The following is a 54,114-nucleotide window of genomic DNA, read 5'->3' on the forward strand; positions in this document are numbered from 1 at the left end:
GGAAGCCGAAGAAGCCCTGGCCGCCGTTTCCTGATGAGCAAGGTGTCCTGATGACCAAACCGATCCAGTTCACCAAAGACGAGCGCATCGCCATCGGCGGCCGCATCCGCGACTTCTTCGCCAAGGAGCTGGATCAGGACATCAGCCAGCTTCAGGCCGAGATGGTGCTGGAGTTCTTTGGCGGCCAGATCGGCGGCTGGTTCTACAATCGCGGTCTGGCCGACGCTCAGGCCGTGGTCACGGCCAAGGCCGAGGACATCGCCGACGCCATCTACGCCCTGGAACGCGAAAGCGGGACGGGTCGCTAAACCCGCCCCGCTCCGGCGTCATCCAGATGTGACCTTTGATCAGCCGCAGCTGACGCGCGTCACGAGGTCGGTCTTGTCATCGTAGGTGAAGGTCACGCGGTTATCGCGATAGTCCATCGTCGCGGCGCAGCTGCTGCACAGGACGCGGAAGATGCGGCCCGCCGGGGCCGCCGGAATGGTCGAGCGATTGCGACCGACATATTCCTGATAGTCGCCGGCCTTGCAGGTCACAGGCGTCGGCTCGATGCTCGGCGTCGAGGGCGTGGGCTGGCTGGGGGCACAGGCCGAGAGCGCCACAGCGCCCGCGAAAGCCGCCAGCATCACAATCGTCTTCATCGCGTCGTTCTCCGTTTCGGCCTAGCCGCAGCTCACGCGCTCGACGATGCCGGTTTGCTGATTGTAGAATATATTCAAGCGGTACGGCGAATAGTCTTCAGTAACGGGACAGGTGGTGCAAACCACCCGACGGTTCACCACATCTACCGGAACGGGTATCTCGCTGCGCGGTTTCCCAACCAGCCATTGCAGTTCGCCAGCCTTGCACATGTCAGCGTCGCCTTGCGGCATGCGCGTGCCGATCGGCTGGCTCTGCCGGGCCTGTTCGACGATGGCCGGCGCAGAAGGCCGCGCGGGCGGTGAGGAGGAGCAGCCGGCGACCGCCAGCAGACCCAATGCGATCAAGCCGCCCTTTCCCAGCGCCCTTCGTCCGTTTGTTTCCAATAGGCCAGGTTGGCGTTGGCCGCCTTCAGCGTGCGCCAGCGCTCGCGCGCGTGCTGCAGCGCCTGTTCGTTCCGACCGTCGAAAATGATGAAGCACCGCTCGTACCCTTCCGTGGTCCCCAGCTCTGACTCATCCACGATGAACAGCGCCTGAGCAGCATTCAGGTTCTCACCCGATTCGGACAGAAGGATCGGTTGTCGAGCCGCGTGCGCCTCCGACGCCAGGCCGTGCGGCAGGAAGCTGTCGGGGCGATAGGTCCACAGGTGCTCGTCGATATCGTCGAGGCGATGCGACACCGTCCCGCGCACCAGGGCGCGCCAGCCCCGCTGGAGGGTCTTCTCCAGCAGGCCCGGCAGCACCTGATCCAGAGTCGAGCGCTCCAGATGGTAGAACCAGATTTCCGGCTTTGCGTCAGACACCCGGCCCTACCCTCTGAATGCGTCGGATCAGGCTTCGTATTTGTCGGCGACCATGCGGTCCAGCAGACGCACGCCATAGCCCACGGCGCCGTCCGGCACGGTCGGGTTACGGCTGTCCTTGACCCAGGCGGTCGAGGCGATGTCGATGTGGGCCCACGGCACGCCGTTGGTGAAGCGCTGCAGGAACAGGGCGGCCGTGATCGAGCCGCCGGCGCGGCCGTTGCCGGTGTTCTTCACATCGGCGATCGGGCTGTCGATGTGACGCTCATAGGCGGCGGGGATCGGCAAGCGCCAGACGTTCTCGCCCACCTTGGGACCGGCGGCCAGGATGCCGTTGGCCAGGTCATCATCGTTCGAGAAGACGCCGGCGTATTCCAGGCCCAGAGAGATGATGATGGCGCCCGTCAGGGTGGCCAGGTCGATCATGAATTTCGGCTTGAAGCGCTCCTGCGTGTACCAGAGGGCGTCGGCCAGAACGAGGCGGCCCTCGGCGTCGGTGTTCAGGACTTCGACCGTCTGGCCCGACATTGAGGTGACTACGTCGCCCGGGCGTTGGGCCTTGCCGTCAGGCATGTTCTCGACCAGGCCGAGGACGCCGACCACGTTGACCTTGGCCTTACGGCCCGCCAGGGCGTGCATCAGACCAGCCACAGCGGCGGCGCCGCCCATGTCCCACTTCATTTCTTCCATGCCGTCGGCCGGCTTCAGCGAAATGCCGCCGGTGTCGAAGCAAACGCCCTTGCCGACGAAGGCGATGGGGGCCTCGCCTTCCTTGCCGCCGTTCCACTGGATGACGGCCAGCTGGCTTTCACGCTCCGAACCCAGGCCGACGCCCAGCAGGGTGTGCATGCCCAGCTTTTCCATCTCGGCTTCGCCCAGGATCTCGACCTTAGCGCCCAGTGCTTCCAGTTCCTTCACACGGCGCGCGAACTCGGCCGGGTAGAGGACGTTGGCCGGTTCCGACACCAGGTCGCGCGAGAACAGGACGGCGTCGGCGACAGCCGACAGCGGACCGAAGGCGGCCTCGGCGGCCGCTGCGTCCGAGGTGACGACGCGAATCGCGGTGACCGAGGGAATCTTGTCGGCCTTCTGCTTGGTCAGATATTTGGCGAAGCGATAGGCGGCCAGACGCACGGCGAAAGCGACGCGGGCGGCCTGTTCCGCCGACAGGTGGGCAGCGTCGATGGTCAGGACTTCAGCACCCGACAGCTTGGCGGCGTGATAGGCGGCGGCGGCGGCGGTTTCGACCGCCAGATCGTCGAACTTGTCAGCCGCGCCCGCGCCGACCAGCAGCACCGAGTTGGCGTCGACGCCCGCCGGGGCCGCAACCGTCAGATTGCTGTTGGCGGCGCCAGTGAAGCGGCTGTTCGTCATCGCCTTGGTGAGAGCGCCCGACGCGGCGGCGTCCAGGGCCGAGCCCGTACCGGCCAGCGCGCGACCTTCGTGGACCAGAACGGCAAGGATTTGAGCGGCGCTGGGGGAAGCGACGAACTCGATTTTCATGAAACCTACTCCAGGCCGAGGTTCTGTGCCCCGGTCGTGCTTGAATCGGACATAACGCAGCGGCTGTTTCACCGTCGCGCTGGGATGTGTATTACATGGCCCGCATCGCTCCCGGCTGCAACTCGCTCGCCCCCAAAACCCTTTCTTTCCAGACCATGACGCTGATTCAGGGCTATCTCTTCCGCCAGATCGGCCTGCCCGTCGTGGCAGCGTGCGTGGCGCTGGCCGGAATCGGCCTTCTTAGCCAAAGCCTGGATCAGCTCGAAGTCATCGTCGAGCGTGGCCAGAGCGTATGGGTCATGGCCAAGCTGACCCTGCTGGCCCTGCCCCAGTTGATTGCCGTCATCCTGCCCATCGGCCTTTTCGTCGGCGCGCTGATCGCCCTGACGCGGCTGCAGCGCGAACAGGAACTCACCGCCGCCTACGCTGCCGGCGTCAGCCGCTGGTCGCTGATCCGGCCGGCGATCCAGATCGCCGTCATCGTCGCCGTCATCGCCCTTATCACCAATGTCTTCGTCCAACCGTGGGCCCAGCGTGAAGGCCGCCGTCAGGCCTTCGCCATCCGCACCGACCTGGCCGCCCTGCTGGTCGAAGAGGGCCGCTTCGTCCAGGGCCCTGGCGGCCTGACGGTCTATGTGCAGCAGATCGAGCAGAACGGTCTGCTGAAAAACCTGTTCGTCTACCTGGACAACGGCAAGACGGTGACGACCTGGGACGCCGAGACCGCCCGCTTCGGCCGCATCGACGGCGTGCCGATCCTGACCATGCAAAACGGCTCGATGCAGCGCTACTCGTCGCGCGATGTGCTGAACCAGCTGTCGTTTGACCAGCAGGTCTTCGACCTGTCGCCCTATACCAAGACAACCGAACGCATCCGTTTCAAACCGTCCGATATGTGGCTGACGGAACTGTTCAATCCCACGCCTGCCCAATTGGAAAGCGCGGGGACGCGCGGAGAATTGCTGGCGGAGGCCCACTCCCGATTGGCCTCGCCGCTCTACGCCCTGGCGGCGATGGCGCTGGCGCTGACGGCCATCCTTGGCGGATCCTTCAGCCGCACCGGTTACAGTGGCCGCATCGCCAAGGCGGCGGGCGTGTTCCTGGTCGTCCGCGTCGTCGGCTACGGCCTGGTCGCGGCCAGCGCCTGGAATGGTGCGCTGAACCTGCTGCAGTATCTGCTGCCGCTGGCCACCTGCTTCGTTGCGCTGCGCCTGCTGTTCCGCGCCCTCAAACCGCATCGTCGGCGCGTCTGGGCGCCCTATGAGCGTTTCAAGGCGAGGTTCGCATGAGGCTCCGTTTAGGCCGCATCGAGCGCTACGTCCTGGTCCAGCAGTTGCGGGCTCTGGCCGTGGCCCTGGCCGTCATCTCGGCCCTGGTGATGCTCATCGACTTCGTCGAGGTGTCGCGTGGACTGAACTCGTCCGGCGAACTATCCAGCGCCCGCATCTTCGGCCTGGTGCTGCTGAAATCGCCCAGCGTCATCATCCAACTGCTGCCCTTCGTCTTTCTGTTCGGCACACTGGCGGCCTTTGTCGGGCTGAACCGACGCAGCGAACTGATCGCCATGCGGGCGGCTGGCGTCTCGGCCTGGCGTTTCGTCCTTCCGGCTGCGGCTTGCGCCCTGGTGCTCGGCGTTCTCACCGTCACCGTGTTTGGCCCCATGGCTGCGGCGGGCGACGGCCTGTGGCAACGCGAACGCGGACGAATTTCCGGATCGACCCCCGGAGCCGATGCGCAACAGGCCGTCTGGCTACGTGAGGGCGACGCCTCGCGGCAGATGATCATTCGCGGCGCACAGCAGGACCCGGCCAGCGGTCGCCTGCTGGACGCCAGCTTCTTCATCTACACCACCACGCCGGAGGGCCACCGCACCTTCACCGAGCGGATCGACGCCGCCACGGCCTCTCTGACCGCCGGCCGCTGGCGCCTGACAGACGCCACGGGCGCCCAGACCGGCCAGCGCGCTGTTCGCTACGCTACGCTGGATCTCCCCTCCAATCTGGCCGACGAAGAAGCCTTCCAGCGCTTCGCCCGGCCGCAGTCCACACCCTTCTGGTCGCTGCCGAACCAGATCCAGAGAATCGAGGACGCGGGCTTCGCCTCGACGGCCTATCGGTTGCGCCTGCAACAGCTTCTGGCGACGCCGCTGATGTTCGCCGCCATGTCGATTCTGGCCGCCGCTTTCTCTTTGCGTCTGATGCGCCTGGGCGATCTGGCGCGGATGGCCGTCGCCGCTGTCGTGCTGGGTTTCGCCTTCTTCTTCGTGAACCAGTTCTCATCAGCCATGGGCTCGGCCGAGGTCGTGCCGCCTTTCCTGGCGGCGTGGTTGCCGCCTGTGCTAACGGCGCTCGCCGCCTTTACCTTGCTGTTCTATACCGAAGACGGCTAATCGGACGGTTTCCGGTCGCCCGGCAAAGAGTGGATTCCGCATGAGTGATCGCCGCACATCCCGAGAGGGAGCCCTGCGCGCCCGGCTCCTGGCCGGTGCGGCCCTGATCGCCTGTATGCCCGCGCTACCGGCGCTGGCCCAGAACGCCGGCGCCCCAACGCAAGCGCAAGCTGCATCGACGACGCAGACGACGGACCAGCCTGCTTCGGACGGCCTGTCGCCAGGCGGCCTCTATGTGAACGCCGATTCGGCGGCCCGTGAAGGCGACGTCGTCACCGCCAGCGGCACGCCGGATGATCGTGTCTTTGCCCGCACCCGCGACCACAGCATCCGCGCTGAGCAGGTCACCTACGACCTCAAGAGCGGCGTCGCGACCGCCGCCGGTCACGCCGAGGTGGTGGCCCCTGACGGCTCAGTTCTCCACGCCAGCCGCGTCGAACTGGATGCGGACTTCAAGGCCGGAGTCGCCACCGATCTGGCCCTGCGCCTGGCCAACGGCGCCAGCCTGATGGCCGCGACCGCTGTGCGCCGCTCGGAAAACGTCAGCGAGTTGAACCGGGTCATCTTCACCCCCTGCCCGATCTGCGACGTCGACGGCCCCAAACAGCCGACCATTTCGATCCAGGCTGACAAGGCCGTGCAGGACGAAAACCTTCGCGCCATCCTGTACCGCAACGCAGTCTTCCGTGTCGGCGGCGTGCCCGTCTTCTACCTGCCGGCCTTCGCCCACCCCGACCCCAGCGTTGATCGCGCCTCCGGCTTCCTGATCCCTCGCGTGGACTGGGACGAGGGCCGAGGCGGCTCGGTCGAAATTCCGTACCTGCTCGTAGTCTCGCCGTCCGAAGACTGGCTCTTCAGCCCGCAGATCAACACCAAGGTCGCGCCCTTGATGAACCTGCAATGGCGGCGGCGCTTCGAGAATGGGACCATCGTCGCGCGCGGCGGCTACACCTACGGCCGCAACTTCGGCGACTTCGACCTGGACGGCGACGGCGACACCGAAAGCAATGTCCGGTTCGGCGACCGCACCAGCCGCAGCTATCTGCTGGCGCACGGCAAGTTCGATCCCGAGGGACCATGGCGCTATGGCTTCACCGCCGAGCGGGTTTCAGACAAGACCCTGTTCGACCGCTATGACGTCAGCTCGACCTATCAGGACAACGGCCTCTACTATGGCGACCGTCGTCGCCTGATCAGCCAGGTCTACGCCGAGCGTCAGACCCAGAGATCCTATCTCTCGGTGGCCGCCTTCTCGATCCAGAGCCTGCGGCTGGACCCGCGCTTTTCCGCGACGGACTTCCGCGACCCGAACGGCTTCAAGATCTTCGAGCGCGAGAACACCTTGCCTCTGGTCGCGCCCATCGTGGACGCGCGCTGGGAACCCGAAGGTCCGGTGTTCGGCGGACGTCTGCGTTTGCGCGGTTCGGCCGTGGCCTTGACGCGCGACGCCTATGTCGGCTTCCCGACCCTGCGCCCCGAATTGATCCCGCCCGGTCTGACCGATGATCTGCCTGGGGTCGACAGCCGCCGCGTCACGGGCCAGGTCGACTGGCGGCGGACGATCATCACGCCGACAGGTCTGCGCTGGGAGCCGTTCGTCGATGGTCGACTGGACGTCTATTCCGTGGATGATCTGCCGCCAATGCTCGGCAAAACCTCCGACGTTCTGTCGCGCGGACGCGCCAGCGCGGGCGTGGATGTCAGCTATCCGCTGTATCGCCGCCTTAGCGCCTCATCGGATCTGGTGCTGGAACCCATGGCCCAGTTGTCGGCTTCGACCGACGCTGACCTGGACCCGCGCATCCCCAACGAAGACAGCCAAACGCTAGAATTGGACGAGACGTCCCTGTTCAGCATGGATCGTTTTCCTGGCTACGACCTGATGGAAGGAAGGCTGCGCTTCACGGCCGGCGCTCGCGCCACTCTGCGCTGGGACGACAAGCGATCCGCCAGCCTGTTCATCGGGCGCTCCATTCGGGCCGACGAACAGCGTGAATTCCTCACCCCGATTCCCGACGATCCGTCGAGGCTCTATGATCCGTCGGGCATTGCTTCTCGTACGACCGATTGGGTAGTTCAGGCGACCTTCTCGCCCTCCGAGCGTATGCGTGGATGGTTCCACGCCACTGTCGATGGAAACGGCGAAGTGCGACGCGCGGAAACAACCGTCGACGGACGATGGGGGCGCCGCAACGCCGCGAGCATGAGCTACATCATAGACCGTTCCAACCCGGTCAGCGGCCCCCTCAACCGCAACTACGAATTCGTCCAGCTTTCCGGCCAGCAATTCATCCATGGCAACTGGGGCGTCGCGGTGAACGGCATCGCCGACCTGGAACGCAATATCATCACCCGGTCAGAGGTCGGCCTGCTGTTCGACGACGATTGCTTCCGCTTCGAACTGGGCTGGCGGCGCGACAATACTCGGGTACGCCCGACGGGTCCCTCCGAGGGCGTCTATGTTCGACTTAACCTCGCCACTTTCGGAGGTTCAGGTTATGATCGAAGAGATATGCGGTAAGCATGGCGTGCAGGGGCGTACGCCCTACGTGGCCCGGAATGCTTGATGGCGCTGCTGGGACCGGGTCGAGACCGCTTTAGGGAATCAGGACTGACGATGCGTTTAATGCGTTACACGACGGGCGTGGCCATGGCCGCCCTTATGGCCGTTACGGCTGTCGGACCGTCGCTGGCCCAGACGGCGCCGGCGCAGCCAGCGCCCGCTGCGGGCACTCTAAACCCCGCGGCGGAAGAAGCCCCGCAGCGCGCAGCGACCGCAGCGCCTCAGTTCCGCATGGCTGACGGCATCATCGCCACCGTCAATGACCGGATCATCACAGGCTTCGACCTGCGTCAGCGGATGCTGGTGCTCATGGCCATGACCCAGGTCCAGCCGACCGAAGAAAACATCGGCGCCATCCAGCAGCAGGCCCTGAACGACCTGATTGAACAGCACCTGCAGGCCGCTGAAATCGCCAAGTTCGAGCAGTTGAAGATTTCCGACGCCGAAGTGGATCAAGAGATCGCCGGCATGGCCCGTGAGGCCGGCACGACACCGCAGGGCTACATGGCCTTCCTCGAACAGGGCGGCATCCGTCCCCAGCCCTTCCGCGAGCAACTGCGTATTGAGATCGCCTGGCGGGATCTGGTCGGGGGTCGCTTCAGAGACCGCGCCAAGGTCACCCGCACCCAGGTCGAACAGGCAATGCGCCAACTGACCGAGTCGGCGACCAAGCCCCAGTATCTGGTAGGGGAAATCTACATCGAAGCCAGCCGCGTCGGCGGCATGCAGGAAGCGATGAACGGCGCCAGCCAGCTGGTGCAGCAAATGGTCCAGGGGGCCCCCTTCATGGCCGTCGCCCGTCAGTTTTCGGCCGCCCCGTCAGCCGCCCGCGGCGGTGACGCCGGCTGGGTGGTGCAAGGCACGGTCCAGCCCGCTCTGGAGCAGGCGATGGCAGCGCTCGACGTCGGCCAACTGTCCAATCCGATCCCGGTCGATGGCGGCGTCTACATCCTCTATATGCGCGACAAGCGTTCTGGCGCGGCCACCAGCCTGGTGCAGATGAAGCAGGTCATGATCGAGCTGCCGGAAACCGCCAGTGAAGCCGACGTCGCCGCCGCCACCCAACGCCTTGAGTCGTTCCGCAGCGGAACCACTTGCGACAACATCCTGCAGCGTGCTCGCGCCGAGCAGGGCATGCAGGGCGCTGATCTGGGCGAAAGCGACGTGGCCAACCTGCTGCCGCAGTTCCAGCAGGTCGCACGTTCGGCCGACGTCGGGTCCATCAGCAGCGTCGTGCGCAGCCCCTTGGGCGTCCACGTCCTGGCCGTCTGCGGCCGCCGTCTCGGCGGCCCCGAAGCGCCTTCGGCGCAGCAGGTCGAAGCGCGCCTGCAAAACCAGAACTACGCCATGCTGGGCCGCCGCTATCTGCGCGATCTGCGAGCCGACGCCCTGATCGAAGTCAAGCAGTGATGTTCGGGCGGCCGCTCATCGTCACGATGGGCGACCCCGCCGGCGTGGGGCCGGAGATCATCGCCAAGGCGTGGCCGGTTCTGGCCACGCCGCCCGGCCCCCTGGCTCCCGTCACGCCCTTCGCCGTCATAGGCGACGCCGACGTCCTGGCGGCCCAGGGCGTGAAGGTCGAGCAAATCTTCAGTCCGACGGACGCTCGCAGCGTCTTCGGCCGCGCCATTCCCGTCCTGCACCATCCGGCCCCCGCGCCGGTCACGCCGGGCGTACCCGATCCCCGCAACGCCCCCGCCGTGGCCGACTGGATCGAGCGCGCGGTCGATCTGGTCATCTCGGGCGAAGGCGGCGGCGTGGTCACGGCCCCCATCGCCAAGGCGCCGATGTACGCCTCGGGCTTCCGCTTCCCCGGGCACACCGAGTTCATCGCCGAGCTGACGGCCGACATGCCGTTCAGCGGCACGCGGGGCCCGGTCATGATGCTGACGGCCAAGGATTTGCGCGCCTGTCTGGTGACCATCCATGTCCCGATCGACCAGCTGCCGGAACTGGTGACAGCAGACCGCATCATGCGCGTCGCCCGCGTCGTCCACGAATCGATGAAGCGCGACTTCGGCATCCATGCCCCGCGCCTGGCCATGGCCGCCCTGAACCCCCACGCGGGCGAAGGCGGCTCGATCGGGCTGCAAGAGGTCGAGGTCCTGCGCCCCGCCGCCGCCGCCCTGCGCGCCGAAGGGCTGAACATCACCGACCCCCTGCCCGCCGACACCCTGTTCCACGACGAGGCGCGCGCCCGCTACGACGCGACGGTCTGCCTCTATCACGATCAGGCCCTGATCCCGGTCAAGACCCTGGACTTCTGGGGCGGGGTGAACGCCACGCTCGGCCTGCCCATTGTCCGCACCTCGCCCGACCACGGCACCGGTTTCGACATCGCCGGCAAGGGGATCGCCCGCGCCGACAGCTTCATCGCTGCCGTGCGACTGGCTTCAGAGATGGCGGCGGCGCGCGCCACGCGCTAAGGCGTCCCGTATGACGGACCTTCCCTCCCTTCGCGAGACGCTCGACGCCCACGGCCTGCTGGCCAAGAAGAGCTTCGGCCAGCACTTCCTGCTGGACCTGAACGTAACGCGAAAGATCGTCCGCTACGCAGGTCCGTTCGACGGCCGCGCCGTAATCGAGGTCGGCCCCGGCCCCGGCGGTCTGACCCGCGCCATTCTGGAAAGCGACGCCGGCAAGGTGGTGCTGGTCGAGAAGGACCCGCGCTTCATCCCCCTGCTCAGCGAACTGGACGACGGCTCGGGCCGCCTGACCATCGTCGAGGGCGATGCCCTGAACGTGCGCGAGAACCAGCTCGTCGAGGGTCCGGCCCATCTGGTGTCGAACCTGCCCTACAACGTCGGCACGCCGTTGCTGATCAAATGGCTGACGGGACCGTGGACGCCCTGCGCCCTGACCCTGATGTTCCAGAAGGAGGTGGCCGAGCGCATCGTGGCCGCTCCCGGCGACGACGCCTATGGCCGCCTGGCCGTCATCACCCAGGCCGTGGCCGAGGCCCGCATCGTCATGCACCTGCCCGCCGCCGCCTTCACGCCGCCGCCCAAGGTGGCCTCGGCGGTCGTGCATGTGGTCCCGCGCGCCGAGCGCCCCTCGCCCGAGCGCCTGAAGAAGCTGGAACGCGTCACCGCCGCCGCCTTTGGCCAGCGCCGCAAGATGCTACGCTCCAGCCTGAAACAGCTCGGCGGCGCCGCTCTTTGCGAGGCCGCCGGCATCGAACCCGACGCCCGCGCCGAAGTCATCGACATCGCCGGCTTCCTCCGCCTGGCCGACGCCCTCAAGTAAAGCTTGCCATGACTGTTGAAATCGAACCCTTCCGCGCGATCAGCGTCAGCCGCCTGGCCCATGAGTTGAAGGCCCAGGGCCGCTCCATCATCCACATGGAGTTCGGCCAGCCCTCGACCGGCGCCCCCGCCGCCGCCATCGCCCAGGCCCACCGCATTCTGGACAGCGAGCCCGGCGGCTACTGGGAAAGCCCGGCCCTGCGCGCCCGCGTCGCCAAGCTCTATGACGACCGCTACGACGTCACCGTCGATCCCGAGCGGGTGGTCATGACGGCGGGCGCATCCCCCGCCCTGGTGCTGGCCCTGATGATGCGCTTCCAGCCCGGTGATCGCGTGGCCATCGCCCGTCCCGGCTACGTCGCCTATCGCAACACCTTGAAGGCCCTGCACATGGAGCCTGTCGAGATCGACTGCGGCCCCGAGGTGCGCTTCCAGCTGACCGCCGAGGCCCTGCGCGCCCTCGAACCCGTGCCCGCTGGCGTCATCATCGCCAGCCCCGCCAACCCGACCGGCACCATCATCCCCGAGGCCGAGCTAAAGGCCATCGCCGAGGTCTGCCGCGAGCGCAACATCTCGATCATCTCGGACGAGATCTACCACGGCCTGTCCTATACCGGCCCAACCCCGTCCATGCTGCAGTTCGAGCCGAACGCATTGATCGTCAACAGCTTCTCAAAATACTGGAGCATGGCGGGCTGGCGTCTCGGCTGGTTGATCCTGCCCGAGACCGAGGTGCCGCAGGCCCGCGCCCGCGTCGGCAACATGTTCCTGACCCCCGCCACCCTCAGCCAGCACGCCGGTCTGATCGCCATGGACGAGGAAGAGGAGCTGGAGGCCAATATCGACGTCTATCGCGCCAACCGCACCCTGATGCTCGACGCCCTGCCGGCCATGGGCCTGCGCTCCATCGCCCCGCCCGACGGCGCCTTCTATATCTACGCCGACATCGGCCACCTGACCGACGACAGCATCAGCTTCTGCGAGGCCCTGTTGCGCGAAACCGGCGTGGCGACCGCCCCAGGCGTCGACTTCGATCCGGTCAACGGCCACCGCTTCATCCGCTTCAGCTTCGCCGTCTCGACGGCGCAGGTCGAGGACGCCCTCAACCGCATCAAGCCCTTCTTCGCGGCGCGAACGGCGGCCGCCGAGGAACGCCTCAGCGCCTAGAGGCGTTCGTCAGGGCCCGAAACCTTCGGAGCCTTCATGCTGAAATCGCGTCTTGTTGCTTCCGCCGCCCTGCCCTTCACCGTGGTCTTCCTGACCGCCTGCGGATCGCCCGCCGAGACGCCAGAGCCCGAACAGCCGCCCGCCGGTTCACCCGCGCCTGCGCTCACGCGAGAGGCGATTGAAGCGGCGGTGTTCGAGGCTGCACCTCCCGCCGCCAACGCCGAGACGGCGCCCGCTACGCCCGATCCCGCCATCGCCCGCGCCCAGATCCTGCTGGACCGCGCCAACTTCTCCCCCGGCGTCATTGACGGCCTGGGCGGCGACAATACGCGTCAGGCCATCGCTGCGTTTGAAAAGGCCGCCGGTCTGCCCGAGGACGGCGTTCTGGACGCCGAAGTCTTCCGCCGCCTGGCAGCGAGCGATGCGGGCAAGGTCATGGCCGACTACGTCATCACCGCCGCTGACCTGGCCGGGCCCTTCATCGGTCAGGTCCCGTCCGACCTTCAGACCATGTCGAAGTTGGAGACCGTGGGCTACGCCACGCCGCTGGAGGCCTTGGCCGAGAAGTTCCACATGACCGAGGGCCTGCTGCGCGCCCTCAATCCCGGGGTCGAGTTCGGCAAGGCGGGCCAGAGCATCACCGTCGCCGCCGTCGCCCAGACCGACCTAACCGCCGACGTCGCCCGGATCGTGGTGGACAAGACCGAGCGTTCGGTCCGGGCCTATGACGCTGACAACAAGCTGCTGGCCTTCTATCCGGCCACCATCAGCAGTTCCGCCCGCCCCGCGCCCTCGGGCGACCTGAGCGTGGTCGGCGTCGCGCCAGAGCCCAACTACACCTACGACCCCGACCGGGTCAGCTATGATCGGGGCGACCGCAAGGTGATCGTGCCGCCCGGACCGAACAATCCGGTCGGTTCGGTGTGGATCGACCTGTCGCGCGACACCTATGGCATCCACGGCACGCCGGACCCGTCCAAGGTCGGCAAGACCTTCTCGAGCGGCTGCGTGCGTCTGACCAACTGGGACGCCGAACAGCTAGCATCCAAGGTCAAGCCGGGCGTGCGCGTGGTCTTCCGCTAGGCCTGCGGACCGTAAAGCTCAGCCGCCGTCCGGCCCGGCACGTCCAGCTGTCTCAGCGGCAGGGGCGCCGGGTCGGTGCGGACGCCCAGCGCGGCATAGGCGGCCGTGCTGGAGAAGCCATAGGGCTCGGCGTCGGCGTTGCTGAAGACGTAGAAGACCGCGTCCACCCGCGTCATCACCGCCGCCGCCAGACACATGGGGCAAGGGTGGCCGCTGGCGTAGAGGACGCTGCCCGACAGGTCGACGGTCCCCAGCGCCGGCCCCGCCTGACGCAGGGCCTCCATCTCGGCATGAGAACTGGGGTCGCAGGTCTCCAGCATCCGGTTGACGCCAGTCGCCACGACGACGCCGTCCTTGACCAGAACCGCGCCGAAGGGACGCCCGCCCGCGCGGACGTTCTCCAGCGCCAGATCCACGGCCTGGGTCAGCCAGCGACGGTGCTCGGCGTCGTTCATGGTCGTCAGACCACTTCCTTCATCAGGGCGCTCTTGTAGGCGTCGACCCACAGGTTGCGGTGACGGCGGCTGCGCTCGGCGTGATAGATGTGGGCCAGCTCGGCGTAGGAGCGGTCGAAGTCCTCGTTGACCAGGACGTAGTCGAACTCGTCGCAGTGCTCGATCTCGCCCTTGGCGTTGGCCACGCGGCGCTCGATCACGTCCTCGGCGTCCTGCGAGCGCGTCACCAGACGGCGGCGCAGTTCTTCCAGGCTGGGCGGCAGGACGAAGACGCGGGCGGCGTCGCCGGGGCATTTCTCGGCCACGTCGCGGGCGCCCTGCCAGTCGATGTCGAACAGGACGTCGCGGCCCTCGGCCAGGGCGCGGTCCACCGGCGCGCGCGGCGAGCCGTAGCGGTTGCCGTGCACGTCCGCCCATTCCAGGAAGGCGTCGGCGTCGATCAGACGCTGGAACTCCTCGTGGGTGACAAAGTGATAGTCGCGGCCGTCGACCTCGCCCGGACGGATGCCGCGCGTGGTCATGGACACCGACAGCTCCAGCCCCTTGTGGTCGGCCATCAGGCGGCGGCACAGCGAGGTTTTCCCGGCCCCCGACGGACTGGCCACGATCAGCAGGACGCCACGGCGGGGGGTGCGGTTATTCGACATTCTGAACTTGTTCTCGAAGCTGCTCGATGACGGCCTTCAGTTCGAGGCCGATTCCGGTGAGCGGCGTGGTAGCGGATTTCGAGCAGAGCGTGTTCGCTTCACGCATGAATTCCTGCATCAGGAAGTCGAGTTTTCGCCCGGCGGGGGGTTGCTGCAACAGTGTCCGCGCGGAATCGACGTGGGCCGTCAGCCGATCCAGCTCCTCGCGCACGTCCGCCTTGGTGGCCAGGGCGGCGGCTTCCAGGAAGATTCGCTCGTCCAGGCCCGGCGCATCGGGGGCCAGTTCGCTGATCCGGCGGGTGAAGCGTTCGCGGATCGCCTCGGTCTGGCTCGAGGCTTCCAGTTCGGCGCGCGCCGTCAGGGCCTCGATCGTGCCGACGAAGTCGTGGATGACCGGCGTCAGTTGCTCGCCCTCGCGCTGACGCGACAGCTTAAGCGCATCCAGCGCCTGTTCGACGGTCGCGGCGATGGCGGCCTCGACGGCGGCGTGGGCCTCGGGGTCCTCGACTTCTTCGGCCACCTCGATAACGCCGCGCAGGGACAGAAGGCCGTCGGCCGAAGGCGGCACCGCCCCCTCTTCCGCCAACTGGTTCGCCAGCTTCAGATAGGTCGCCAGCACGGCTTCGTTGACGCGCGGGGCGGGCTCGGCGCCCTCGGCCCGCTTGGCCTGGACGCCCAGCGTCACCTGACCCCGGTTCAGACGCGCCTGCGCCGCCGCCTTGGTCAGCCGCTCCAGGTTCTCAAAACTGCCGGGACCACGATAGCGGACCTCCAGTGAGCGTCCGTTGACCGAACGCGCCTCGACCGTCCAGGTCCAGCCGTCCAGCGTCCCGTCGGCCCGACCGAAGCCGGTCATGCCGGAGATGGCGCCGCTCATTGCGGGGCCGCCGTCGGCACGGAAATGACCTTGGCGCCCGGCGGGATGGCCACGGGCGCAGCCGCCGCTTCTCCCATCGGCGTCGGCGCGGCGCCGGGGACCGAGGCCGTCTGGCCCGGCGGCAGCCCCGCCTTGCGGCGCTCGATCTCGCGCCAGCGCGCCACGTTGAGCAGGTGCTCCGGATAAGTGCGAGCGAAGACGTGGCCGCCGGTGCCGTCGGCGACAAAGAAGACATATTCTGAACGCGGCGGGTTCAGCACCGCCTTCAGCGCCTCTTCGCCGGGGTTGGCGATGGGCGTCGGCGGCAGGCCGTCGATCAGATAGGTGTTCCACGGCGTCTGGGCGCGCAGTTCCGAGGCGCGGATGCCGCGTCCCAGCGGACGCCCCTTGGTCACGCCGTAGACGATGGTCGGATCGCTCTCCAGCCGCATCCCCAGCCGCAGACGGTTGGTGAAGACCGCCGCCACCTCGGGCCGTTCCGAGGCCAGCCCCGTCTCCTTCTCGACGATGGAGGCCAGTACCATGGCCTCTTCGGGAGTGGTGACAATGGTGTTGGGCGAGCGCTGGGCCCACAGGGCGTCCAGCTTGGTCTTGGCGGCGCGCTGCATGCGGGCGATGACCGAGGCGCGGGTCTCGCCGCGCGACACCTCATAGGTGTCGGGCCACAGGCTGCCCTCGACCGGCACCTCGACCTCGCCGGTCAGGACCGGCTGCTTCATCAGGATGTCGACCGCCTGCGCGCTGGACCAGCCCTCGGGCAGGGTCACGTAGTGGCGCACCGCCTTGCCGTCGACCAGCAGGCCGACCACGGTGGCCAGAGAGGCGCCCGACGGCACCTCATATTCGCCTGCGCGAATCTTGCGGTCGGCGCCGCTCAGGCTTACGGCGGCGCGGAACAGGTCGGTCGAACGGATCACGCCCGCCGATTTCAGATTGGCGGCGATCGCCGAGACGCCTGCGCCCGACGGCAGGGTGACGACGGTGGCGTCGCCCTCAGCCGCCTTCGGCCCCGGTCCCCAGTAGACCGTCCACAGGGCGATCAGAGCCGCGACCACGAACAGGCCCAGGGTCCCGGCGGCGGTGATCAGACCGACGCCGAGGCTGGACTTGCCCGAATTCGAGGACGCTCCGCCGCCGCCCCGCTTCGGCACGCGGTTCCTGGGGATGCGAACCTTGGGCGTGGGACGACGCGACGGAGCCTTGGCCAAGTCAGTCGACCTTCTTGAAGATCACGGCCGCATTGGTGCCGCCGAAGCCAAAGCTGTTGGACATGGCGACATCGATCTTCATCGGCTTGCCCTTGTGCGGGACCAGGTCGATCGGCGTCTCCATCTCCGGGTCGTCCAGGTTGATGGTCGGCGGGGCGATCTGGTCGCGGATGGCCAGGACCGAGAAGATGCTCTCGATGGCCCCGGCGGCCCCCAGCAGGTGACCCGTCATCGACTTGGTCGAGGAGACGGCGACATCCTTGGCGTGATCACCGACCAGACGCTCGATGGCCTTCAGTTCGATCCAGTCGGCCATGGTCGAAGTGCCGTGGGCGTTGACGTAGTCCAGGTCCGAAGGCTGCAGGCCCGCGCGCTTCAGCGCCGCCTTCATGGCGCGCAGGCCGCCGTCGCCGTCCTCGGACGGGGCGGTGATGTGATAGGCGTCGCCGCTCATGCCGTAGCCGACGACCTCGGCATAGATCTTGGCGCCACGCGCCTTGGCGTGTTCGTACTCTTCCAGCACCATGATGCCGGCGCCCTCGCCCATGATGAAGCCGGCGTGGCCGCGGTCATAGGGACGCGAGGCCTTTTCGGGCGTGTCGTTGTAGGCGGTGCACAGGGCCTTGCAGGCCAGGAAGCCGGCGATGCCGATCGGCACGACCGAGCTTTCGGCGCCGCCCGCCACCATGACCTCGGCGTCGCCCAGGGCGATCATGCGAGCCGCGTCGCCGATGGCGTGGGCGCCGGTGGCGCAGGCGGTGACGACCGAGTGGTTAGGGCCCTTCAGGCCGTGGCGGATCGAGATCTGGCCCGAGGCCAGGTTGATCAGAGCCGAGGGAATGAAGAAGGGGCTGACGCGACGGACGCCCTGTTCCTTCAGCACGATGGCCGTGTCGGCGATGGGGCCGAGGCCGCCGATGCCGGAGCCCACCATGACGCCGGTCGCTTCCTTGTCGTCCTCTGATTCGGGCTTCCAGTTGGCGTCAGCCAGAGCCTCATCGGCGGCGGCGATGGCGTACAAGATGAAGTCGTCGACGCGCTTACGGTCCTTGGCCGACATCACCTGATCGGGATCGAAGACGCCCGGCTGATCCGGCGCGCCGCGACCACGACCGTCGACGGACGGCACTTCGCCAGCGATGGTGCAGCCGTAGCCCTCGGTATCAAAGGCGGTGATCGGACCGATGCCCGAGCGCCCCTCGACGATGCCCTGCCAGACATGTTCCACGCCCGAACCGAGCGGAGTGACAAGGCCGAGGCCCGTAATGACGACGCGGCGCATGGTTCGCGCTCCTTGGACTATAAGAATCGTGACCGAAAACAATAATGGCCGCCGGACGGTCCCGCTAGGGGCCCGCCACGGCGGCCATCACTTAGGAAGTGCGACGAATCGCAGCCGGATTAACCAGCCAGCTTCTCGTCGATGAACTTCACAGCGTCGCCGACGGTCTGGATGTGCTCAGCGGCGTCATCCGGGATCTCGACGTCGAATTCTTCTTCGAAGGCCATGACCAGTTCGACGTTGTCGAGCGAGTCAGCGCCCAGGTCGTCGATGAAGGAAGCCTTTTCCGTGACCTTGTCCGGATCGGCGTCCAGGTGGTCGATAACGATCTTGCGGACGCGTTCGAGGGTGTCGGACATGAGTGTCTCTCTGCCTGTTTGTTTGTCGCCGTGAAGGCGGGGTCTCAATGTTCGCCGTGTCACGGCAGCTCTTGGGAAGCAAGCCCCCGAAGAGACTCACGACCGCGAAGCGTTCCCGCCCTTTAGCACAGCCATCGGGGCGGGAAACAGATTGTTGCGCGTCGTGATGACGACGCGCAACGCCTTAAATCATCGCCATGCCGCCGTTTACGTGCAGGGTCTGCCCCGTGACATAGGCGGCTTCGTCCGATGACAGATAGACGGCGGCGGCGGCGATTTCGTCGCCCGTGCCCAGACGGCCCGACGGAATTTTGGTCAGAATGGCCTCGCGCTGCTGGTCGTTCAGCACGTCGGTCATCGGCGAGGCGATAAAGCCCGGCGCGATGCAATTCACCGTGATCCCGCGCGAGCCGACTTCCTGAGCCAGCGATTTGGAGAAGCCGATCATGCCGGCCTTGGACGCCGAATAATTGGTCTGGCCGGGGTTGCCGGTCACGCCGACCACCGAGGTCACGCCGATGATGCGACCCGAACGGCGCTTCATCATCCCCTTCACCGCCGCGCGGGTCAGGCGGAAGTAGCTCTCCAGATTGATCTGGATGACGGACTGGAAGTCCTCGTCCTTCATCCGCATCAGCAGGCCGTCCTTGGTGATGCCGGCGTTGGCGACCAGGATGTCCAGCGGCCCGCCGGCGGCTTCCTCGGCGCGCGCGACCAGACCGTCGACCGATTCCGCGTCCGACAGGTTGGCGGCGGCGAAGAAGGCGCGCTCGCCCAGTTCCTTGGCCAGATCAGCCAGAACGGCTTCGCGCGTGCCCGACAGCACCACCGTCGCGCCCTGGGCGTGCAGCGAGCGCGCGATGGCCCCGCCGATGCCGCCGGTCGCGCCGGTCACCAAGGCGATCTTTCCCGAAAGATTGAACATTTGTTTCTATCCCTATGAAATCAGAGCGACTTCGCAAACGCTTCGAGGTCTTCCGGCGTGTTAAGCGCCAGGCTCTCGGCGTCCGGCGCGATGCGCTTGGCCATGCCGGTCAGGACCTTGCCCGAGCCGATCTCGGCGAAGAGGGTCACGCCGCCCTCGCCTGCCATCCACTCCATGCTCTCGCGCCAGCGCACGCGGCCCGTGACCTGCTCGACCAGCAGGTGGCGGATCACCTCGGCGTCCGTTTCCGGGCGGGCGGTGACGTTAGCGACCACCGGCACGGCCGGGGCGAGGATCTTCGCGTCGGCCAGGGCGGCGGCCATTTCGTCGGCGGCGGGCTGCATCAGCGAGCAGTGGAAGGGCGCCGAGACGTTCAGCGGGATAGCCCGCGCGCCCAGTTCCTTGGCCTTCTCGATGGCGCGGTCCACGGCGGCCTTGTCGCCCGAGATGACGACGTTGCCGTTGTTGTTGTCGTTGGCGACGACGCAGACGCCGACTTCCGAACCGGAAGCGGCAGCGGCTTCGGCCAGAGCCAGGTCGGTCTTGGGACCGATCAGCGAGGCCATCGCCCCCTTGCCCACCGGCACGGCGCGCTGCATGGCCTGGCCGCGCAGCTTCAGCAGACGCGCCGTGTCCGACAAGCTGATCGCCCCGACCGCCGCCAGAGCCGAATATTCGCCCAGCGAGTGACCGGCCACGAAGCCGGCCTTGGTCACGTCCACGCCGAACTCGACCTTCAGCACCCGCGCCGCCGCCGCCGAGACGGCCATCAGGGCCGGCTGGGCGTTTTCCGTCAGGGTCAGCTGGTCTTCCGGGCCTTCGCGCATCAGGTCGAACAGCTTCTGGTTCAGCGCGTCGTCGACCTCGGCGAAGACGTCGCGGGCGCTGGCGAAGGCCTCGGCGAGAGCTGCGCCCATGCCGACGCTCTGGCTGCCCTGACCGGGGAAGAGAAGCGCGAGGGTCATCGAGGAAGGATCCGTGGTCCGTTGATTCAAGGGGCCGAGGGGTAGGCGAAACCCTCCCCAACGGCAAGAAGAACGGCGGATCGCCCCTCTATCAGTCCTTGATTTCAGCCGTGCAGGGCCGGTCATCCGGCCCCGCCGCGCCATCACAACGACGCAAGGCCAGCAAGCTCTGATCGCTCTCGGCCAGACGATTACGGCCGTCCCCCCCCCGCGTCAGGGTAAAGGCGTCGTAGAGTTGACCCGTAGCTGTGAAGGCCCGGAACGACAAACGGTCGGCCTCGACGTCGATCAGCTGATAGAGCTCGGTGTTCTCGGCGGCGCGCACCGGCTGGGTGTCCGCCCGATCGTTCAGGCCGTACATCTTGGACCCCGTGACCGAGACGACATAGACCGGCCCTTGCGGGCGCCCCGCCGCGCTGTCGGCGCGCGAAGCCTCGGCGCCCGTCGGGTTGGAGACGCGACCATAGCAGTGGTCATGGCCCTGCAGCACCAGATCGATATTGCGGGCGTCGAAGATCGGCTTCCACGCGGCCTTCAGCTCTTCCGTGTCTTCCGGTCGGGCGCAGGTATAGATGGGCTGGTGGAACAGGGCGACGTTCCAGCGCGCGGGGCTGCTGGCCAACGCAGCGTCCAACCAGCGCGTCTGCGCCTCCAGCCCGCCCAGATCCAGCGCCGCCGTGCCGTCCAGAACGATGAAGCGGACGCCCTGATAATCGACGAAGTAACTGGTCGCCTTCACGCCCTCGGCGCCATTGTCCGGCAGGGCGAACTGCAGGGCCCAGTGCGGCCCGAGCACCCGCGTTTCCTCACCGTTCGGCAGCACGTGATCGACGTATTCGTGATTGCCGCTGGCGGGCAACTGCGGCGTCATGGCGAAGGCGCGACCGCCGGCCTCGGTCCATTCTCCCCACTCGTCGTCGTGAACCTTGACCTCGCGCTGGGCCACCAGATCGCCGGCGTGGACGACCAGAGCCGCCGGACCAGCCTCCTTGAAGGCCGAGCGGATCACGCGCGAGCCGATCTCCAGAATGTCGTTCTGAGTGTCGCCCAGATAGATGAAGCGGAAGGGCGCAAACGCTGCCTTGGCCGTGCGGAACGGCAGCCACTCGCTCCAGCCGTCGGCGGCGCGCACACGATAGACGTAGCGGGTATCAGGTTTCAGTCCATCGAAGCGAACCTGATGATAGAGGGCCTGACCATTCTCGTTGGCCATCGGGGCCGTGGTCCCGGCCACCGTGCGCGCGGTGTAGCCCAGCAGCGGGCCGTCGATCTCTTCGGCGATCTGGGCTTCGGCGGCCGTCTGACGGGTGTCGGTACGCCAGGCCACGCCTGCCCCGCGGGCGGCGTCGGCAGCCGGGCTCAGAACAATACGGTCAGCCCATCCCTTGGCGGCCCAACGACCGTTCGGCGCGTGCAGCGGCGCCGGCATCGGATCGGGGTCCGGCGGAGCGACGATCTGGGCCATCGACGGCGCGGCGGCCATCAGCACAGCAGCGGCGGCCAGGAAGGCGGCGGACAGTTTCATGGAAGTCTCCCCGATAAGCTGAGCGAGGAGCTACCGACCTATTGCAACGGTTCGCCGGGGCTTTTGTGAAACTCCTGCGAGGATTGCGCCGCCTACAACGGGATCAGGCCGATCAATTCCTTGCCCGCCAGAACGGCGAACAACATGGCCGCCGCCCCCAGCATGGCGTTCGACAGACCATGACTGCGCCATTCCCTCGGCACTCGGTCGCTGTTCAGCAGCCACAGCAACGTCCCCGCCAGGAAGGGCATGAACAGACTGCCCAGCACCCCATAGGCCACGATCAGGCCGAACGGCCGCTCGATGAACAGCAGGGCCATGGGCGGGAAGGTCAGCCACAGGGCGTAGCCCCGGAACGCCCGGCTACGGTCGCCGCGCACAGCCTCATCGTCCGCCCTGCCCCGCACATGGGCCGTGAAGTCGGCGAACATCAAGCTGACGCCCTGCCAGACGCCCAACAGGCTGGAGAAGCTGGTGGCCCAGAAGCCGACCAGGAACAGGATGGAGATCGGCCGCCCGAACCGCTCCCTCAGCACCTGATCCAGATCCAGCAGGCCCCGGTCGCCGCCCTGAAGCGCGATGCCCGCCGCGTGCAACAGTTCGGCCCCGACGATCAGCATGGCCACCACGAAGACGCCGGTGACCAGATAGGCCACCCGGTTGTCCAGCCGCATCACCGACATCCAGCTCGGCCCCTTCCATCCCTTGGCGTTCAGCCAGTAGCCATAGGCCGCCATGGTAATGGTCCCGCCCACCCCGCCGATCAGGCCCAGGGTATAGAAGACCGATCCCTGCGGCAGGGTCGGCCACAGGCCAGTCAGCAGGGCTGGAATATCCGGCGTCACGATCACGGCCAGACCGACCACGGTGACGAACATCACCCCGACGCAGGCCGTCATCACCTTCTCGAACAGGCCGTAACCGCCGAACCAGACAAAGGTCAGCCCGGCGATCCCGCTCAGCATGCCCCAGGCCTTCAGGTCCAGCGCCGGGAACAACGCCGCCAGCGGCAGGGCCGTCGCCGTCATGGCCGCCGCCCCGTACACAAAGCCCCAGATGACGACATAGAGGCCGAAATAGAGTCCGGCCCAGTTCAGCCGCCCGCCGATAGCGCCCGGCAACAGCCCCCGCCCCAGGCTGGACCAGCCGTCAAAGATCGAGCGTTCGCTCGCCAGGGTCCAACGCCCCACCGCCTCGGCCAGGGCGATCTTCAACACCGTGCCCACGATGGCCGCCCACAGCAAAGCGTAGCCGAAGCGCGACCCGGCGATCAGGGTCGCCACCAGATCCCCCGCCCCCACGCCCGTCGCCGCCACGACGATGCCTGGCCCGATCAGGGACCAGCGCCTTTTCAGCAGTGCGTTCGGCTCGGATGAGGTCATGCGGCGTCTCCGGTCAGGCGAAAAACCATCCTCTGTTTCGGCCGCGCTTGGCAACGCCGGTCACCCAACCTCGCCCCGCCCCAGCTCCAGCCTTGCTCTGGCGGGCTTTTTCGCCTATACGCGCCGCCTTTCCAGGGCTTCGGTCCTGTTGCGGAACGCCAAAGGGTTCGGGAAGTCATCCCGGCCGCCGCTTCAGGAGCCATCGTGGACAGGACTACCCGGTCCCATTCACGCCGATGCCCACAAGGGAGACTACCGCATGGCTCTTTACGAGCACACGGTCATGACGCGCCAGGATATCTCGGCGCAACAGGCCGAAGCGCTGAACGACACCATCAAGGCTCTGATCGAAGAAGGCGGCGGCAGCGTCGCCAAGATCGAGTACTGGGGTCTGCGCAACCTGACCTACCGGGTCAAGAAGAACCGCAAGGCTCACTATTCCCTGCTCGCCATCGACGCTCCGGCTGCCGCCGTGGCCGAAGTCGAGCGTCAGCTGTCGCTGAACGAAGACGTTCTGCGTTGGCTGACCGTCCGCGTCGAGGAACTCGACCTGGAACTGTCGCCCCTGCTGGCCCGTCGTGAACGTGAGCGCGATCGCGATCGCGCCCCGCGCGCCGACGAAGCTGCGGCCTCGGAATAAGGAACCGGATCATGACCGACACCACCGCTCCCATCCCGGGCGCCCCGGCCGGCTCCGGCTCGGCCGGCCGTCGCCCCTTCTACCGTCGCCGCAAGGTCTGCCCGTTCTCGGGCGCCAACGCGCCGAAGATCGACTACAAGGACGTGAAGCTGCTGCAGCGTTACGTCTCCGAACGCGGCAAGATCGTGCCTTCGCGCATCACCGCCGTTTCCGCCAAGAAGCAACGCGAACTGGCCAAGGCCATCAAGCGCGCTCGCTACCTGGCCCTCCTGCCGTACGTGGTGAAGTAAGATGAAGGTCGTTCTGCTGGAACGCGTCGAGAACCTCGGCGCCATCGGCGACGTCGTCACCGTCAAGGACGGCTTCGCTCGTAACTACCTGCTGCCGCGCGACAAGGCTCGTCGTGCGACCTCGGCCAACCTCAAGGCGTTCGAACTCGACCGCGCGGCTATCGAAGCCCGCAACGAGAAGAACAAGGCCGAAGCTCAGAAGGTCGCCGACAAGATCGACGGCCAGACCTACGTCATGATCCGTCAGGCCGGTGAAACCGGTCACCTGTACGGTTCGGTCGCCGGTCGCGACGTGGCTGAAGTCATTCAGTCCGAAGGCGGCAAGGTCGAGCGTTCGCAAGTCGTCCTGAACGTCGCGATCAAGTCGCTGGGCGTCCACGAAGTGCCGGTTCGCCTGCACCCCGAGGTCCGCGCCACGGTCAAGATCAACATCGCGCGTTCGGCCGAAGAAGCCGAGCGTCAAGCCAAGGGCGAGGATGTCATCCGCGCCCAGTTCGACGACGAGCGTAACGCCGCCGAACAAGCCGCCCAAGAACTGATCGAAGGCGGCGCCGGTCAACAAGAAGGCTTCGGCGACGAAGCCTGATCTGTCGACTGACGGTATCGATCAAGGGGCGCATCCTTCGGGACGCGCCCCTTTTTCTTGGCCTATCCGTTGAGTTTTTCTACACGTCAGGCGACATATTCTCGATATTCCGCGCCGCTTTCGCACCGCAATATCGCCATGGCTCATCCTCCCCGATGGGCAGGAGATGAAGATGCGAATGCGCCTGTACGCCACCACGCACCGCCCGGTCATTCGACCGGCGCGATGTCCCGCCCGCCGCTGATCGCCTTCCGGCCGGTCCGCCGCCGGCCCTGACCACCCAGACAATCGACGCAGTCCCACGACGCCGCTCAACGGCGGCGCCCGCTTCCTTGCGTCCAAATCAGAAAAGCTGACCTCTCGAGATGACCTTCGCCTACCGTTCCAGTCTGTTTCTCGCCGCGTCCGGCGCCGCCCTGCTGATCGCCGGAGCGGCCTCCGCCCAGGAAGCCTCCGCCCCCACCGCCGACACCGACGCCACCGCAATCGACGACATCGTCGTCACCGGCAGCCGCGTGCCCAGCCGGTCGCGCCTGGACACCCTGGCTCCCGTCGATGTCGTGACCGCCGAGACCCTGTCCAACCGCGGCACCACCGAGTTCGCCGCCGCCCTGGCCCAGACCGTGCCGTCGCTGAGCTTCGCCCGTCCGTCGGCGAATGACGGCTCCGACTCCATCCGCCCCGCCACCCTGCGCGGCCTGTCGCCCGACCAGACCCTGGTGCTGGTAAACGGCACGCGTCGTCACGCCTCGGCCCTGGTCAACGTCAACGGCACAGTCGGTCGCGGTTCGGCCGCAGTCGATCTGAACGCCATCCCGACCGGCGCTCTGGACCGGGTCGAGGTGCTGCGCGACGGCGCTTCGGCGCAATACGGCTCGGACGCCATCGCCGGTGTCATCAACCTGCGCCTGAAAGAAGCTCGCGAGGGCGGCGGCGCCAGCGTCACCTACGGCCAGTACGCCACGACGGTGAAGACCGCGCGCGGCGAGCGCGACGAGACCGACGGCCGCACGGTCACCGCCTCGGCCTGGCAGGGTCTTGGCCTGGGCTCCGACGGCTACCTGACCCTCTCCGCCGAGTATCTCAACCGTGAGCCCACCAACCGTTCCGATCTGGACCCGCGCGTCACCCCCAACGCCGTCACCGCGCGTCTGGGCGATCCCAAGGTCGAGCAGTGGACCGTCTTCGCCAACGCCGGAAAGCCTCTGACTGCCGGTTGGGACGCCTATGGCTGGGCCGGCTATCAGAACCGCGACAGCGAAGGCGCCGCCTTCCCCCGTCTGGCCAACAACGCCAACAACGTGCCGTCCATCTACCCCAACGGCTTCCTGCCCAAGATCGCCATCAACTCGCAAGATCTGTCGCTGGCGGGCGGTGTGAAGGGCGAGATCGCCGGGTGGAGCGCCGACTTCAGCCTCGTCTATGGCCGCAACGCCCTGGACTTCCGCACCGAGGACTCGCTGAACGCCACCTATGGCGCGGCCTCGCCGACCAGCTTCGATTCCGGCAGCCTGATCTATGACCAGCTCGTCTTCGGCGCCGACTTCACCCGCCAGTTCGAGGTCGGCCTCAGCGGCCCGCTGAACTTCGCCTGGGGCCTGGAAGCCCGTCGCGAAGGCTACAAGATCGAGGCCGGCCAGCCGGAATCCTGGAACCGCGGCCCGTTGGGCCCCAACACTGCCCTGGCCGGCGGCGCGCAAGGCTTCGTCGGCTTCCAGCCCTCGAACGAAGTGGATGAGGACCGCGACGCCGTCGCCCTCTACGCCGACGTGGAAATCCCGCTGACGGACAAGTTCACGGTCGAAGGCGCCCTGCGGGTCGAGGACTATTCCGACTTCGGCGACGCCCAGACTGGCAAGCTGGCGGCCCGCTATGACTTCAGCCCCAACTTCGCCCTGCGCGGCTCGGTCTCGACTGGATTCCGCGCCCCGTCGCTGCAGCAGAGCTTCTTCACCTCGACTTCCTCAGTGATCCAGAACGGCGCTGTGGTCGAAACCGGCACCTTCCCGGCCACCAGCCAGGTCGCCACGGCCCTGGGCGCCAGGGCGCTGAAGCCCGAGACGTCCACCAACTATTCGTTGGGCGCAGTCGTTCGCCTGGGCAACTTCGACCTGACGGTGGACGCTTACAAGATCACCATCGAGGACCAGATCGTCCTGTCCGAACTGATCAATCGCAGCTTCTCCCCCCAGGTCGCCGGTCTGCTGGACCCGCTGGGCGTTCAGGCGGCGCGCTTCTTCCTGAACGGGGTGACGACCGAGACTGAGGGCGTGGACGTGGTCGGTCGCTATCGCCTGCGGACCGTAAGCGCCGGGAACTGGGACTTCACCGTCGCCGCCAACATCAACGACGTCAGCGTGACCAAGCTGCCGACCTCGTCCTCGGTCCTGAACCCGGTTCCCACGCTGTTCGCGCGCAGCCGTATCCTCACCATTGAGGAAGGCACGCCGGACACGAAGGTCTCTGGTTCGGTCGACTGGAGCCTGGGTCGCTGGGGCGCGACGGCGCGGGCCACCTACTACGCCGATGTACTGCAGCCTGGTTCGACCCCGGCCAACGACTATTCGACTGGGGCCAAGACCACGGTTGATCTGGAAGGACGTTTCCAGATCACAGATCGGATCGGCGTCGCGGTGGGCGTGGACAACGTCTTCGACGAATACCCGGACTTCGTCCCCGAGACGCTGAACAGCAACGGCGTCCTGGGCTTCCCCTACTACTCGCCCTTCGGCTTCAACGGCCGCTACGGCTATGCCCGTCTGAGCGTGAAGTGGTGACGACGGCGAGTCCCGAGCGCGAGGGAGCCCTCCCCTCCGCCTCGCGCCGGGCCCTGCTGGTCGGGGGCGGCGTAGCGGCTGCGGCGGCGACCGCTGCGGCCGCTGCGTCCCGACCGGCCGAAGCAGCGGTTCAGGTCGGCGACGAAAGCACCCTCAGCCCCTGGGGCGCCCGCCCCAAGGGTCCGCCCGAGCCGCTGCCGCGCGGCGTCGACCTGCCTGCTGCTCCGCGCGCCTACACCGAGATCAGCAGCTATCACGCCCACATCTATTTCAACGAGGACACGGCCTATCGCGCGACCCAGTTGCGCGACTGGGTCATCCACCGCTTCAAGGTGGAGCTGGGCGAATGGAATGAAGGCCCGCGCGGCCCGCACACCACGCCCTCCTTCTACTTCGGCTTCACCAATGATCAGGTCCCGACGGTCATTCCCTGGCTGATGCTGAATCACCTGGGCCTGAAGATCCTGATCCACCCCAATACCGACGACCCTTACGCCGACCACCTGATCAACGCCCTGTGGATCGGCGAGACCCAGCCTGTAAACGCCTTTCGCATGGCGCGCTCGGCCACAGCGGCGGGCGGGGACATTGAGCGGATCTATCCCAACACCCTGCCGACGGTTCCACTGGAAACCTGAGCGCGTTCAACGGCCATTGTTCCGCCACCGACATGCAATCAAGCTGGGCCGTTCCAATCGTAGGGGTCCGCATGAAGAAAACCACGCTCGTCCTCGCTCTCGCCGCCAGCCTGTGGGCCAGCAGCGCCAGCGCCATGACAGTTCACGAGTTCCTGACCTCGGCCAACCGCATCCCGCGCAACCCGACCGCCCTGCTGCGGTCGGACACGCGACGACTGATGAACGAGACCAAGCAGGCCTTCGCAACAGTCCGCAGCGAACAAGACGCCGCCCGGACGGCCGGCCGCCGCCCCGCCACCTGCATGCCCGAGAAGGTCAGCCTGTCCGCCGACGCCCTGCTGGCCCGCTTCAACGCCATCCCGGCGGCGCGGCGCAACATCAGCGTGACCCAGGCCGTGCGCGAGTGGATGGCGGCGGAGCATCCCTGCTCGGCCTGATCCGCCTTCACCGGCCTCGCTTGCCGTGAGGCCGCCGCTTCCCATCTCCCCGCCATGCCGTTGCGTGCGCTCCTGATCGCCGCCGTCCTCTGGCTGGCCGCCGCTTCCTCCGTCCTGGCCTCGGACATGACGGTGCAGCAGTTCATGGCCATCGCTCAGCGCATTCCGCACAACGCCACGGCCCTTCTGCGCCCTGACACGCATCAGTTGATCGGCGAGGTCAAACAGGCGGTCCTGACCGTCAAGAGCGAACAGGCCTCGGCCATTCAGGCGGGTCAAAGGCCCGCCACCTGCATACCGCCGTCAGGCACAGGGATCACGGCCCAGACCCTGCTGGCCCGCTTCAACAGCCTGCCCGCCGTCCGTCGTCAGGACAGCATCACCCAGGCCGTGCGCGACTGGATGGCCGAACGCTACCCCTGCGGCGCATCAGATCGCCCCTGATCCGACTGAGGTTTTCCGGACCGTCCACAGACGCCGCCGCCTGTCCACGACCAAGGCGACGGCCGCATCTGACGCAGGACGCGCTTAGGGCTATGCGTACTTCAATGAACGCCTTCGCCCCCATGCCCTACGGAAACGATCAGGTCTCCGTCTCGTCCATGCCCCACAATCTGGAGGCGGAGCAGGCGCTGCTGGGCTCGCTGATGTTCGACAACGCCGTGTTCGAGCGGTTGAGCGACCGTCTGCGCGGCTCGCACATGTACGAGCCCTTCCACCAGCGACTGTTTGAGGCGATCGAGGACCATATCCGTCAGGGCCTGCTGGCCGAGCCGACGATCCTGATGGAGCGCTTCAAGCAGGACCCAGCCTTCCACGAGTTCGGCGGCCTGCGCTATCTGGCCGATCTGGTGGACCGCGCGCCGCCGGCGGCCAACGCCCCCGACTACGCCCGGGTCATCTACGACCTGGCCCTGCGTCGCGACCTGATCCGCATCGGGGGCGAGATGATCAAGGAAGCGCCCAACCCCGACACGCCCGCCGACGAACAGATCGAACAGGCCGAACAGACCCTCTATTCGCTGGCGGAGACGGGCAAACCCTCGTCGGGCTTCGTCAACTTCTCCACCGCCCTGGCCGGCGCCGTTGAAATGGCGGGCGAGGCCTATCAGCGTGAGGGCAAGCTGGCCGGTCTGGCCACCGGCCTGGTCGACCTGGACCGCAAGCTGGGCGGCCTGCACCCGTCCGACCTTCTGATCCTCGCCGGCCGTCCGTCGATGGGCAAGACGGCGCTGGCCACCAACATGGCCTTCAACGTGGCCCGCGCCTACCAGTGGGAGCCGACGCCCGAGGGCCGAAAGACGGTCAACGGCGGCGTCGTCGCCTTCTACTCGCTGGAAATGAGCGCCGAGCAGCTGGCCATGCGTATTCTGGCCGACGCCTCGGGCGTGTCCTCGGACAAGCTGCGCAAGGGCGAGATCGACGCCTCGGACTTCGGCAAGCTGCGCGACGCGGCGGTCGAGATCGGCGAGAGCCCCCTCTATATCGACGCCACCGGCGGCATCTCCATCTCCAAGCTGGCGGCGCGCGCGCGGCGCCTGAAGCGGATGGAGCACGGCCTGGACCTGATCATCGTCGACTACCTGCAGTTGGTCACGACGGGCGAAGGCGGCGGCCAGAAAAACCGCGTGCAGGAAGTGTCCGAAATTACCGGCGGCCTGAAGGCCTTGGCCAAGGAACTGGGCGTGCCGATCATCGCCCTGTCGCAGTTGTCGCGTCAGGTCGAGCAGCGCGACGACAAGCGCCCTCAACTGTCCGACCTGCGTGAATCCGGCTCGATCGAGCAGGACGCCGACTGCGTCATGTTCGTCTATCGCGAGAGCTACTACCTGGGCCGGGCCGAACCGCGCGAAGGCACCGAAGAGCACCTGCAATGGCAGCAGGACATGGACAGGCTGCAAGGCCAGGCGGAAGTCGTCATCGGCAAGCAGCGTCACGGCCCCATCGGCATCGTCAAACTAGCTTTCGACGCCGACACCGTCCGCTTCGGCAACCTGGCCCACGACGACCGCTACGGCGCCTATGCGGATATTCCCGAGTAATTCGCCCCAAAGGTCGTGGCGCCGCACAAATCTTGCGGCATAAGGGCCTTCATGTCCCTCCCCGCCTCCCTCACCGTCGACCTCGGCGCCCTTGCGCGCAATTTCCACACCTTGCAAGGCCTGACCGGCGTACCGGTCAACCCGGTCGTCAAGGCCGACGGCTACGGTCTTGGCGCCGCCGCCGTGGCCAAGCGGTTGATGTCCGAGGGCGCGCGGACCTTCTTCGTGGCGCGGGCGGCCGAGGGCGTGCTGCTGCGCGAGGCCATCGGGCCTGAACCGGTCATCTATGTGCTGGACGGCTGCCACGGATCGTCGGCGGCCATGATCAAGGCGGCCAACCTGCGCCCCGTCCTGAATCAGCCCGGCCAGATCGAAGCCTGGACGGCGGCGGGCGGCGGCGCCTGCGGCCTGCAGTTGGACACCGGCATGAACCGGTTGGGCTTCCGCGTCGAGGACGCGCCCGAGCCGTTCGAGGGGCTCGAGCTGGTGATGACCCACCTGGCCTGCGCCGACGAGCCGTCCAATCCGCTGAACCGCGCCCAGCGCGACGCCTATGCGGCGGCGGTCACCCGCTATCCGGGCGTGACGCGCTCTTTCGCCAACTCAGGCGGCTGCTTCCTGGGGGCCGACTTCGCCTTCGACGTGGTGCGGCCGGGCATCTGCCTTTACGGCGGCGGGCCCGAGGGCAAGCCGGATAGCCGCATCGCCCCGGTGGCCACGCTGAACGCCCAGATCATGCAGGTGCGCGACGTGCCGGCGGGCGAGACGGTCGGCTATTCGCAAGGCTACCGCGCCGAGGCGCCGATGCGCGTGGCGACCTGCGGGACCGGCTATGCCGACGGCGTCATGCGCAGCAACAGCCCGCGCGGTCAGGTCTGGGTGGCGGGCGAGCTTCGCCCCATCATCGGCCGGGTGTCGATGGACGTGCTGGCGGTGGACGTCACCGGCCTGGACGTGGCGGCTGGCGACACGGTCGAGATTTTCGGCGCCAATCGTCTGGTGGACGACGCGGCGACGACGGCGGGAACCATCAGCTACGAAATGCTGACCTCGATCACGCCGCGCGTGCCGCGCCTCTACGTCGGCTAGATCAGCTCAGCGCCAGCGCGCCCAGGCCAACCGTGCCGACCACAAAGCTGGCGACCACGGCGGCGGCGATGGCGCTGACCACCATCCACAGCACGATGGCCGAGATCACGACGACGGCGGTGTAGGCCAGCGCCTTGTCCTGCGGCGCCTTCATCACGGCCGGCAAGCCGAGATAGAGTAGGTAGAAGCCATAGAGGCCCAGCAGCCCACCCAGCCAGGCCAGGGCCGGGAACAGGTTGAAGATGGATGCTACCCAGGCCGCTGTCATCGAATAGACGGCGACCTTCATCGACTGCACCTTGTCCTTGGTCCCGTTGAAGGTCGGGGCCAGGGCGTCGATGATCAGGCCCAGAACGAAGACCGACAGCAGCGACAGGCCCCAGGTGACGATGGCGCCCAGCACGCCGCCGACCATGGGCGTGCGCATCACCGAACCAAAGATGGAGATCGGGAACAACTGCCCGCCGATCAGGCTGGCGACCGGACCGATGGCGGCCAGCAGCATGGCGTAGCGGGCGAACAGGCTGCGCGTCGTGGCGTATTCGGCCTCGATGACCGGCCATTCCAGCTTGGGCCGCATCAGAATGTTCTGCACGCGGGCGACGAGGCCCGGATCGATGGCGGGCGGGTTCGGAGCGGTCATGAGGGCCTCGGCGGGGGTTGAGTCGTAACGACGCTATAGCTTGGCAGGATGACGAGCTTATGAGGCTCAATGCAACCCGGCCACGCCATCCTGCGTCAAAACCGGACGTATCATCCCGCAAAGCCCCTCGCCCGCGCCGCGATTCCTGCTAGGTCAGGAGCATGGCGCGCGACACCCTTCTCTATGTCTGTCAGTCCTGCGGGGCGGTTCATTCCAAGTGGTCGGGGCAATGCTCCGGCTGCGGCGAATGGAACAGCCTGGCCGAGGAATCGAAATCGGCCCCGCCCGGCGCGATGAAGCCCGCCTCCACGGCGCGCGGGCGCGGCCTGACGTTCGAGACCCTGCAGTCCGACACGCCCGAGCCGCCGCGCATCGTCACCGGCGTGACCGAGTTCGACCGCGTCTGCGGCGGCGGCGTGGTGCCCGGCTCAGCCATCTTGCTGGGTGGCGATCCCGGCGTGGGTAAGTCCACCCTGCTGCTGGAGGTCACGGCCAAGGCGGCCAGAAATGGCGCCCGCGTAGCCTATATCTCGGGCGAAGAAGCAATCGAGCAGATCCGCGCCCGCGCCAAGCGCATGGGCGTGGCCGACGCCGCCGTGTCCTTGGCGTCCGCGACGGCGCTGCGCGAAATCCTGACGACGCTGAAGCGCGACAAGTTCGACATCGTCATCATCGATTCCATCCAGACCCTGTGGTCCGACGCCCACGAGGCCGGGCCCGGCTCGGTCACCCAGGTCCGCGCCTGCGCCGCCGAACTGGTGCGCCTCGCCAAGGACGGCGGCCCCGCCATCATCCTGGTCGGCCACGTCACCAAGGACGGCCAGATCGCCGGGCCGCGCGTGGTCGAGCACATGGTCGACGCCGTCCTCAGCTTCGAGGGCGAGCGCGGTTACCCCTTCCGCATCCTGCGCGCCGGCAAGAACCGCTTTGGCGCCACCGACGAGATCGGCGTCTTCGAGATGAGCGACGTCGGATTACGTGAAGTCACCAACCCGTCCGCCCTCTTCCTCGGCGAAGGCAAGGACCGCGCGCCAGGCGCCGCCGTCTTCGCCGGGATCGAAGGAAGCCGCCCCGTTTTGGTTGAAATTCAGGCCCTTGTCGCTCCCTCTGCATACGGCACGCCAAGACGCGCGGTCGTGGGCTGGGACAATGGTCGCCTCGCCATGCTGCTGGCCGTGCTGGAGGCGCGCTGCGGTCTCGGCTTCGGGGACAAGGACGTCTATCTGAACATTGCAGGGGGCTTGCGGATCAACGAGCCCGCCGCCGACCTGGCCGCCGCCGCCGCGCTGATTTCCTCGGCCCTGGACAAGCCCCTGCCGCAAGGCTGCGTCGTCTTCGGCGAAATCGGCCTGTCGGGCGAGGTCCGCGCCGTCAATCGCGCCGAAGCCCGACTGAGAGAGGCCAAGAAGCTGGGCTTCGACCGCGCCCTGGCCCCGGCTCAGGCCAAGGACAAGGTCAAGAAAGGCGACGTGGCCCTGACGACCGCGGGACTGCTGACCGAGGTGGTCGAGCGAATCTCCCAAAACCGCTATTGAGGCGGTCTCTCCTTCTTCAGCGATTGCAGCGCGCGTGACCGGCTACGACGTCTTCGTCATCCTTGTGCTTCTGGCCTCCGGCGCCGCCGGCTGGTTCCGGGGCGGCGTGCGCGAGCTCACGGCCTTCTTCAGCTTCTTCCTGGCGGGGCTGCTGGCCCTGATCACCCTGCCCTGGACCGCGCCCTTCGGGCGGTCGCTGGTCGATCCTGACTGGGCCGGATCGGTGCTGGCTGTGGGCCTGACCTTCCTGATTCTCTATTTCGGCCTGCGCTTCCTTGGCGCCGCCATTTCGAAGGGCGCGCGCGGCAATGCCCTGGGTGCCTTCGATCAGGTCTTCGGTCTGGCGCTTGGCGCGGTCCGGGCCCTGGCCCTGATCGGGGCGGTACATCTGACCATCATGGGCGTCATGTCCGACAATCCCCCGCGCTGGCTGACAGGTGCAGCCTTGTCGCCTCTCAGCGCCGGCTCGGCCAAGGCCATTCAGGTCGTGCTGCCGACGCTGGGAAAGGGCGCCGACGCCCTGACTCCCGTGGTCGGTTCTTCCGTCCGCGAAGGGTTTTCCGATCAATGAGCCTTGCCCTCGACGCAATGGCGGACTACGTGCGCGGCGCCGCCGCCTGAGTTATCCTGTCCCGGTCATCGGAGCCTGACGATGCGCCACCATATCGCCGATCCCATCGTTCACCGCGAACACTGGCGCGAGCCGGAGGATGACCAGCTCCGACTGGAGTGCGGCGTCTGCGGCGTCTGGGGCGCGCCCGACAACGAAGCCTCGTCCATTGTCGCCCTGGGCCTGCACGCCCTGCAGCATCGCGGCCAGGAAGCCTGCGGCATCGCCAGCGTCCACGACGAGCGCTTCTACACCGAGCGCCACATGGGTCTGGTGGGCGAGGCCTTCGGCAACGCCGAGCTGACCAGCCGCCTGCCCGGCGCCGCCGCGGTCGGCCACACCCGCTACTCCACCGCCGGCGGCAGCTTCCTGCGCAACATCCAGCCGATGTTCGCGGATCTGGACCAGGGCGGCATCGCCATCGCCCACAACGGCAACCTGACGAATTTCAAATACCTGCACGCCCAACTTGTGTCGGAAGGCGCCATCTTCCAGTCTACCTCGGACTCCGAGGCCATCCTTCACCTGATCGCCCGCAGCCGTAAGGCCAAGATCGTCGACCGCTTCATCGACGCCCTGGGCCGCATCGAGGGCGGCTACGCCCTGGTCGCCCAGACCCGTTACAAGATGATCGGCGCGCGCGATCCGCTGGGCATCCGTCCGCTGGTGCTGGGCAAGGTCGGCGAGGCCTGGGTGCTGGCTTCCGAGACCTGCGCCCTCGACACCATCGGCGCCACCTTCATCCGCGATATCGAACATGGCGAAGTGGTCGTGATCGACGAGGACGGCCTGACCTCGCTCAAGCCCTTCCCGGCCCGCGCCGCCCGCCCCTGCCTGTTCGAGTACGTCTACTTCGCCCGCCCCGACAGCGTCGTGGACGGCCGCTCGGTCTACAACGTCCGTAAGGAGATGGGCCGCCGTCTGGCGCGCGAGTTCCAGGTCGATGCCGACGTCGTCGTGCCGGTGCCGGACTCCGGCGTGCCGGCAGCCTTGGGCTATGCCCAGGAAAGCGGCATCCCCTACGAAATGGGCATCATCCGCAGCCACTATCTGGGCCGCACCTTCATCCAGCCCAGCCAAGGCGCCCGGCAGAAGGGCGTGCGCATGAAGCACAGCCCCAACCGCGCTGCTCTGGAAGGCAAGCGCGTCGTCCTGATCGACGATTCGATCGTGCGCGGCACCACCTCGCTGAAGCTGGTCCGCGCCGTCCGCGCAGCGGGCGCCAAGGAGGTTCACCTGCGCTCGGCCAGTCCGCAGATTCTCTTCCCCGACTTCTACGGCATCGACATGCCCGAGCGGACGCAACTGATGGCCGCCACCCACACCATGGACGAGATGCGCGCCATCCTGGAGGTCGACTCGCTCGGCTTCCTGTCCATCGACGGCCTGTACGACGCCATGGGCGTGGGACCGCGCGATCCGGCCCAGCCCCAGTTCACAGACCACTACTTCACCGGCGACTATCCGACCCGGCTGCTGGACCGCGAAATCGCCGAGGGCGGCCGTGACGCCAAGGGCGGGCAACTTTCCCTGCTGGTGACCGCTTAAGGCGGTATGATCCAACTCGGCTACTTCACGCTCGACACGCCTGATATCGAAAAGGCCCGCGCCTTCTACGCGGGTCTGTTCGGCTGGACCTTCGACGAAGACGCCTCGCACCCGACCTACGCCCATGTGAAGGGCTCGGATCCGGCCTTCGGCATCACCAAGGGCGAGCACCGGGCCTTTTCGCACCTCTACTTCCGCGTGGACGACATTCACGCGATCTGCGCCCGCGTCAGGCAACTGGGCGGACACGCCGCCATGCCGGCGGAAAGCCCGTCGGGCCTGTCGGCTATCGCCAGCGACGATCAGGGCGTCAGCTTCAGTCTGTGGCAGCCCGCCTCAGGCTATTGAACTGAGCCTTTCGCCCGACGGCGGGTCGCGCTATCAGCGCACCATGTCCGAACACGCTTCCCTTCCCCTCGCCAACCGCATCGCCCTGGTCGTCGGCGCCTCGCGCGGCATCGGCTATGAGACCGCCCTGGCTCTGGCCAAGGCTGGAGCCCACGTCGTTGCGACCGCCCGCACCCAAGGCGGCCTGGAAGACCTGGACGACGCCATCTTCGCCGCCACCGGCCAGCACGCCACCCTGGTCCCGTTCGACCTGGTCGACGGCGGCGCCATCGACCGTCTGGGCGGCGCCCTGTTCGAGCGTTTCGGCAAGCTCGACATCTGGGTTCAGGCCGCAGCCACCATGGGTCCGTCGGGCCTGACGCCGGTGGCCCACGCCGAACCGCGCGAGTTCGCCAAGATCGAGAAGATCAACTTCACCGGCGTCTATCGCCTGATCCGCTCTCTTGAGCCGCTGCTGCGCGCCTCGGACGCCGGTCGCGCCATCTATCTGACCACCAGCGTCGCCACCGCCCCCCGCGCCTTCTGGGGCATGTATGCGGCCACCAAGGCCGGCGCCGAGGCCCTGGTCAAATGCTGGGCCGACGAGATCGAAAGCACGCCGGTCCGCGCCGCCATCGTCGACCCGGGCCGGATGCGCACCCAACTGCGCGCCCAGGCCTTCCCCGGCGAAGACCCAGAGGTCCTGCCGCATCCTTCGGAGATCGGCCCACTGATGGTCGAACTGGCCCGCGCCGACCACACCCCGCCCCTGAGCGTCAGCTTCAAGGACTGGAAACAGGGCCTGTCAGCCTAGGCGGCCACCACGACCTGCGCCGTCATGGCCGCGTGGAAACGACAGGCGTAGGGAAAGGTCCCCGCTGTCCGCATCACCGCCGTCCCGGTTGCCCCGGGCGGCAGGTCCACGTCGAAAGCCCGATTGCGCGACGTCGCCGAGTGGCGGAATAGGTCGCGGTTGACCCAGGCCACGGTGTCGCCGACGCGCACGCCTGTCGGAGCCGGACCGAACTTCATCTTGTCGACCACGATCGTGTGGGTTCGGGGGGATGCGACCGCCGGGAGCGCCGGCGCGACCGCCAGCGCCCCCGCCGTCATCAGGAGCCGTCGCCGGGAGAGCCGCTCCGATCTCTGGTCAGGGCCGAGGTTAGGGGAAGTCATGAGCCAGGTGCTCGGCATGGGCCTGATGCTGCTGGAACAGCTCCAGCCCCGTCTGCAGCAGGGACTTTAGTTCAGCGTTGTCGGCATCCGGGATCAGGGTCTTGCGCAGCGCCTCGTTGACCGTGCGGTGATAGGCGACCTCGTTGTCGACATAGGCCTTGTCGAAGGCTGCGCCGGACAGACCCGCCAGACGCTGACGCGTGGTGGCCGCCGCATCGCTGAGCGAAGTGCTGGTCGGATTGGCTTCAGGCGTGACGTGCAGACGGGTGACGAGGGCCAGGGCTTGCTCGTTCACCGCCGCATGGTCGCGCTGCATGGTTTCGGCGAAGGCTCGCACCTGGGGATTGGTCGACTTCTCCAGCGCCTGCTTGGCCGCATCGATATCCAGCTGACCGGCGGTGTAAGCGATGTGGGCGATCTGGGGATCGGTCGGCCCGGCGTTCTGAGCCAGGGCGGGCGCAAGCGGAGCGAACATCAGCAAGCCGGCCAGCAAGATGACTTTCGACATGAGCTTTCTTCCTATGCTGCGACGGCTTGACCGCCATCGTCGCCGTATTGGACATCAGAGCGAGGGAAAGGTTCCCGTTTCGACGCTCAGTCGCCCCTCCCTACCCAATCTTTCCAGCACCACACCTGTGATACGGGCGCAGCGCGCGCCCAGAAACGGAAAGGCCCCTACCATCGACGACGACAGTTGCTCGTCCAGAGCCTGTCGCAACAGACGACGCGCCCGGTGCAGACGAGTCTTCACGGTCTCGGGCCTGATCTGAAGATTGGCCGCCGTCTCCTCAATGCTGCACTCCTCGATGTCGCGCATGATGAAGACGATGCGAAAAGACGGCGGCAGGTCGTCCACGGCCCGCTCGATCAGGCCGCGGATCTGCATCCGGGCCGCGTCTACCTCAGGACTGCCGCCAGTACCCGGAAACGGAATGATCTCGGCCGTCTGCTGCGCCTGCTCGATCTGATCCAGATCGACCGTGGCCCGACGCCGCCGCACCCGATCCCTCGCCTCGTTGAGCACAATTCGCGTCAGCCAGGTCAGGACATGAGCCTCGCCGCGAAAGGCGCCGATGGCCGCGAAGGCCCGGGCATAGGCCTCCTGCAAGACGTCCTCAGCCTCGACGTCGTCGCCCACCACGCCCCTGGCGATACGGAACAGGCGTTGGTTGCCCTGTTGCATGATGGCGCGAAAGGCCTCGCGGTCGCCGCTCTGGGCCAGGCGCACCAGATCAGCCTGATCCAGGGCAGCATAGTCGTCGGGGTTCCGCAGGCTCATGGCGCGCTCCGTCCGCAGCCTTGGACGCGCGATTAGGCATCAAGGTTCCCGAAAAGAAAAAGGGCGAGCCGTCGTCGCCGACCGCTCGCCCTTTAACGACAGCCCGTGAGGCGGCCTACTTCTTCGGCGCGTGCTTCTGGCCGGTGCGGACCCGGCCCGATCGCGAGACCTGGCGGGCGCCGCCGCGCGCGCCCTTCTGCACCGCGATGGACTGGCCGGCCTTCTTGCTGGAGCTGGCCTTCAGACCGCCCAGAGCCTTCACCTTGGGCTTGATGCCTGACTTCTTCTGCTCCAGCGCCTTGCCGGGCAGGTTCGACAGAGCCTCGGCGGCCTTCTCGGCCTTCAACACCTTGCGCGGCGCCGTCTTGGCGTCACCCTTGTAGCGTTCAGGGCCGGACTTGGCGCCGCCCTCGGCATAGGGGTTGGCCGAGCCGGACTTGACCGTCAGTCGGATCGGCGTGCCGGGCAGGTCGAAGCTCTCGCGCAGCGAGTTCACCAGATAGCGCTGATAGTGCTCGGGCATATCCGACGCCCGGCTGGCCATCAGCACGAAGGTGGGAGGACGCGCCTTGGTCTGGGCCATGTATTTCGGCTTCACGCGCTTGCCGTTTACGGCGGGCGGCGGGTGCCTCTGTGTGGCCATGGCCAGCCAGGTGTTCAGGTCCTTGGTCTTGACCTTCACCGACCAGGTTTCATAGGCCTTGATGATGGCCGGCATCAGTCGCTCGACCCCACGGCCGCTGTGCGACGACAGGGCCACGAAGGGCGAACCCTTCAGCTGCGGCAGCTTGTTTTCAGCCAGACGCTTCAGCTCGGCCATCTTGGCCTGCGGCTCTTCTTCCAGGTCCCACTTGGACGCGACATAGACTAGGGCGCGGCCTTCGCGCTCGACCAGGTCGGCCAGTTGCAGGTCCTGGGTGTCGAAGGCGTCGTCCTTGTCCATCACCAAAACAACCACCTCGGCGAAGGTGATGGCGCGGATGGTGTCGGCGACCGACAGCTTTTCCAACTTCTCCTGAACGCGAGCCTTGCGGCGCATCCCGGCGGTGTCGACGAAACGGATCGCCCGACCTTCGTATTCCCAGTCGACAGAAATCGAGTCGCGGGTGATGCCGGCCTCAGGGCCGGTCAGCAGCCGGTCTTCGCCCAGCATACGGTTGATCAGCGTCGACTTGCCCGCATTGGGCCGGCCGATGATGGCGATACGGATCGGCTTGTCCGGCTCGTCGACCTCTTCGACGAAGATGTCCGACGAGGCCGCCAGCAGGGCCTGATACAGGTCAGCCATGCCCTCGCCGTGCTCAGCCGAGATGGCGACCGGCTCGCCGAAGCCCAGAGCATGGGCCTCGCCGACGCCGCCGCCGCTCTCACGGCTTTCGGACTTGTTGGCCAGCAGGATGATCGGCTTGTGCACCTTGCGCAGACGGTCGGCGAAGATGCGGTCCAGCGACGTCACGCCCTCGCGGGCGTCCATCATGAACATGACCACTTCGGCGTCGTCCAGGGCTGCCTCGGTCTGCTCGCGCATCCGGGCCTCAAGGCTGTCATCGGTAACGTCTTCGTAGCCGGCCGTGTCGATCAGCGTCAGATCCATGTCGCCGATATTGCCATCGGCATAGCGACGGTCACGGGTCACGCCCGGGCGATCATCGACAAGCGCCAAACGCTTGCCGACGAGTCGGTTAAACAGTGTCGACTTGCCCACGTTGGGCCGGCCGACGATGGCGACTTTTAGAGCCATGTCGGCTTTCTAACTCAAAAACAGAGAAAAGATCAGCGGATGCTGACCAGTTCGCCCTTGTCCGTCAGGACATAGAGCGCGCCGTTGTAGGCTGCAGGGGCGATAAACGCCGCCGAGCCCAGCTTCAGGCTGGATTGCTGCGCGCCGGTTTTCGGATCAAAGGCCACGGCCTCGCCATCCGAATTGACCAGCACCAACCGGTTGGAGGCCAGGATAGGGCCTGACCAGACAGGGCGCACCGTGCGCTTGCCGATGCCCAGCACACCGCCTTCCTGGCGAACGCGACCCTCGTTCAGGTCGCGCGTCCAGTAGACTTGGCCGCTGTCGCGGTTGACCACGGTCAGCTCGCCCGCCTTGGAGACGACATAGACCACATCACCAACAGGCAGGGGCGCATTGACGCCCGCGACCGGCAGGGACCACTTGGGCTGCCCCGAACGGATGTCCATGGCCTGCAGAACGCCCGAGTGGCTGACCGCATAGGCGACGCCGCGGCTGATGACCGGGCGACCGGCGATGTCGCGGATTTCCGACAGGGCGCTGGTGCGGCTGGTCCGCGACAGGACCTCCTGCCACACCGGCTGGCCGTTCGAGGCGCGCAGGGCGACCAGTTCACCCGACGAGAAGGGCGCAATCACCGTATCGCCGCTGACCGCCGGGCTGGAGGCGCGCATGATGCGAGCCGGCTCGGTGATACCGCGATAGGACCAGTCCTGCTGGCCGGTGTTCACGTTGAAGGCGATCAGCTGGTTGTCGACATCGATGACGAAAACGCGCTGGCCAGACACCGTCGGCGCGCCGTGGATCGGCAGGTCGACCGTCGAGCGCCAGACCACGGCTCCCGTCGCGGCGTCCAGCGCCGTCATGGTGCGATAGCCCGAGGACACGAAGACCTTGCCGCCGCCGACGGCCACGCCGCCGCCAAAGCCGCCACCGCCCGCGCCGCCACCGAAACCGATGCCGAGGAATCGTTTCCCCTTGTCGTGTTCGTCGACCTTGACGTCGGCCTTCCAAAGCACAGCGCCCGAACCGGCGTCGACGGCGGTCACGCCGGCCTCGCCGTCCAGCACGAAGACCTTGCCGCCGTCGGCCACGACTGGCGCCATCACCTGACGGCTGTTGCTGGACCCGACGCCGATGTTGCGCTTCCAGGCGACCGAGAATTCCGGCGCAGCGATGACGTGCTCGACCGAGTTGTCGGCATTGCCGCCGGGCTGGGTCCAGGCCGTCGCGGCCTGCGGACCCGGCAGGAAGAAGTCACGACCCGACAGGGCGGCCGAGGGGGCCAACTGCTGTTCGAACTCCAGGATCGAGATGCGCTGCCCTTCGGACGCCTTGGCGACGTCTTCCTTAGGCTTGCCCAGGCCGAACGGCAGGGCGTTACGTACGGTGCCGCACGAAGCGACGGTCAAAGCGAGGCCGCACAACAGGGCGACTTTCAGCGTACGATTCATGGATGGCGTCCTGAAAGCGTCGATTACGGGCGGGCGGCGGCGGGCGCCGCCTCAGCAGCGGGAGCCGGGACAGCAGCGGGGGCCGGGGCGGCAACGGGCGCCGGCGTCGCAGCAGCGGCCTTGACGATGGCGGCCAGACCGGCGGCGGTGCCGGAATCCACGGCCTGAACGCCGGCCTGAGCGCGCTGGCGAATCGAATCAGGCACGTCCTGACCCAGTTGCAACTGCACAAAGATCTGGCGGGCGTCAGCGGTCTTGCCATGCTGAAGCAGGGCCATGGCCTGGGCTTCCTGGGCGAAGGCGTGCAGCGGACGCTTGTCTTTGGCCAGCGGCTCCAGACGCTTCTGGATGTCGGCCAGGGGTGCGGTGTCCATAATCAGGAAGACGGCCTTCAGCGCCGCGGCGTCGGCGATGATCGGATCGCGCGAGGCCTTGCCGGCTTCGTCGAACAGCTTGACGGCGTCCTCGGTCTTGTTGGCCGAAACGGCGATACCGGCTTGCTGCATCAGGGCCAGGGCCTTGTAGGCCCCGTTGCCCGTCTTGACGGCTTCGGCGAAGGCGGCGTCGGCGCCCGACGGGTTGTTGGCCTGCAAAGCGATCATGCCGCGGTCATAGGCGGCCGAGGCCTTGTCGGCCTGATTGGTCTGATAGCTCTGCCATCCCCACCAGGCCAGGGCGGCGACCAGGGCGACCGCCAGCAGGCCGGCGCCGATCGGCAGCCAGGTGCGGGCCATACGCTTGTATCGATCGGAGCGAAGCTCCTCCTCGACTTGTTCGAAGACATCAACCACGAAACGTCGCCCCAAAAACCGCTGCCAAGACTGGTCGCTAAACCGGCGCGACCCTAGAGGGTCGGCGTCGCGCCCGCAACGCAGGCGTTTACGCCGCGACCTGAAATTTCAGCAGTAGGTCGCGACTTCGTCAGGAAAACGGCGCTCAAATTTCCTGCGACAGCTTCACGACCCCCGCCGCGAGCAAGGCGACCAGCACCCCGGCGGTGGCCCAGAACAGCTGCATTCCCCCCATGCTGCTCATGTCCAACCCTGACACGCCGACGCGATCCAGCAAGGACTGAACGGCTTGCGCGGCGTCCACACCCGCCATGTTCAGCCCCTGTGCGGCAGGCTGTGACCCAGCCGATGCAGACACGGACGACGAGGCGAAGTTGAAATCAACGCTTAGAACCTCGCGCACGGCAATGACGCCCCCGACCAGGCCCGCGACAGACAGGGCCGCGGTTCTGAAACGCGACGACTTGTTCAGTTTCGCCGCCACGCCGGCCTCGAACTGGGCCGAATCGGCGAAGGCCGGAGCCTTGGCGAACAGGCGCTCGATGGCAGGGTCGAACTCATCAACCGACATGGGACGCGCTCCCGTGAGCAACCGGTTCCGGCTGGAGCCGGGCCCGAAGTTTATCCAGACCACGCTTGACATGAGATTTCACCGTTCCAAGCGGCAAATTAATGGCGGCCGCGATTTCGGGATGGGACAGGCCCGCCCCGTGGCACAGGGAGACGCACAGGCGCTCCGGTTCAGTCAGCCCCTTCATCGCCTCGTCCAGATCCATACGCCCGGCGCTGTCGACATTGGGCGCGACCTCGTCGTTTTCAATTTCAGCCACATAGCGGGCGTCCTTCGAACGACGCTTCAGGTACATGCGCGCTGCAATGCGCTTGATCCAGGCGCCGAAAGTCCCCTCGCCCCGAAACTCGGCGCATTTCTCGAACGCCAGCAGAAAGGCGTCCTGGGCTACGTCGTCGGCCAGGGCGGGCTGCGCCCCCATCCGACGCAGCAGTCCGCGCACCGCCGGGCTGTGGCGACGCACCAGCTCCCCGAACTCGCGACGCCCGCCCGCCGCCGACAGGGCGGCGAGCTCTACGTCGTGCAGATCGCGTAAAGGCTTGGCCATGACGGTTTCCCCTCCCCGCCGTCCCTCAGCCCTTGTTCTTGTTGAAGATGCTCAGGACGATGAAGGCCAGACCGATCATGCCGGGCACCGCGGCGCTGCCGGCGATGGGATAGAAGGCGTCCATCTCGGCGAAGCTGACCATGTAGCCAAAGAGCGCGATGCCCAAGCTGACCGCCAGAAGGATGACGCCGACGCGCAGGTCGCGTGCGGCCGTCACCGGCGGCTTGATATTGTCCTTGCTCAGCGAGTCGATGACTTCCGGCGGCAGCGGCTGCCCCTTCTCGATGGCGGAGCGCAGGGTCGCCTGCATCTCCTTGCGTTCCTTGCTCTTCAGCCAAGCCGGCACGAGCACGATCGCGCCGATCATGATGAAGAACGCTATGGGAATGAATTCTTCCGCCATGGGTTTCGCCCCTTCTTAAAAGTGTAGCCGAGCGTGACGCTGCGGCCTTCTGATAACAAGAGGCGGCGATCACACTGAATGGATGCAAATCACTGCATGAACTCTTTGTAAGGCGGCGCAGACGTCACCACAGCGTGACTCGACAGCAGACCCGGCCCGTTCAACGGTGGCGACGCGGCGTTGTTCGCGCGTGCAGTGGCCTTGATCCTTCCTCCTGAACCTGAGGTGTCGCCATGCTGCCCCAACTGTCTGCGCTGGGCTGGTTTCATACGCTCGGCAGCCTGCCCGCCGTGCCCATCGGCCTGATCCTGCTGCTGATGCACGGCCGGATCGATCCCGCCACGCGATGGGGCAAGGCCTATCTGGTCTTCATGTTCATCGGCGCGATCTCGGCCATCTTCGTCATCAAGACCCCGCCGGGGGCCGCCGTGGCGGCGCTGAGCCTGATCTCGCTGACGGTCGGAGCGACGGTCGGCTTCATCAAGCCGCTGGCCCGCTATCGCTGGTCGATCGAGACCATCGCCCTCAGCATTTCCTACTTCACCCTGCTGCTGCCCAGCGTCACCGAGACCCTGACCCGGCTGCCGGCGGGCGATCCGGTCGCCTCGGGCGTCGAGGATCCGCTGGTGGTCGGTTTCCAGTTGACCCTGCTGGTCCTGCTGATCCTCGGCGTGACCTTCCAGCTTCTGTCCCACCGCCGTCGCCTGTCGTCGGCCCTCGCGTAAAGGAGACCGCGTGACCCGTATCGTTTACCGCATCGTCCCCCATGACGGCGGCTGGGCCTACAAGCTGGGCGACAGCTTCTCCGAAACCTTCGCCACCCATGCCGCCGCGCGCGCCGCCGCCGTCGCGGTCTCGCGCGAGCAGCAGGTCCCGGACCGCACCTCGTGGATCGAGTTCGAGGACAGTTCCGGCCAGTGGATAACCGAGCGCGCGGACGGCCACGACCGCCCGGAAACCGAGGTCGAGGACTAGCCTCCAAACACCTCGGCGTAGCGTTCAGGCTTGAAGCCCACCAGGGTCCGACCGTCGCCCAGGTCCAGCACCGGCCGCTTGATCATCGACGGCTGGGCCAGCATCAGGGCGACGGCTTTGTCGGCATTCAGGTCGGCCTTGTCCGCGTCCGACAGCTTGCGGAAGGTGGTCCCGGCGCGGTTCAGCACCGTCTCCCAGCCATGCCCGGCGATCCAGCGCTCCAGATCCGCCTTGTTCGCGCCCGCGACCTTGTAGTCATGAAAGGCGTAGTCCACGCCCTGCCCGTCCAGCCAGACGCGCGCCTTCTTCATCGTGTCACAGGCCTTGATGCCGTACAGGGTGATGGTCATGGGGCGCTCCTCGCAATACTGAGGGCCGCGATCTGGCATCGGGAGGCGGAGGGGTCAAATTCCGGCGGCTGCGAGCTAGGCGCTCGGTTCCATGACCGTCGGCAGCGGAACGGCGCGTTCCCCCCTCTGGTCGCGCAACCGATAGCGGCTTTGATACTCGCGCCTTTGCTTCGCAACCTCGTACAAAACGATGCCAGAACTCGTTCCGAGGTTAAGGCTTTCAATCATGCCGAACATCGGAATGCTGACGCACGTCTCGCTTCGCTCGACAGCTCGATCGCTGATCCCAACCGATTCACTGCCGAACCACACGGCCAGCTTGGGGTGGACCGTATAGTCCCCCTCATCCAAGTAAATGGACTCCTTGCCCTTCACGTGCGGTGAGGTGACGATCGATTTGAAATTATTGCTCTCGAGATAGTCAAAGCACTCGTCGGTGCTGTCAAAGCGCTTCACAAATGTCCACTTCACGGCGGACACAGAGGTCTTTGATAGCGCCTTCTCGTCACGCAGTTCGTGCCAATCACCAGACAAGAGACGACGCTCATCTACAACGTAGACCTTCTCGACACCCATCGCGTTTACATTGCGAATGACGGTGCCGATGTTCTTCATGTCGTGTGGATTTTCGATCACCGCAATCAGGTTTTTGCAGCGAAACAGCTTGATCGCATCGGCGCGTACGCGAGCGGATTTTTTGGGCTGGGCTTGCTCTTCCATGCAAGTCACATACCCCTGTTTGGTTTTCGTTTTCCATCCCTAGCTGTGCCTTGAAGCCTCAGGGAACAGACAGTAGCCGATCGTCGAAAGGAAGACGCGCATGAAGCTCTACGCTCACCCCTTCTCCTCCTACTGCCAGAAGGCGCTGATCGCGCTGTATGAGAACGACACCCCGTTCGAGTTCAAACTGCTGGAGGACGAGGCGTCGATGACCGCGCTGGCGGCCTTGTGGCCGCTGAAACGGTTTCCCGTGCTGGAGGACGACGGCCGCACGATCTTCGAGACCACTTCGATCATCGAGCATCTGGCCGTCCATCACCCCGGCCCGGTGCGCCTGATCCCCGACGATCCGGCCGCCGCCGTTGAGGTGCGAATGATGGACCGGATGTTCGACAACTATATCTCGTCGCCGCAACAGAAGGTCGTCTTCAACGCGATACGCACCGAGGCAGACCGCGATCCTTACGGCGTGGCCGAGGCCAAGCAGATGCTGGAAACGGCCTATGCCTGGCTGGACGAACGGCTGGCGGGGCGGGAATGGGCGACCGACCATGGCTTCAGCCTGGCCGATTGCGCCGCCGCCCCCGCGCTGTTCTACGCTGACTGGACCCATCCCATCGACGACCGGTTCGCCACGCTGAGGGCCTATCGCGCCCGGCTGCTGGCCCGGCCGTCGATGGTGCGGGCCGTGGACGAGGCCCGACCTTACCGCGCCTACTTCCCGCTGGGCGCGCCTGACAGGGACTAGACGGCTTTCTGGCTCCACAGGTCCAGGTCCGCCTCGCGCCCGATCAGGGCCAGGCCCGAGGCGATGGATTCGAACTCGCCGCCGGTCTCGATGCGGTCGGCGCCGAAGCGGCGGATGAAGATGTCGCGCACCGACGGCACGAAGGAGGTGCCGCCGGTCAGGAAGACGCGGTCGATCTGCGTCCCGTCCAGACCCGACTGGGTCATGGCCTCGTCGACGGCGGCCTCCATCGCCTGAAGCTCCGGCGCGATCCAGCCCTCGAAATCCGCGCGTTTGACCGGCTTCTCGATCCGCACCGATCCGGCAAGGAAGGAAAAGACCGCCTCTTCGTCGCGCGACAGGGCCTCTTTCAGGCCCGAGACGGCGCGATAGAGAGCATAGCCGTGGTTGTCGTCCAGCACCTCGATCAGGCGTTCGATCTTCTCGGGCTCCAGCGCCGTCGTGGCCAGACCGCGAATGTCCCGCATGTCCTTGGACGCCCGCAGCAGGGCCAGTTGGTCCCAGCGCGCGAAGGCGCTGTAGTAGCGTTGCGGGATCGGCAGGCGGTTATCAAAGGCCCGATACAGGCTGCCCTTGCCCAGTTCCGGCGAGACCAGCTGGTCGATGATCCGATAATCGAAGGCGTCGCCCGCGACGCCCACGCCGGACCGCGCCAGCGGCGTCGACTTCAGCGCGCCGTCGGCCCGCTCGAACCGCACGATGGAAAAGTCGCTGGTACCGCCGCCGAAGTCGGCAACCAGGACATTGGCGTCCTGCTTCAGCTCGCGCGCAAAGAAGAAGGCCGCGCCGACGGGTTCGTAGGCGTAGCGGATGTCGGTAAAGCCCAGACGCGCGAAGGCCGCCTCATACCGTTCCAGCGCCAGCGCCTCGTTCGGATTGCCCCCGGCGAAGGTCACGGGCCGACCGACGATGATGCGCGGCGGCAGGGCGTCCATCGCCCCGTCGGCATGGTGCTTCAGCCGCAGCAGGAAGGCCGACAGCAGATCCTCGAAACGATAGCGACGGTTGTCGATGCGCGTCTCGGTAAAGGCGGCGCTGGCGGCGAAGGTCTTGAACGACTGGATGAAGCGGGTCTCCAGCGGGTCCTCGACATAGGCCTCGATGGCCCAGGGTCCAGCCTCGATCACCCGTTCGGGCGAGCCGCCGTCGCGTGCTTCGTGCAACTGGAAGCTCAGCGCCGAGCGGAAGGCGAACAGGTCCTTCTCCTCGACCTGAAACCGCACCAGGGTCGCCGGGCCTTCGCCGTGGGTCAGCGACACCACCGTATTGGTCGTGCCAAAGTCGATGCCAATCGTGGCGGGGGTCGCGGACGTCATGGGAAGAACCTGCAGGGAATGCGGTCGGGGTTCCTAGACCCCTGCCCGCTGGCGTCAAGAGCGACGACGTCATCGCTCGCTTCAGCCCCTTCATTCGGACTGATCGGCCTCAGTGGCCGCTGGGCAGACGGGCGATGAAGTGACCCTTGATGCCTTCGGGCCAATCCCGGTAGGCCACAGCGCCGTCAGAGCTGGCGGCATAGAGGCGAGCGAAGTTCACAATGGCCTGGGCGTCCTCTGGCGTCGGCGTGAACCGTCCGGCCAGATAGCCGGGCTTGTCCTGCCCCGACAGGTAGACCGAACAACGGCTGGCGCACGCCCACAGGCAGGCCTGCTCCTCGACGCGAAGATCATCCCCGCCCCGCGCCCTCACGAGGGCGTCGATCAGATCCAGCAACCGACGCCCGCCCGACAGACCTTCGGCGTCCACCGGCTCCTCGTCCGAATGGCGGCAGGTGGTGCAGACGATCAGCCGCGACGCCATCAAAACTCCACCCCCGCCTGCGCCTTCACGCCGCTGCGGAACGGGTGCTTCACCATCTGCATCTCAGTGACCAGATCCGCCGCCTCGATCAGTTCAGCCGGGGCGTTGCGGCCGGTGATGACCACGTGGGTGTCGGCGGGGCGGGCGGCGAGCACAGCCAGCACCTCCTCGACCGGCAGGTAGTCATAGCGCAGGGCGATGTTCAGCTCGTCGCAGACCACCATCTTCCAGTCCGGGTCCATGATCCGCGCCTTCGCCGCCTCCCAGGCGCGGCGGACATTGGCGATGTCGGCGGCGCGGTCCTGGGTGTCCCAGGTGAAGCCCTCGCCCATGGGCCGCATCTCGACCAGATCGGGGATGGCGTCGAACAGGGTCTGCTCGCCCGTCTCCATCGCCCCCTTGATGAACTGGATGATCGACGTCTTCATGCCGTGGCCGATCATGCGGCAGACCATGCCCATGGCCGCCGTCGACTTGCCCTTGCCGGTCCCGGTGTGGACGATGACCAGACCGCGCTCGACCGTCTTGGACGCCATCATGCGGGCGCGGGCGGTCTGGACTTTCTTCATCTTCTCGGCGTGGCGAGCGTTCAGATCGGCTTCGGTCATCAGCGCGAGGCTCCTTGCGGCGACAGGTCAAGTTCAAAAGGCGCGCCCCAGGCCGTCTCGGTGCCACGCCCGATGGCGGCGATGGCGCGGACCATGGCGGCGTCGCGATTCAAATGACGGTCAGCCAGGGCCACGATCAGCGGATTGGGCGTGGCGGTTGGGGCAAGGCTACGCAGGCGCCGGGCCCACTCCGCCTCGCGGCCCGGCGCCGAGCGGGCGCAGGCGATGACATAGGCCGCCGCTGTCGAGCGGCTGACCCCCGCCCAGCAATGGATCAGCAAGGGTCGCGCCCCGTCCCAACTGGCCGCAAAGGTCAGCAGGGCGGCGACATCCGCCTCGGTCGGCGGCGTCAGCCCCTCGCGCGGCTCGGCGATATCGTTGAACCTCAAGTCCAGTTGATACGGCGGCGCGTCGGCCAGCGGCGCATCCACATAGCCCGGCGAGGCCAGACTGATCAGATGCGACGGCTGATGGCGCGCCACCAGAGCCGCCACCTCATGCAGGGGCGCGACGATCAACTTCATCCGACCGCCAGCCCGGCGACGGCAAGCAGGAAGCCGACCTCGAACGCTTGCTCGACCGCGCCCAGAACATCTCCCGTGCGCCCGCCGATCAGCCGCCACGCCAGCCAGGCTGGAACCGCGCCGACCAGCAGGCCCAGCACCACGCCTCCCGCCCCGGTGGCCGCTGAGAAGAAGGCCAAGGGCCACAGGGCGATCAGGACGGCCACCGTCAGGCCAAGGACCGAGGCGCGATCCGGCCGGCCTTCCTTGGCCATGCCGGGATCGCCGCCATAGGGCATGAGCGTCATGGCCCCGACCGCCGCTGCGCGTCCTAAACCATGCGCCGCCAGCAATGCGACGGCTGCAAAAAAGGGCGAGAACTCCGCTAGCATGGCCAGGGTCGCCACCCGCAATGCCAGCGTCAGCCCTAGCGCCAATGCGCCATAGGAGCCCAACCGGCTGTCCTTCATGATTTCCAGCCGCCGGTCGCGCGTCAGGCCGCCCCCCAGCCCATCCGCCGTGTCGGCGAGGCCATCCTCGTGGAAGCCGCCGGTCAGGGCGATGCCTGCCGCAACCGCCAGCAAGGCCGCGATCCAGGGGCTCCAGACCCCGGCCGCGCCGTAAAGGACCAGGGCCGACAGCCCGCCGACGATCTGGCCCACCAGGGGGTAGTAGCGGGCGCTCTGCTGGATCCATTCCGGCCGAAAGTCCGCCAGTTGCGGCGTGGGGATGCGCGTCAGGAACTGCACGGCGCAGACGAACAGGCGCGCCTCATGCCGGATCACCCTGCGGCCTCCAGCACGTCCGACAGTTCGGCGACCTCGGACAGTAGGGCGCAGGCGGCCTTGACCAGAGGCATGGCCAGAAGCGCGCCCGTCCCCTCGCCCAGCCGCATATCCAGTTGCAGCAGGGGCCGCACCGTCATCGCGTCCAGCATCAGCCGGTGCCCCGCCTCCGCCGAGGCGTGGGCAAACAGGCAGTAATCGCGCGCCGCGGGTGCCAGACGAACCGCCAGCAGGGCCGCCGCCGTGCCGATGAAGCCGTCGACCAGAACCGGAACCCCGGCCCTAGTCGCCGCCAGCAGGGCCCCCGATATCATGGCGATCTCATAACCGCCGAACTGGGTCAGAACCTCGAACGGCGCCGTCGCGTCGGACCGGGCTGCGGCCTGAGCCAGGACCGCGCGCTTCCTCGCCATGCCCTCGGGCGAATGACCCGCGCCCTGGCCCACGCAGTCGTCCAGCGGCGCGGGCGCGAGCCGATGCATCAGCAGGGCGGCCGAGGCGCTGTTGCCTATGCCCATTTCACCCAGCGCGATCAAATCGGCGCCGCTGGCGATGGCGTCGCCCGCCACCCGGGCGCCAGCCAAAAGCGCGGCCTGGGCCTGAGCGGACGTCATGGCCGGTTCGACCGAGGCGTCCGCCGTGCCCGACGCGATCCTGGCCTGGACCAGTCCTGCCCGATCCGACAGATCGGCGGCCACGCCCGCGTCGATGACCCGAACCTCGGCCCCGACCACGCGGGCGAAGGCGTTGGCGCTGGCCCTACCCGCCAGCAGGGTGTCGACCATGGCCACGGTCACGCCGGACGGAAAGGCCGCCACGCCCGAGCGCGTCAGGCCGTGGTCCCCTGCGAAGACCAGCAGCACAGGGCGCTCGACCACGGGCAGCATCCGCTGCTGGATCAAACCCAACGTCAGCGCCAAATCCTCGATCCGCCCCAGGGCGCCCGGCGGCTTGGCTTTGCCGTCGAGCGCCTGCTGCAAGGCAGGTGCAAGCGAGCGATCCAGCGCGGGCACGGCAAACAGGTCAGTCAGGGTCAACGCGACCATACGAAGCCTCCCATGATCAAAATCAACATCAGCGCAGCGCAAGCGACGCCATAGACGCGAAGGCCCCGTTTCAGGTCATGGGCGCGCGGCGGCGCCCAGTCGCCGAAATCAGGGCGATGGGTGGTCTCGCCGTCATAGCGCACCGGCCCGCCCAGCCGCACCCGCAGCGCCCCGGCCATGGCCGCCTCGGTCCAGCCTGCATTGGGCGAAGCGTGCTTGCCCGCGTCACGCCACATGATGCGCCAGCCCTGCCATCCGCTGAGCGCGATCAAGGCGCCCGCGATCCGCGCGGGAACCCAGTTCATCACGTCATCAGTCCGCGCCGCCGCCCAGCCGAAGGCCCGCCAGCGGGGCTCCATATGACCGATCATGCTGTCGGCGGTGTTGACCGCCTTGTAGGCGAACAGGCCCGGCAGACCGCCGATGACGAACCAGAAGACTGGTGCGACCACGCCGTCGCAGAAGCTCTCGGCCAGGCTTTCCAGGGCGGCGGCGGCGACCTCGCCCTCGCCCATCCCCTCGACATCGCGACCGACGATCATGCTGACGGCCCAACGTGCGGCGGGCAGGTCGCCCGCGCTCAGCGGACAGAAAACCGCGCGGACATGCTCGAACAGGCTGCGCGCCGCCAGCCCCGTCGCCCCCCAGATCAGCAGTATCGCCAGTCCCGGCCAGAAGGGCGCCGTGGCTGCCAAGCGTTCGATACCCCAGCCTGCACCGCCAGCGACAGCAAGCAGGATCACGACGGTCAGCACGCCCAGCGCGCGCCGCGTCTTCGCGGGCCGCTCCGAGCGATTCCAGCATCGCTCCAGCGCCGCGATCAGCCCCCCGATCCAGACGACCGGATGGCTCAGGCGGCGCGGCCAGCCGATCGCTCCCTCGACCAGCAAGGCGCCGGCGACGATCCAGGGCGTCGGCAGGCTAGCGGGCACGACCGACCATCTCCAGTACAGGGCCGCGCGCGCCCTCCAGCGTGCGCGCCTCGACGCCATAGGCCGCCTTCAACACCGCGGGCGACAGGGCCTCGGCCGGCGCGCCGTCGGCCAGCACCCGCCCCTCGGCCAGAACGATCACGCGATCCGCCACGCGCAGGGCGGCGTCAAGATCGTGCAGGGTGATGATGACACCCCGCCCCTCTTCGTCCGCCAGCCGCCGAAACAGGTCGCAGGCGTCCAGAACATGGCCCGGATCCAACCCCGCCAAAGGCTCATCGGCCAAGAGCCATTGCGGATCGCCGGCCAGAGCCCGCGCGATCAGCACCCGCGCCCGCTCGCCCCCCGACAGGGTCGAGACCACGCGGTCGGCAAAGGCCTCCACCCCGGTCACGACCATGGCCCGATCCACGGCGGCCCGGTCCTCGGCGGTCATGCCCCATGCCCCCACATAGGGAGTACGGCCCAGACCGACGAAGGTCCGCCCGCTCACCGCCCAGGCAATCTCGGCGTTTTGAGGCAGGTAGGCGATGCGGCGCGCCCGCTGTCGCGACGGCAGATCGCGCAGGGCGCGGCCATCCAGCGTCACCTGCCCCGCATCCGGCTTTCGCAGGGCCGCCAGACAGTCCAGCAGGGTGGACTTGCCCGCCCCGTTCGGCCCCACCACCGCCGTGACCAAGCCGGGCGCGAAGGCCGCGCCCACGCCGTTCAGAACCCCCTTGTCGCCCAGTCGAACGGTCAGGTTTTCAGCGCCCAGAATACTCATGCCAGCTTCCTCCGCATGCCGATCAAAAGGGCCAGGAAGAAGGGGCCGCCCAGGGCCGCCATGGCCACGCCCAGCTTGATCTCGGCCGCCGACGGCGTCAGGCGCACCAGAATATCCGCCGCCAGAACCAGCGCCGCGCCGCCCAGCGCGGAGGGCAGCAACAGGGCGCCGGGTCGCGCCCCGATCACGGGCCGCAGCAGATGCGGCACGATCAGGCCGACAAAACCGATTGACCCCGTCACCGCCACCGCCGACCCGACCGCCAGAGCCGCGCCGAGCGCCAGGATCAGGCGACCGATGTCCAGCCTCACGCCCAGCGACCGCGCCCCGGCCTCGCCCAGCGTCAGGGCGTCCAGTGTCCGGCCTTGCGTCATCAGAAGCAGGCAGCCCAGGATCATACCCGGCGCCGCCAGCCTCAGCTCGACGACGCTGCGGTCGGCCAGCGAGCCCATCAGCCAGTTGACGATCTCGTTCACCGCCCACGGATTGGGAGCGAGGTTCAGCGCCAGCGCCACCCCGGCGCCCGCCATGGTCTGGATCACAACCCCTGCGAGGATGAAGGTGACGACGCTGCTGGTCGCCCCCGCCAGGGCCAGCAACAGCAGAACGCCCGCGCCCGCCCCGACCATGGCGGCGACCGGCAGCACCCACGGCGCACTCGCCACCGCGCCCAGATAGAAGGTCAGCACCGCCCCCAGCGCCGCCATGGTCGAGACGCCCAGCATGCCCGGATCG

The 54,114-nt window shown here is 67.1% G+C and carries 62 protein-coding genes (2 of these 62 only partly in view); 27 read left to right on the forward strand and 35 right to left on the reverse strand.

Going from position 1 to position 54,114, the window contains the following annotated elements; all coding sequences use genetic code 11:
• Window positions 1-34: the final stretch of an ABC-F family ATP-binding cassette domain-containing protein gene (locus ACIQTU_RS09625; protein ID WP_400545838.1), read on the forward strand. It extends 1,853 nt beyond the left edge of the window; only the last 34 of its 1,887 coding nucleotides appear in the window; its start codon lies off the left edge, out of view; its stop codon occupies window positions 32-34.
• 16 nt (window positions 35-50) lie between these two features.
• Window positions 51-308 carry a DUF2164 domain-containing protein gene (locus ACIQTU_RS09630; protein WP_400545841.1) on the forward strand — a complete coding sequence of 86 codons (258 nt, stop codon included), beginning with the start codon at window positions 51-53 and terminating at the stop codon, window positions 306-308.
• Window positions 309-347: 39 nt separating this feature from the next.
• On the opposite strand, the gene ACIQTU_RS09635 is transcribed toward ACIQTU_RS09630, so the two are convergent.
• From ACIQTU_RS09635 to ACIQTU_RS09650, 4 genes are read right to left on the reverse strand one after another with little or no spacing between them, the layout of a single operon-like run.
• The gene (locus tag ACIQTU_RS09635; RefSeq protein ID WP_400545844.1) at window positions 348-644 is read right to left on the reverse strand and encodes a hemolysin; all 297 of its coding nucleotides are present in this window, start codon (window positions 642-644) and stop codon (window positions 348-350) included.
• Window positions 645-665: 21 nt separating this feature from the next.
• Window positions 666-989 (reverse strand): hypothetical protein, encoded by a 324-nt coding sequence (locus ACIQTU_RS09640; protein ID WP_400545847.1) that lies wholly within the window; start codon window positions 987-989, stop codon window positions 666-668.
• Entirely contained in the window at window positions 986-1,447 is a 462-nt protein-coding gene (locus tag ACIQTU_RS09645) for a DNA polymerase III subunit chi (protein WP_400545850.1), read from the reverse strand. The genes ACIQTU_RS09640 and ACIQTU_RS09645 overlap by 4 nt, the downstream gene beginning before the upstream one ends.
• 27 nt (window positions 1,448-1,474) lie before the next feature.
• Window positions 1,475-2,950: a leucyl aminopeptidase gene (locus ACIQTU_RS09650; protein ID WP_400545853.1), complete on the reverse strand. Its 1,476-nt coding sequence runs from the start codon at window positions 2,948-2,950 to the stop codon at window positions 1,475-1,477.
• A 95-nt stretch (window positions 2,951-3,045) separates the two neighbouring features.
• Between ACIQTU_RS09650 and ACIQTU_RS09655 the strand changes: the two genes are divergently transcribed.
• The 8 genes from ACIQTU_RS09655 (at window position 3,046) to ACIQTU_RS09690 (ending at window position 13,397) form a co-directional block, all read left to right on the forward strand.
• Window positions 3,046-4,239: an LptF/LptG family permease gene (locus ACIQTU_RS09655; RefSeq protein ID WP_400545856.1), complete on the forward strand. Its 1,194-nt coding sequence runs from the start codon at window positions 3,046-3,048 to the stop codon at window positions 4,237-4,239.
• Window positions 4,236-5,339 (forward strand): LPS export ABC transporter permease LptG, encoded by a 1,104-nt coding sequence (gene lptG / locus ACIQTU_RS09660; RefSeq protein WP_400545859.1) that lies wholly within the window; start codon window positions 4,236-4,238, stop codon window positions 5,337-5,339. The genes ACIQTU_RS09655 and lptG overlap by 4 nt, the downstream gene beginning before the upstream one ends.
• A gap of 40 nt (window positions 5,340-5,379) precedes the next feature.
• Window positions 5,380-7,860, forward strand: coding sequence for an LPS-assembly protein LptD (locus ACIQTU_RS09665; protein ID WP_400545862.1), 2,481 nt, complete (start codon window positions 5,380-5,382; stop codon window positions 7,858-7,860).
• Window positions 7,861-7,965: 105 nt separating this feature from the next.
• Complete coding sequence (locus tag ACIQTU_RS09670; protein ID WP_400545865.1) at window positions 7,966-9,312, forward strand: peptidylprolyl isomerase; 1,347 nt, start codon at window positions 7,966-7,968, stop codon at window positions 9,310-9,312.
• Window positions 9,312-10,328: a 4-hydroxythreonine-4-phosphate dehydrogenase PdxA gene (pdxA, locus tag ACIQTU_RS09675; protein ID WP_400545868.1), complete on the forward strand. Its 1,017-nt coding sequence runs from the start codon at window positions 9,312-9,314 to the stop codon at window positions 10,326-10,328. The genes ACIQTU_RS09670 and pdxA overlap by 1 nt, the downstream gene beginning before the upstream one ends.
• A 10-nt stretch (window positions 10,329-10,338) precedes the next feature.
• Window positions 10,339-11,148, forward strand: a complete 810-nt coding sequence (rsmA, locus tag ACIQTU_RS09680) for a 16S rRNA (adenine(1518)-N(6)/adenine(1519)-N(6))-dimethyltransferase RsmA (protein ID WP_400545871.1) — start codon at window positions 10,339-10,341, stop codon at window positions 11,146-11,148.
• An 8-nt stretch (window positions 11,149-11,156) separates the two neighbouring features.
• Window positions 11,157-12,314 carry a pyridoxal phosphate-dependent aminotransferase gene (locus ACIQTU_RS09685; protein ID WP_400545874.1) on the forward strand — a complete coding sequence of 386 codons (1,158 nt, stop codon included), beginning with the start codon at window positions 11,157-11,159 and terminating at the stop codon, window positions 12,312-12,314.
• Between the two features lie 36 nt (window positions 12,315-12,350).
• Window positions 12,351-13,397, forward strand: coding sequence for a L,D-transpeptidase (locus tag ACIQTU_RS09690; RefSeq protein ID WP_400545877.1), 1,047 nt, complete (start codon window positions 12,351-12,353; stop codon window positions 13,395-13,397).
• Here ACIQTU_RS09690 and ACIQTU_RS09695 read toward each other — a convergent pair.
• The 10 genes from ACIQTU_RS09695 to ACIQTU_RS09740 all read right to left on the reverse strand — a co-directional run bounded on the left by ACIQTU_RS09695 (window position 13,394) and on the right by ACIQTU_RS09740 (window position 23,022).
• A complete protein-coding gene (locus ACIQTU_RS09695) occupies window positions 13,394-13,852 on the reverse strand; it encodes a nucleoside deaminase (protein ID WP_400545880.1) in 459 nt (152 codons plus the stop codon). The genes ACIQTU_RS09690 and ACIQTU_RS09695 overlap by 4 nt on opposite strands.
• A 5-nt stretch (window positions 13,853-13,857) precedes the next feature.
• Window positions 13,858-14,499 carry a guanylate kinase gene (gene gmk, locus ACIQTU_RS09700; protein WP_312783971.1) on the reverse strand — a complete coding sequence of 214 codons (642 nt, stop codon included), beginning with the start codon at window positions 14,497-14,499 and terminating at the stop codon, window positions 13,858-13,860.
• Entirely contained in the window at window positions 14,489-15,376 is an 888-nt protein-coding gene (locus tag ACIQTU_RS09705; RefSeq protein WP_400545884.1) for a YicC/YloC family endoribonuclease, read from the reverse strand. Before ACIQTU_RS09705 ends, gmk begins: the two co-directional genes overlap by 11 nt.
• Window positions 15,373-16,584 carry an endolytic transglycosylase MltG gene (gene mltG / locus ACIQTU_RS09710; protein ID WP_400545887.1) on the reverse strand — a complete coding sequence of 404 codons (1,212 nt, stop codon included), beginning with the start codon at window positions 16,582-16,584 and terminating at the stop codon, window positions 15,373-15,375. Before mltG ends, ACIQTU_RS09705 begins: the two co-directional genes overlap by 4 nt.
• Before the next feature lies 1 nt (window position 16,585).
• Window positions 16,586-17,866: a beta-ketoacyl-ACP synthase II gene (fabF, locus tag ACIQTU_RS09715; protein WP_292082526.1), complete on the reverse strand. Its 1,281-nt coding sequence runs from the start codon at window positions 17,864-17,866 to the stop codon at window positions 16,586-16,588.
• A 119-nt stretch (window positions 17,867-17,985) separates the two neighbouring features.
• Complete coding sequence (locus ACIQTU_RS09720) at window positions 17,986-18,225, reverse strand: acyl carrier protein (protein ID WP_105564338.1); 240 nt, start codon at window positions 18,223-18,225, stop codon at window positions 17,986-17,988.
• A gap of 184 nt (window positions 18,226-18,409) precedes the next feature.
• On the reverse strand, window positions 18,410-19,150 hold the full coding sequence (gene fabG, locus ACIQTU_RS09725; RefSeq protein ID WP_400545892.1) for a 3-oxoacyl-[acyl-carrier-protein] reductase: 741 nt from the start codon (window positions 19,148-19,150) through the stop codon (window positions 18,410-18,412).
• A gap of 20 nt (window positions 19,151-19,170) precedes the next feature.
• Entirely contained in the window at window positions 19,171-20,115 is a 945-nt protein-coding gene (gene fabD / locus ACIQTU_RS09730; protein ID WP_400545895.1) for an ACP S-malonyltransferase, read from the reverse strand.
• Window positions 20,116-20,206: 91 nt separating this feature from the next.
• Entirely contained in the window at window positions 20,207-21,640 is a 1,434-nt protein-coding gene (locus ACIQTU_RS09735) for a fibronectin type III domain-containing protein (RefSeq protein ID WP_400545903.1), read from the reverse strand.
• A gap of 92 nt (window positions 21,641-21,732) precedes the next feature.
• A complete protein-coding gene (locus ACIQTU_RS09740) occupies window positions 21,733-23,022 on the reverse strand; it encodes an Nramp family divalent metal transporter (protein WP_400545906.1) in 1,290 nt (429 codons plus the stop codon).
• A gap of 259 nt (window positions 23,023-23,281) precedes the next feature.
• Between ACIQTU_RS09740 and rpsF the strand changes: the two genes are divergently transcribed.
• From rpsF to alr, 9 genes are all read left to right on the forward strand, one after another.
• The gene (gene rpsF, locus ACIQTU_RS09745) at window positions 23,282-23,662 is read left to right on the forward strand and encodes a 30S ribosomal protein S6 (RefSeq protein WP_292082521.1); all 381 of its coding nucleotides are present in this window, start codon (window positions 23,282-23,284) and stop codon (window positions 23,660-23,662) included.
• A gap of 11 nt (window positions 23,663-23,673) precedes the next feature.
• A complete protein-coding gene (gene rpsR, locus ACIQTU_RS09750; protein WP_105564333.1) occupies window positions 23,674-23,952 on the forward strand; it encodes a 30S ribosomal protein S18 in 279 nt (92 codons plus the stop codon).
• A gap of 1 nt (window position 23,953) precedes the next feature.
• On the forward strand, window positions 23,954-24,538 hold the full coding sequence (rplI, locus tag ACIQTU_RS09755; protein ID WP_400545911.1) for a 50S ribosomal protein L9: 585 nt from the start codon (window positions 23,954-23,956) through the stop codon (window positions 24,536-24,538).
• Window positions 24,539-24,903: 365 nt separating this feature from the next.
• Entirely contained in the window at window positions 24,904-27,315 is a 2,412-nt protein-coding gene (locus tag ACIQTU_RS09760) for a TonB-dependent receptor plug domain-containing protein (RefSeq protein ID WP_400545914.1), read from the forward strand.
• The gene (locus tag ACIQTU_RS09765) at window positions 27,312-27,953 is read left to right on the forward strand and encodes a DOPA 4,5-dioxygenase family protein (RefSeq protein WP_400545917.1); all 642 of its coding nucleotides are present in this window, start codon (window positions 27,312-27,314) and stop codon (window positions 27,951-27,953) included. Before ACIQTU_RS09760 ends, ACIQTU_RS09765 begins: the two co-directional genes overlap by 4 nt.
• 71 nt (window positions 27,954-28,024) lie before the next feature.
• Entirely contained in the window at window positions 28,025-28,390 is a 366-nt protein-coding gene (locus tag ACIQTU_RS09770) for a hypothetical protein (protein WP_400545920.1), read from the forward strand.
• A gap of 54 nt (window positions 28,391-28,444) precedes the next feature.
• Window positions 28,445-28,834, forward strand: coding sequence for a hypothetical protein (locus ACIQTU_RS09775; RefSeq protein WP_400545923.1), 390 nt, complete (start codon window positions 28,445-28,447; stop codon window positions 28,832-28,834).
• A gap of 104 nt (window positions 28,835-28,938) precedes the next feature.
• On the forward strand, window positions 28,939-30,432 hold the full coding sequence (locus tag ACIQTU_RS09780) for a replicative DNA helicase (protein ID WP_400547102.1): 1,494 nt from the start codon (window positions 28,939-28,941) through the stop codon (window positions 30,430-30,432).
• Between the two features lie 51 nt (window positions 30,433-30,483).
• Window positions 30,484-31,521 (forward strand): alanine racemase, encoded by a 1,038-nt coding sequence (gene alr / locus ACIQTU_RS09785; protein WP_400545926.1) that lies wholly within the window; start codon window positions 30,484-30,486, stop codon window positions 31,519-31,521.
• A 1-nt stretch (window position 31,522) separates the two neighbouring features.
• Here the strand turns inward: alr and ACIQTU_RS09790 are convergent, their stop codons facing one another.
• Complete coding sequence (locus ACIQTU_RS09790) at window positions 31,523-32,164, reverse strand: Yip1 family protein (protein ID WP_400545929.1); 642 nt, start codon at window positions 32,162-32,164, stop codon at window positions 31,523-31,525.
• A 161-nt stretch (window positions 32,165-32,325) separates the two neighbouring features.
• Here ACIQTU_RS09790 and radA point away from each other — a divergent pair, with 161 nt between their 5' ends.
• From radA to ACIQTU_RS09815, 5 genes are all read left to right on the forward strand, one after another.
• A complete protein-coding gene (gene radA / locus ACIQTU_RS09795) occupies window positions 32,326-33,699 on the forward strand; it encodes a DNA repair protein RadA (RefSeq protein ID WP_400545932.1) in 1,374 nt (457 codons plus the stop codon).
• Window positions 33,700-33,733: 34 nt separating this feature from the next.
• Entirely contained in the window at window positions 33,734-34,270 is a 537-nt protein-coding gene (locus tag ACIQTU_RS09800; RefSeq protein ID WP_400545935.1) for a CvpA family protein, read from the forward strand.
• Window positions 34,271-34,351: 81 nt separating this feature from the next.
• The gene (gene purF, locus ACIQTU_RS09805) at window positions 34,352-35,857 is read left to right on the forward strand and encodes an amidophosphoribosyltransferase (RefSeq protein ID WP_400545938.1); all 1,506 of its coding nucleotides are present in this window, start codon (window positions 34,352-34,354) and stop codon (window positions 35,855-35,857) included.
• A 6-nt stretch (window positions 35,858-35,863) separates the two neighbouring features.
• Window positions 35,864-36,205, forward strand: a complete 342-nt coding sequence (locus ACIQTU_RS09810; RefSeq protein WP_400545941.1) for a VOC family protein — start codon at window positions 35,864-35,866, stop codon at window positions 36,203-36,205.
• A gap of 43 nt (window positions 36,206-36,248) precedes the next feature.
• The gene (locus tag ACIQTU_RS09815) at window positions 36,249-36,998 is read left to right on the forward strand and encodes an SDR family NAD(P)-dependent oxidoreductase (protein ID WP_400545944.1); all 750 of its coding nucleotides are present in this window, start codon (window positions 36,249-36,251) and stop codon (window positions 36,996-36,998) included.
• On the opposite strand, the gene ACIQTU_RS09820 is transcribed toward ACIQTU_RS09815, so the two are convergent.
• The 9 genes from ACIQTU_RS09820 to ACIQTU_RS09860 all read right to left on the reverse strand — a co-directional run bounded on the left by ACIQTU_RS09820 (window position 36,995) and on the right by ACIQTU_RS09860 (window position 44,146).
• On the reverse strand, window positions 36,995-37,297 hold the full coding sequence (locus tag ACIQTU_RS09820; RefSeq protein WP_400545947.1) for a cupredoxin domain-containing protein: 303 nt from the start codon (window positions 37,295-37,297) through the stop codon (window positions 36,995-36,997). The two genes, ACIQTU_RS09815 and ACIQTU_RS09820, sit on opposite strands and share 4 nt — an antisense overlap.
• Before the next feature lie 49 nt (window positions 37,298-37,346).
• Window positions 37,347-37,868 carry a DUF4142 domain-containing protein gene (locus ACIQTU_RS09825; protein WP_400545950.1) on the reverse strand — a complete coding sequence of 174 codons (522 nt, stop codon included), beginning with the start codon at window positions 37,866-37,868 and terminating at the stop codon, window positions 37,347-37,349.
• Window positions 37,869-37,922: 54 nt separating this feature from the next.
• Window positions 37,923-38,639, reverse strand: coding sequence for an RNA polymerase sigma factor (locus ACIQTU_RS09830; RefSeq protein WP_400545953.1), 717 nt, complete (start codon window positions 38,637-38,639; stop codon window positions 37,923-37,925).
• Between the two features lie 115 nt (window positions 38,640-38,754).
• Window positions 38,755-40,380: a ribosome biogenesis GTPase Der gene (der, locus tag ACIQTU_RS09835; protein ID WP_400545956.1), complete on the reverse strand. Its 1,626-nt coding sequence runs from the start codon at window positions 40,378-40,380 to the stop codon at window positions 38,755-38,757.
• Between the two features lie 32 nt (window positions 40,381-40,412).
• Window positions 40,413-41,834, reverse strand: coding sequence for a PQQ-binding-like beta-propeller repeat protein (locus ACIQTU_RS09840; protein ID WP_400545959.1), 1,422 nt, complete (start codon window positions 41,832-41,834; stop codon window positions 40,413-40,415).
• Between the two features lie 23 nt (window positions 41,835-41,857).
• Window positions 41,858-42,568 (reverse strand): tetratricopeptide repeat protein, encoded by a 711-nt coding sequence (locus tag ACIQTU_RS09845; protein ID WP_400545962.1) that lies wholly within the window; start codon window positions 42,566-42,568, stop codon window positions 41,858-41,860.
• 202 nt (window positions 42,569-42,770) lie between these two features.
• Window positions 42,771-43,196, reverse strand: a complete 426-nt coding sequence (locus tag ACIQTU_RS09850) for a hypothetical protein (RefSeq protein ID WP_400545964.1) — start codon at window positions 43,194-43,196, stop codon at window positions 42,771-42,773.
• Window positions 43,186-43,743: an RNA polymerase sigma factor gene (locus ACIQTU_RS09855; RefSeq protein ID WP_400545967.1), complete on the reverse strand. Its 558-nt coding sequence runs from the start codon at window positions 43,741-43,743 to the stop codon at window positions 43,186-43,188. Before ACIQTU_RS09855 ends, ACIQTU_RS09850 begins: the two co-directional genes overlap by 11 nt.
• A 25-nt stretch (window positions 43,744-43,768) precedes the next feature.
• Window positions 43,769-44,146 carry a DUF6249 domain-containing protein gene (locus ACIQTU_RS09860; RefSeq protein ID WP_400545970.1) on the reverse strand — a complete coding sequence of 126 codons (378 nt, stop codon included), beginning with the start codon at window positions 44,144-44,146 and terminating at the stop codon, window positions 43,769-43,771.
• A gap of 233 nt (window positions 44,147-44,379) precedes the next feature.
• On the opposite strand from ACIQTU_RS09860, the gene ACIQTU_RS09865 reads away from it, so the two are divergent.
• Window positions 44,380-44,871 (forward strand): hypothetical protein, encoded by a 492-nt coding sequence (locus ACIQTU_RS09865; protein WP_400545973.1) that lies wholly within the window; start codon window positions 44,380-44,382, stop codon window positions 44,869-44,871.
• Between the two features lie 10 nt (window positions 44,872-44,881).
• Window positions 44,882-45,121, forward strand: coding sequence for a DUF2188 domain-containing protein (locus tag ACIQTU_RS09870; protein ID WP_400545976.1), 240 nt, complete (start codon window positions 44,882-44,884; stop codon window positions 45,119-45,121).
• Here ACIQTU_RS09870 and ACIQTU_RS09875 read toward each other — a convergent pair.
• Window positions 45,118-45,471: an ArsC family reductase gene (locus ACIQTU_RS09875; protein WP_400545979.1), complete on the reverse strand. Its 354-nt coding sequence runs from the start codon at window positions 45,469-45,471 to the stop codon at window positions 45,118-45,120. The two genes, ACIQTU_RS09870 and ACIQTU_RS09875, sit on opposite strands and share 4 nt — an antisense overlap.
• A gap of 75 nt (window positions 45,472-45,546) precedes the next feature.
• Window positions 45,547-46,191: a TrmH family RNA methyltransferase gene (locus tag ACIQTU_RS09880; protein ID WP_400545982.1), complete on the reverse strand. Its 645-nt coding sequence runs from the start codon at window positions 46,189-46,191 to the stop codon at window positions 45,547-45,549.
• Between the two features lie 100 nt (window positions 46,192-46,291).
• On the opposite strand from ACIQTU_RS09880, the gene ACIQTU_RS09885 reads away from it, so the two are divergent.
• Window positions 46,292-46,939 carry a glutathione S-transferase family protein gene (locus ACIQTU_RS09885; protein WP_400545985.1) on the forward strand — a complete coding sequence of 216 codons (648 nt, stop codon included), beginning with the start codon at window positions 46,292-46,294 and terminating at the stop codon, window positions 46,937-46,939.
• Here ACIQTU_RS09885 and ACIQTU_RS09890 read toward each other — a convergent pair.
• The 9 genes from ACIQTU_RS09890 to ACIQTU_RS09930 all read right to left on the reverse strand — a co-directional run.
• Window positions 46,936-48,255, reverse strand: coding sequence for an Hsp70 family protein (locus tag ACIQTU_RS09890; RefSeq protein WP_400545988.1), 1,320 nt, complete (start codon window positions 48,253-48,255; stop codon window positions 46,936-46,938). The two genes, ACIQTU_RS09885 and ACIQTU_RS09890, sit on opposite strands and share 4 nt — an antisense overlap.
• 109 nt (window positions 48,256-48,364) lie before the next feature.
• On the reverse strand, window positions 48,365-48,739 hold the full coding sequence (locus tag ACIQTU_RS09895; protein ID WP_400545991.1) for a DUF1636 domain-containing protein: 375 nt from the start codon (window positions 48,737-48,739) through the stop codon (window positions 48,365-48,367).
• On the reverse strand, window positions 48,739-49,347 hold the full coding sequence (gene cobO / locus ACIQTU_RS09900) for a cob(I)yrinic acid a,c-diamide adenosyltransferase (RefSeq protein ID WP_400545994.1): 609 nt from the start codon (window positions 49,345-49,347) through the stop codon (window positions 48,739-48,741). Before cobO ends, ACIQTU_RS09895 begins: the two co-directional genes overlap by 1 nt.
• A complete protein-coding gene (locus ACIQTU_RS09905; protein WP_400545997.1) occupies window positions 49,347-49,871 on the reverse strand; it encodes a tyrosine phosphatase family protein in 525 nt (174 codons plus the stop codon). Before ACIQTU_RS09905 ends, cobO begins: the two co-directional genes overlap by 1 nt.
• Window positions 49,868-50,635: an adenosylcobinamide-GDP ribazoletransferase gene (locus ACIQTU_RS09910; RefSeq protein ID WP_400546000.1), complete on the reverse strand. Its 768-nt coding sequence runs from the start codon at window positions 50,633-50,635 to the stop codon at window positions 49,868-49,870. Before ACIQTU_RS09910 ends, ACIQTU_RS09905 begins: the two co-directional genes overlap by 4 nt.
• Entirely contained in the window at window positions 50,632-51,681 is a 1,050-nt protein-coding gene (gene cobT / locus ACIQTU_RS09915; RefSeq protein WP_400546003.1) for a nicotinate-nucleotide--dimethylbenzimidazole phosphoribosyltransferase, read from the reverse strand. The genes ACIQTU_RS09910 and cobT overlap by 4 nt, the downstream gene beginning before the upstream one ends.
• Window positions 51,669-52,613: an adenosylcobinamide-phosphate synthase CbiB gene (gene cbiB, locus ACIQTU_RS09920; RefSeq protein ID WP_400546006.1), complete on the reverse strand. Its 945-nt coding sequence runs from the start codon at window positions 52,611-52,613 to the stop codon at window positions 51,669-51,671. Before cbiB ends, cobT begins: the two co-directional genes overlap by 13 nt.
• On the reverse strand, window positions 52,603-53,379 hold the full coding sequence (locus tag ACIQTU_RS09925) for an ABC transporter ATP-binding protein (RefSeq protein ID WP_400546009.1): 777 nt from the start codon (window positions 53,377-53,379) through the stop codon (window positions 52,603-52,605). Before ACIQTU_RS09925 ends, cbiB begins: the two co-directional genes overlap by 11 nt.
• On the reverse strand, window positions 53,376-54,114 hold the 3' portion of the coding sequence (locus ACIQTU_RS09930) for a FecCD family ABC transporter permease (protein WP_400546012.1). Its footprint extends 248 nt past the window's final position; the window shows 739 of its 987 coding nt (coding positions 249-987); the start codon falls outside the window, past its right edge; the stop codon is at window positions 53,376-53,378. Before ACIQTU_RS09930 ends, ACIQTU_RS09925 begins: the two co-directional genes overlap by 4 nt.

The organism is Brevundimonas sp. NPDC090276 (genome assembly GCF_044772165.1).
Classification (GTDB): Bacteria; Pseudomonadota; Alphaproteobacteria; order Caulobacterales; family Caulobacteraceae; genus Brevundimonas.

Bases quoted from the DNA above. Each gene is read 5' to 3' on its own strand.
- ACIQTU_RS09630 (WP_400545841.1), top strand. From the start codon at position 51: ATGACCAAACCGATCCAGTTCACCAAAGACGAGCGCATCGCCATCGGC.
- ACIQTU_RS09635 (WP_400545844.1), bottom strand. From the start codon at position 644: ATGAAGACGATTGTGATGCTGGCGGCTTTCGCGGGCGCTGTGGCGCTC.
- ACIQTU_RS09650 (WP_400545853.1), bottom strand. From the start codon at position 2,950: ATGAAAATCGAGTTCGTCGCTTCCCCCAGCGCCGCTCAAATCCTTGCC.
- ACIQTU_RS09655 (WP_400545856.1), top strand. From the start codon at position 3,046: ATGGCCCGCATCGCTCCCGGCTGCAACTCGCTCGCCCCCAAAACCCTT.
- lptG (WP_400545859.1), top strand. From the start codon at position 4,236: ATGAGGCTCCGTTTAGGCCGCATCGAGCGCTACGTCCTGGTCCAGCAG.
- ACIQTU_RS09665 (WP_400545862.1), top strand. From the start codon at position 5,380: ATGAGTGATCGCCGCACATCCCGAGAGGGAGCCCTGCGCGCCCGGCTC.
- ACIQTU_RS09670 (WP_400545865.1), top strand. From the start codon at position 7,966: ATGCGTTACACGACGGGCGTGGCCATGGCCGCCCTTATGGCCGTTACG.
- pdxA (WP_400545868.1), top strand. From the start codon at position 9,312: ATGTTCGGGCGGCCGCTCATCGTCACGATGGGCGACCCCGCCGGCGTG.
- rsmA (WP_400545871.1), top strand. From the start codon at position 10,339: ATGACGGACCTTCCCTCCCTTCGCGAGACGCTCGACGCCCACGGCCTG.
- ACIQTU_RS09685 (WP_400545874.1), top strand. From the start codon at position 11,157: ATGACTGTTGAAATCGAACCCTTCCGCGCGATCAGCGTCAGCCGCCTG.
- ACIQTU_RS09690 (WP_400545877.1), top strand. From the start codon at position 12,351: ATGCTGAAATCGCGTCTTGTTGCTTCCGCCGCCCTGCCCTTCACCGTG.
- ACIQTU_RS09695 (WP_400545880.1), bottom strand. From the start codon at position 13,852: ATGAACGACGCCGAGCACCGTCGCTGGCTGACCCAGGCCGTGGATCTG.
- gmk (WP_312783971.1), bottom strand. From the start codon at position 14,499: ATGTCGAATAACCGCACCCCCCGCCGTGGCGTCCTGCTGATCGTGGCC.
- ACIQTU_RS09705 (WP_400545884.1), bottom strand. From the start codon at position 15,376: ATGAGCGGCGCCATCTCCGGCATGACCGGCTTCGGTCGGGCCGACGGG.
- fabF (WP_292082526.1), bottom strand. From the start codon at position 17,866: ATGCGCCGCGTCGTCATTACGGGCCTCGGCCTTGTCACTCCGCTCGGT.
- ACIQTU_RS09720 (WP_105564338.1), bottom strand. From the start codon at position 18,225: ATGTCCGACACCCTCGAACGCGTCCGCAAGATCGTTATCGACCACCTG.
- fabG (WP_400545892.1), bottom strand. From the start codon at position 19,150: ATGTTCAATCTTTCGGGAAAGATCGCCTTGGTGACCGGCGCGACCGGC.
- fabD (WP_400545895.1), bottom strand. From the start codon at position 20,115: ATGACCCTCGCGCTTCTCTTCCCCGGTCAGGGCAGCCAGAGCGTCGGC.
- ACIQTU_RS09735 (WP_400545903.1), bottom strand. From the start codon at position 21,640: ATGAAACTGTCCGCCGCCTTCCTGGCCGCCGCTGCTGTGCTGATGGCC.
- ACIQTU_RS09740 (WP_400545906.1), bottom strand. From the start codon at position 23,022: ATGACCTCATCCGAGCCGAACGCACTGCTGAAAAGGCGCTGGTCCCTG.
- rpsF (WP_292082521.1), top strand. From the start codon at position 23,282: ATGGCTCTTTACGAGCACACGGTCATGACGCGCCAGGATATCTCGGCG.
- rpsR (WP_105564333.1), top strand. From the start codon at position 23,674: ATGACCGACACCACCGCTCCCATCCCGGGCGCCCCGGCCGGCTCCGGC.
- rplI (WP_400545911.1), top strand. From the start codon at position 23,954: ATGAAGGTCGTTCTGCTGGAACGCGTCGAGAACCTCGGCGCCATCGGC.
- ACIQTU_RS09760 (WP_400545914.1), top strand. From the start codon at position 24,904: ATGACCTTCGCCTACCGTTCCAGTCTGTTTCTCGCCGCGTCCGGCGCC.
- ACIQTU_RS09770 (WP_400545920.1), top strand. From the start codon at position 28,025: ATGAAGAAAACCACGCTCGTCCTCGCTCTCGCCGCCAGCCTGTGGGCC.
- ACIQTU_RS09775 (WP_400545923.1), top strand. From the start codon at position 28,445: ATGCCGTTGCGTGCGCTCCTGATCGCCGCCGTCCTCTGGCTGGCCGCC.
- ACIQTU_RS09780 (WP_400547102.1), top strand. From the start codon at position 28,939: ATGAACGCCTTCGCCCCCATGCCCTACGGAAACGATCAGGTCTCCGTC.
- alr (WP_400545926.1), top strand. From the start codon at position 30,484: ATGTCCCTCCCCGCCTCCCTCACCGTCGACCTCGGCGCCCTTGCGCGC.
- ACIQTU_RS09790 (WP_400545929.1), bottom strand. From the start codon at position 32,164: ATGACCGCTCCGAACCCGCCCGCCATCGATCCGGGCCTCGTCGCCCGC.
- radA (WP_400545932.1), top strand. From the start codon at position 32,326: ATGGCGCGCGACACCCTTCTCTATGTCTGTCAGTCCTGCGGGGCGGTT.
- purF (WP_400545938.1), top strand. From the start codon at position 34,352: ATGCGCCACCATATCGCCGATCCCATCGTTCACCGCGAACACTGGCGC.
- ACIQTU_RS09810 (WP_400545941.1), top strand. From the start codon at position 35,864: ATGATCCAACTCGGCTACTTCACGCTCGACACGCCTGATATCGAAAAG.
- ACIQTU_RS09815 (WP_400545944.1), top strand. From the start codon at position 36,249: ATGTCCGAACACGCTTCCCTTCCCCTCGCCAACCGCATCGCCCTGGTC.
- ACIQTU_RS09820 (WP_400545947.1), bottom strand. From the start codon at position 37,297: ATGACGGCGGGGGCGCTGGCGGTCGCGCCGGCGCTCCCGGCGGTCGCA.
- ACIQTU_RS09825 (WP_400545950.1), bottom strand. From the start codon at position 37,868: ATGTCGAAAGTCATCTTGCTGGCCGGCTTGCTGATGTTCGCTCCGCTT.
- ACIQTU_RS09830 (WP_400545953.1), bottom strand. From the start codon at position 38,639: ATGAGCCTGCGGAACCCCGACGACTATGCTGCCCTGGATCAGGCTGAT.
- der (WP_400545956.1), bottom strand. From the start codon at position 40,380: ATGGCTCTAAAAGTCGCCATCGTCGGCCGGCCCAACGTGGGCAAGTCG.
- ACIQTU_RS09840 (WP_400545959.1), bottom strand. From the start codon at position 41,834: ATGAATCGTACGCTGAAAGTCGCCCTGTTGTGCGGCCTCGCTTTGACC.
- ACIQTU_RS09845 (WP_400545962.1), bottom strand. From the start codon at position 42,568: ATGGCCCGCACCTGGCTGCCGATCGGCGCCGGCCTGCTGGCGGTCGCC.
- ACIQTU_RS09850 (WP_400545964.1), bottom strand. From the start codon at position 43,196: ATGTCGGTTGATGAGTTCGACCCTGCCATCGAGCGCCTGTTCGCCAAG.
- ACIQTU_RS09855 (WP_400545967.1), bottom strand. From the start codon at position 43,743: ATGGCCAAGCCTTTACGCGATCTGCACGACGTAGAGCTCGCCGCCCTG.
- ACIQTU_RS09860 (WP_400545970.1), bottom strand. From the start codon at position 44,146: ATGGCGGAAGAATTCATTCCCATAGCGTTCTTCATCATGATCGGCGCG.
- ACIQTU_RS09865 (WP_400545973.1), top strand. From the start codon at position 44,380: ATGCTGCCCCAACTGTCTGCGCTGGGCTGGTTTCATACGCTCGGCAGC.
- ACIQTU_RS09875 (WP_400545979.1), bottom strand. From the start codon at position 45,471: ATGACCATCACCCTGTACGGCATCAAGGCCTGTGACACGATGAAGAAG.
- ACIQTU_RS09880 (WP_400545982.1), bottom strand. From the start codon at position 46,191: ATGGAAGAGCAAGCCCAGCCCAAAAAATCCGCTCGCGTACGCGCCGAT.
- ACIQTU_RS09885 (WP_400545985.1), top strand. From the start codon at position 46,292: ATGAAGCTCTACGCTCACCCCTTCTCCTCCTACTGCCAGAAGGCGCTG.
- ACIQTU_RS09890 (WP_400545988.1), bottom strand. From the start codon at position 48,255: ATGACGTCCGCGACCCCCGCCACGATTGGCATCGACTTTGGCACGACC.
- ACIQTU_RS09895 (WP_400545991.1), bottom strand. From the start codon at position 48,739: ATGGCGTCGCGGCTGATCGTCTGCACCACCTGCCGCCATTCGGACGAG.
- cobO (WP_400545994.1), bottom strand. From the start codon at position 49,347: ATGACCGAAGCCGATCTGAACGCTCGCCACGCCGAGAAGATGAAGAAA.
- ACIQTU_RS09905 (WP_400545997.1), bottom strand. From the start codon at position 49,871: ATGAAGTTGATCGTCGCGCCCCTGCATGAGGTGGCGGCTCTGGTGGCG.
- cobT (WP_400546003.1), bottom strand. From the start codon at position 51,681: ATGGTCGCGTTGACCCTGACTGACCTGTTTGCCGTGCCCGCGCTGGAT.
- ACIQTU_RS09925 (WP_400546009.1), bottom strand. From the start codon at position 53,379: ATGAGTATTCTGGGCGCTGAAAACCTGACCGTTCGACTGGGCGACAAG.